Raw genomic sequence first — 57,671 nt, 5'->3', positions numbered from 1 at the left:
TATTTAATATCGCAGGCATTATTGGTGATACTTTAAAGATTGCCAGTACAGGTTATAATGAACAAAACATTGTTATCTCCTCAGCTGATGATATTGTTGTTCGTTTAAAAGGAATTACAGAGCTTAAGGCAGTCAATGTATATGGAACAACAAAAGAGCAAGAATTGCAAGGTGTGATGAACGATTATCGTAAACAGGGTAGCTATTATGAAGGAAAGCCACCTGTGCTGGCCTATATTTTTAATCCCATTTCGGCACTTCATGAAGCTTTTGGAAAAACAGGTAAGCGAGTAAGACGCTTCCAGGAATATGTAAACTATGAACAGGGAGAGCTTTCAGTAGATCGAAAGTTTAATAAATCTTTAGTTGCTTCTTTAACTGACCTGAAAGATGAAGACTTAACTAATTTCATGTTGATCTATCGTCCCTCCAGCAGCTTAGTAAAGAACTGGAATGAGTACGATGCAACTAGTTACATTAAGAGAGCTTTCGAAAAATTTAATGCAGATGGTCGCCCAAAAGCTCCGACTTTACCAAAATTAGTTATACCTGAATTGAGTAGGGAATAACCAGATATTACCGCTCTAACATTTTAATTTCAAACAAAGTATTCCATTTCTTTCCGGTAACGTAAATACGTTTGCTTTGACGGTCGTAGGCAATACCGTTGAGAACATCTGTATCTTGTGTATGGTCTTTCTGTGGAAGAAGACCGATCATATTCAGCTCGCCCTCCACCTGTCCTGTCAAAGGATCAATGATCAATATTTTATCTGATTGATATACATTGGCAAATATTTTTCCATCAATGTATTCCAACTCATTAATGGCATCTATAGGTCCTCTATCATTGTACACATCAATGTATTTACCCGTTTCTGCATAGGTGTTTTTGTCCAGAAAGTAAATTCGGCTGGTACCATCAGATTTAAATAATTTCTCACCATCATAGCACAATCCCCATCCTTCTTTACTTGCCTGATAGCTAAACTCTTTGATTTTTTTAAACGTGTTCTTATCATACACTATTCCAAATCCTGCCCTCCAGGTTAGCTGGATTATATGGTCATCTACTATTGTTAAACCTTCACCAAATAGCTCTTTAGGAAGCATAATCTCTTGAAGAACCTTTCCGGTCTTTAAATCTACCTTTCTTAAGCTTGACTCACCATTCAATCCTGTACTTTCGTAAAGTACTCCATCATGATATTCTAAGCCTTGCGTGTAGGCGCCTACATCGTGAGGAAAAGTATTAACGACTGAAAAGCTATATTGTATGGGAGTTTTATTGGAAACTACCGTTACAGATACACTGCTTTCTGCTACTGCTCCCTTTTCATAATGCTTTGCAGTTAATAGCTGATCTCCGAAACTAAGAGCACTACTATTGAAATATACAGGTTCGTTGCCTACAGTCTTATTGATGGGTTCATTGTTTACAAAGTACAATACCGAATCTGTTGCCTGGTCTTCAGGAATATCAAGTTGCAATTTGATGGTATCTCCTAAACTTACAAGCCCTGGTTTAGGACTTAAAAACGAAATGCGGGTTGATTTCTTTTGACTTGTACAGGCAGCAATAGAAAAGAATATAAGAAGAGAAAGAAAAAGTATATTTTTCATCAGAATGATTGTTTTAAAAATGCAGCCGAGGCTATTTAGGATACTAAAGTAATTATTTCTGCATTAAATTCCTTACTCCGGCCAAAATGCATCTTTAATATGCTCGATCTCGTGCTTATTTGAGTTATCCATTAAAACAGATACAATATCAAAGCGAATTTCTCCTTGATGCTTAATATAGGATATGTAAAGGTTTGCAGCGCGATCAAGCTGTTGCTGCTTTCGATAATTTACAGCTTCGTGAGGCGGCCCATATGAAGAGCTTCGGCGAGTTTTAACCTCAATAAATAAAAGCACAGGACCATCCATAGCTATCAAATCTACTTCAAGATGCTTATAGCGCCAGTTCTTAGCAAGGATTCTATATCCCAAATCTTCAATATAATGTAACGCAGCAAGTTCTCCAACTTGACCGGTTTCCAGATGTTTTGCCATTATTTGCTGATGACAGTTCCTAAGAATGTCAGAGTATCCTTTTCTACTTCCTTAAGTTTAAGATATTTATGTGATAATATAGCGATATTTTCCGGATTGGTCTCTTCTTTCATCTCATCGCGGACTTTCTGAATCCGTTCGTCAATTTTGCGCTTCTTCATTCTAAAGATAGCCTTTAAAACGGTCTCTTTTAAATTATCAACTTCCTGTTTCACATATATCTGCCTTTTATCGTCATTCCAATTGGGACTGAGATTATAGGGAGAAGAAAGTAATGAGATAACGAGATTGGAAACCTCTTTATCTGCATTGGTTATAAATATCTTTTGTTCGGGCAATTCCTGTCGGTTCAAATAGTCAATATAAATATCAGCTACCTTTTTCGCAGCAGGATCTGTAAATTCTACATCTTGCAAAGAGGATAAAATTAATATTGCTATCGGATAGCTCTTTTCCTCTAACCAACTTGCAGGCATCTCCCCATAATGCAACAATAAGCGAATGATTTCTTGCTCTTGTAAGTCATTCGAATTGATTTCCGGCAATTGGTTCCCTGCTTCCTGCAATCCATCATCAAAAAGATTATCTGGTGGCAAGTCCGATGAAGGTTCATTGCGTGGAGGGTTATGCTTCCTTGACTGCTGCAGTCGCATTTTATTAAGCTCAGATATCAAAATCCTTTCTTCAATATCAAGCTTAACACTGCAATCTCGTATGAAGACAGATGCTTTGATTTGATCAGGAATCAGAGCAATACTTTCAACTACTTCACGAATAACTTCAGCTCGCTTAATCGGATCGCTACCTGCGTCTTGTAAAAGAATCTGGGTCTTAAAGGAAATAAAGTCTTGCTGATTTTTCTGAACGTATTCCTGAAAGGAGTTTGGGCCGAACTTCTGTATATAAGAATCAGGGTCATGTCCATCGCTGAAGAGTAATACCTTAACATTTAACCCTTCCTTTAAAAGCATATCGGTACCTCTAAGAGAGGCTTTTATACCTGCTGCATCTCCATCATACAACATGGTTACATTCTTCGTAAAGCGGGCTATTAGCTTTATCTGTTCCGTTGTAAGGGATGTACCCGAAGAAGCAACTACATTTTCAACACCTGCCTGATGCATGGAAATAACATCCGCATACCCTTCAACTAAGTAACAATTATCAACTGTAACAATCGACTTCTTAGCAAAATATAAGCCGTATAAAACAGCCGATTTATGGTAAATATCGCTTTCAGGAGAATTGACATACTTAGGAACCTTTTTGTCTGTTTTAAGTGTCCGCCCTCCAAATCCTAATGTTCTTCCCGTAAGATTATGGATGGGAAACATCACACGACTCCGGAATCTATCGTATGTTTTACCACCTTCTTTCTTGATAATCAAGCCGGTTTTTTCAAGATATTCTTCTTGATGCCCTGCTTGTACAGCTTTCGCATATAAGTAATCCCAACTTTCAGGAGAATAACCTAACTCAAATTTCTTAATAATATCCTCTCGATATCCGCGCTCCTTAAAATAACTTAAACCTATGGCTTTCCCTTCATTGCTATTCCACAAACTGTTTTGAAATATCTCTGCCGCCCAATTGGTTACAATAAAAAGGCTTTCTCGCTGATCATTCACAATCTGCTGTTCTTCGCTTAGCTCATCTTCCTCTACTTCAATATTATACTTTTTAGCAAGGTAGCGAATGGCTTCGGGATAGGAATATTTCTCATGCTTCATCACAAAGTCGACAGCATGACCGCCTTCTCCACAACCAAAACATTTATAGATTCCTTTACTTATTGAAACATTAAAAGAAGGAGTTTTCTCATTATGAAAAGGACAAAGACCAAGAAGATTGGTACCACGCTTTTTTAAATCAACGAAGTCTCCAACCACCTCTTCTATCTGAATAGTGTCAAATACCCGATCAATGGTGCTTTGCTTTATCACTGTATTTCCTCCTAAGTAAAGATAATTATTTTTCCTTACTTGGAATTATATCCCTCCAAATCGGATTCTGTAACTTTAAGGCTTCTGCATCACTTCCTGCAACATCTTCAAATATTTGTAAATCAAAATACATCACTGCTGCTATCAGATGATCAAAAATATCTGACATAATATTTTCATATTCTTTCCAGATAACCGTATTAGTGAAAGCATATATTTCAAAAGGCAAGCCCTTGTTGCTTGGCTCTAATTGCCTAACCATTAATGACATATCCTTATTAATACCTGGATGAGTAAGGAGATACCATTCAATATATTTACGAAATAAACCTGCGTTAGTTAAATTTCTGCCATTGACGCGGAGGTCTCTATCAAATCCTAATTTATCGTTATGCTCTGCAATCTCTAATTGTTTTTTATCAATATAACCGGATATACCTCTAATTTTCCTGAAAGTATCCAGTTCATCTTCCTCAAGATAACGAATGGATGTCTGTTTAACAGTTATCGATCTTTTAATTCGCCGGCCTCCCGATTGCTGCATCCCTCTCCAATTATTGAATGAATCTGAAATGAGAGAGTAGGTTGGAACCGTAGTAATGGTTTTATCGAAATTTTGAACTTTTACCGTAGTTAAAGTAATCTCCAAAACATCTCCGTCAGCACCGTATTTGGGCATGGTAATCCAATCTCCAATTCTAACCATATCGTTGGTCGTAACTTGTATACTTGCTGCAAAGCCCTTTATTGTATCCTGAAATATTAATAATAAAATAGCTGATGTTGCACCCACTACTCCGAAGAATGCAACAGGAGACTCTCCAGTGAAACGGACATAAATAAAGATAGCACCGAAAAAGAAAAGTACAATATTCATTACCTGAATATAACTCTCCATTGGTCGATACTTGAATGTATCATTTGATTCCTTTAGAGAATCGATCAAGGCTCTCACAAAGGAAGTAATGATAGAAACTACCATAAAAACAGAATATACATCTGTTAGCAATGACAGGGGTCTAATCCATGCCGGGAAACTCTCAAATACAATGGGTATTCCGGCACGAACCAAACTAACCGGAGCAATTAATGCCAGATAATGCGCAAACCGGTGTGCCCGAAGGTAATTTAAGAATTTTAACTTTTTAGATTTACTTATATAATTGAGAATCAACCTAAGTATTGCCCGCACAATGCTTAGAACAATAAATATCAGGACTATTAATGAACCTAATAAGACTAAACAATTCACCAGTGTTGCCTGATCTTTTGATACTCCCCATTCTATAAGTAAATCATAGGAAAATCGACTGATAAAATTGGAGGATGTCTCTAAATTATTTTCTAATTCATTCATAAAAGAAAGGGAAATTAATTGTGTTTATAAATAAGCCGGATTAATTTCCAAGCTGTTTTATAGCTAGATAGGTCATTAATCCTGTACCTAACTGCAATGCATTCTCATCAATATCAAAAGTAGGTGTATGTACCGCTGATGTAATTCCTTTTGGAGTATTGGCTGTTCCTAATCGATAGAAACATGCATGAGCACTTTGAGAATAATAAGCGAAATCTTCTGCTGCTAACCAAAGATCAAGATCAACAATATTTTCCTCACCAAGGAAATGGGCTGCATATGATCGAACGGAAGCAGTTAATTTTTCTTCATTTACCAAAACAGGATAGCCGTGTCTAATTTCAAAGTCACACGTTGCCCCCATACTTTCAGCCATTCCTTCAGCCATCCTTTTCATCTTTTGATGAGCTTGCTTTCTCCAGTCCTCATCAAATGTACGGAACGTTCCTTCCAAATAAACTTCATTCGGAATCACATTTGTAGCACCATCAGCTCGAACCTTTCCGAAGGAAAGAACAGAAGGTATTTTAGGATCAGCCACCCGGCTCACAATTTGTTGAAGAGCAGTAATGATATGAGCAGTAATAACAATGGGATCAATGTTTTGCTGTGGTTGGGCAGCATGACCACCTTTACCGGTTACTCGCACATAAATTTCATCAGAAGAAGCCATGTATTTACCAGAGCGAAAACCCACTTTCCCAACTTCAATAAACGGCATAACATGCTGACCGATAACACCCTGAGGAACCGGATCTTCTAATACCCCTTCCTTAATCATAATACTTGCTCCACCAGGAAGCTTCTCTTCGCCCGGTTGAAAAATAAGCTTAACAGTTCCTCCGAATTTGGACTTTAGTTGAGTTAATATTTTAGCTGTACCTAATAAAGACGAGGTATGTACATCATGCCCGCAAGCATGCATGACGCCCGGATTCTTAGAACCATATTCACGACCTTCTACTTCCTGAATTGGAAGTGCGTCAATATCTGCTCTTAAAGCAATAATATTAGAAGAGGGTTTATCTCCTTTAATCAATGCAACGATGCCTGTATTAGCCATACTTTTATAGCTAATACCAAGCTCATCGAGTTTACTTTTAATAAAAGATGAAGTATTATATTCTTCAAAAGACAATTCAGGATTAGCATGCAGGTGTCTGCGATTATTAAGTACTTCTGTGAAGTTCTTCTTTGCTAATTCTTTAATTTCTTCTTCTAACATAACCTTCAAATTCAATAATATATGTATATCTGTTCGGTAAACAGGAAAACAGAAGGGTATGACCTTTTCAATTCAGCCATAAAAGACTGCGCTTCGCTACGACTACGAAAATCACCTACTTTCACCCGATAGTTAGGCTGGGTATAAGTAATATAAGTATTAATATTTTCATAGCGCTGTTGAAAACGTGCTTGAATTGCATAAGCCTCATTACGACTTGAGCCAGAAAATATTTGGATACGGAAGCCTAATGCAGTACCCCTTGTACCCTTTTCATTTTTAACCTCAGTTGCCTCTTCAGGTAGGCTATTGTTAAAAACAATACGGCTCTGTTGTAAAATATCGATCATCGGATCCTTAACAATCTCTAAATTCCCCTTTTTATTTTGTGCTAAAGCAGCAAAGGAAAACAACAGAAAGCTTAATCCAAGAAAAACCGATTTACAATTCATATCAATTAATATCTAATTAAACCTGTCCGATCCCATGACAGTTTTTATACTTTTTACCACTGCCACATGGACAAGGATCATTTCTGCCAACTTTATTATCGTTTCTGATTGGCTGTGTTTTCTGTACTTCGCGCGTATCTTCTCCAAAGTTTCCACCACCACCAGCTGTAGCCAATTCTGGTTTAGACACCTTAATATTTTTGTTTTGAACAGGTGCAGGTCTAGCCTCTCTAACTTCCTGTGGATTCTGAGTAGGAATTCCTCCCTTGAACAGGAAGCTAACAACTTCCTTATTCATGTTAATCAGCATATCCTTAAACAGATTAAAGGCCTCCATCTTATAAATAATGATTGGATCCTTCTGCTCATAAACAGCATTTTGCACCGATTGCTTCAAATCGTCCATTTCACGAAGATGCTCTTTCCATGCCTCATCAATTAAAGCAAGAACAACACCTTTTTCGAATGATTTGAAAACTTCTTTACCATTCGATTCAACTGCTTTCTTAAGATTAGAGGTAACTTGAATGCCTTTTGTACCGTCTGTAAAAGGAACAACAATATTTTCAATTTGTTCTCCACGAGTATCATACACATCCTTTAAAACCGGAAAAGTTTGTGTGGCAATCACTTCCGCCTTACGGTGGTAAAATTCATTTACCTTATCAAAAAGCTTATGGGTTAAAGAAGATATTCCCTCATTATTAAAGATGTTTTCATCTAATTCAGGATCTATAGAGAAAGTACGAATGAACTCAAGTTGAAGATCTTCATAATGTCCTCCTTCCTTACACTCACTCACTATCTCTTCAATGGTATCGAAAATCGTATTATTTAAATCAACATCTAAACGTTCACCAAAAAGGGCATTCTTTCTTTTCGAATAGATTACACTTCTCTGAGAGTTCATTACATCATCGTATTCTAACAGTCGCTTCCGAATACCAAAGTTATTCTCCTCAACTTTCTTCTGTGCACGTTCAATCGATTTGGTAATCATCGAGTGTTGAATAACCTCACCCTCTTCAATTCCCATACGTAACATGATATTGGAAATCCTTTCTGAACCAAATAAGCGCATTAAGTTATCTTCCAATGAAACGAAGAATTGTGAAGAACCCGGGTCTCCCTGACGGCCGGCACGACCTCTTAACTGACGATCGACACGTCTTGATTCGTGACGCTCTGTACCAATAATAGCTAAACCTCCAGCTGCCTTAACACCTTCACCTAATTTAATATCCGTACCACGACCAGCCATATTGGTGGCAATCGTTACTGTACCTGCATGACCAGCTTCAGCCACAATATCTGCTTCCCTTTGGTGCAATTTCGCGTTTAAGACATTGTGCTTAATTCCACGTATCTTCAACATCCGGCTTAGTAATTCAGAAATTTCAACCGATGTTGTACCAACCAATACCGGTCTTTTTGCTTCCGTTAATCGCTGTATTTCCTCTGCTACTGCATTGTATTTTTCACGAGCTGTACGATAAACCGCATCTTGCAAGTCATTTCTTTGAATTGGAACGTTCGTTGGAATTTCAACAACATCCAGTTTATAAATTTGCCATAACTCACCCGCCTCCGTCGTTGCAGTACCAGTCATCCCTGCAAGCTTATGATACATGCGGAAGTAGTTCTGCAATGTAACAGTAGCATAGGTTTGAGTAGCATCCTCAACTTTTACATTTTCTTTTGCTTCAATTGCCTGGTGCAGACCATCTGAATAACGACGGCCCTCCATAATACGGCCTGTTTGCTCATCTACAATCTTTACTTTACCTTCATCAATAATATATTCAACATCATTTTCAAATAAAGTATATGCCTTTAATAACTGGTTTACTGAATGAATACGCTCAGATTTAATAGAGAAATCACGCATGATTTCATCTTTCTTTGCAACCTTATCCTCAGCATTTAGATCTGATTTCTCCAATTCAGCAATTTCAGACCCAACATCAGGCATAATAAAGAACCCTGCATCCTCACCAGAAGCAGTAATCAATTCAATTCCCTTTTCAGTAAGTTCTACTTGATTGTGTTTTTCAGTAATTACAAAAAACAATTCAGCATCTACCTCAGGCATACGCTTACTTTGTTCTTGCATATAAAAGTTCTCAGCTTTTGTAAGTACCTGCTTATTGCTTCCCTCACTTAAAAACTTAATAAGAGCTTTATTCTTTGGCAAACCTCTATAAGCACGTAATAATGCTAAACCACCGCTTTCGGGTTCTGTATCGCCACCTCTGATTGCTTTCTTCGCATCATTCAGAACACCATTAACAAAGGCTTTCTGTGCATTTACTAATCTCTCGATCCTTGGTTTTAATTCATAAAACTCATGTTCATCCCCACGTGGAATCGGACCGGAAATAATTAAAGGTGTACGAGCATCGTCAATTAATACTGAGTCAACCTCATCCACCATAGCATAGTGTAACTTTCTCTGAACAAGACTTTCAGGATTCTGAGTCATGTTATCACGTAGATAATCAAACCCAAATTCATTGTTTGTCCCAAATATAATATCTGCAGCATAAGCTTTTCTACGAGCTTCTGAATTTGGCTGATGCTTATCAATACAATCCACTTTCAATCCGTGAAATTCAAAGATAGGTCCGTTCCACTCCGAGTCACGTCGTGCCAGATAATCGTTGACAGTAACGATATGAACTCCTTGACCGGATAAGGCATTTAGATAGGCCGGCAAAGTACCAACCAATGTTTTACCTTCTCCTGTAGCCATTTCTGCTATCTTACCTTCATGAAGTACGATACCACCAATTAGCTGAACATCATAATGAACCATGTTCCAGGTAACCGGGGTGCCAGCGGCAATCCATGTATTTTGCCAGATAGCTTTATCGCCTTGAATCTCTATATGCGGATGAAGTGCAGCTAGATCTCTGTCAAATTGATGTGCTGTAACTTCCAATGTTTTATTTTCAGAAAAGCGGCGTGCAGTTTCTTTAACAACTGCAAAAGCCTCCGGAAGTATTTCCATCAATACTACTTCCAGTTCCTTATCTCTCGTTTTCTCAAGTTTATCAACTTGCTCATACAAAGATGTTTTTATTGACATCTCCAGATCAGCTTGTTCCGCTTCAGCTTTAAGTTTAGAAATTTCTGCGTCAGTTTCCTTTAAGTGCTCAGCTATTCTCTCCTTAAACGTAATTGTTTTATTTCGCAACTCGTCATTCGTGATTGAATCTAACTTTGCGTACTCAACTTTAATCTTTTCAACTAAAGGTTGAATGTGTTTTATGTCTCGTGCAGACTTGCTCCCGAAAACTTTACTTAAGAATCCTAACATTTATAATATTTTTAATTGATCTTCTTTGGTTTGTCAATAAATAATCCAAAACTCGCTATCCGTCAAATTGACAGAAAACAATTGCAAAGTTAATGATTACATATTAAATATAATTACCGCCAATTTTTAAACTGGTTGATCAAACCATTAGTAGAAGTATCATGTGTATTTACTTCATCGTTATTTTCCAATTCAGGTAAGATTTTATTAGCAAGTTGCTTACCCAATTCCACTCCCCATTGATCGAAGCTAAATATATTCCATATTATGCCCTGAACAAATATTTTGTGTTCATAAAAAGCTATTAAAGTACCCAAAGTATAAGGAGTGATCTTTTTTATCAAGAAAGAGTTTGTAGGCCTGTTACCATCAAAGACTTTATAAGGAAGCAATTTCTCAATTGCACCTTCATCAAGTCCGCTATCCTGAAGTTCCTTAGACACCTCTTCCTCTGTTTTCCCATTCATCAAAGCTTCAGTCTGAGCAAAAAAGTTAGAAAGTAAAAATGTATGGTGCTCGCCTATCGGGTTATGACTTTGAGCAGGGGCTATAAAATCACAAGGAATCAATTTAGTTCCTTGGTGAATAAGCTGATAAAAAGCATGTTGGCCGTTCGTTCCTGGCTCTCCCCAGATAATTGGCCCTGTCTGATAATCAACATTCTTGCCATTACGATCAACGTTCTTACCATTGCTCTCCATATCTCCTTGTTGGAAATATGCTGCAAAGCGATGCATGTATTGGTCATAAGGCAAAATAGCTTGAGTTTCAGAATCAAAGAAATTATTATACCATACCCCTAATACCCCCATAATAACAGGAATATTCTCTTCAAATTCACTCTCCTGAAAATGAACATCAGCCGCATTCGCGCCTTTTAAAAGCTCTTCAAAGTTTTTAAATCCGACACCTAATGCGATCGATAAGCCAATTGCGCTCCATAAAGAATAACGTCCACCAACCCAGTTCCAGAAAACAAACATATTATCAGTATCAATACCAAACTTTTTAACAGCTTCCGTATTAGTTGATAAAGCCACGAAATGTTTACTCACATCACTTTCCTTTCCTCCACTTTTCAATAACCATTCTTTAGCCGAAAAAGCATTCAGCATGGTTTCTTGGGTTGTGAAGGTTTTGGAGGCCACCAAAAATAATGTAGTTTCCGGATTTAGAGGTTTTAAAGTCTCCACCATTTGCGTTCCATCAACATTAGAAACGAAATGCATATTTAGGCGGGTTTTATAAGATTTCAATGCTTCGGTAACCATTACAGGTCCCAAATCAGAGCCTCCGATTCCAATATTTACAACGTCAGTTATTTCTTTACCTGTATAGCCTTTCCATTCACCGGATAATATCCGATCGCAAAAAGACTCCATTTGCCTCAACACCTTTTTAATCTCGGGCTTAATGTCTTCTCCGTCTACTTTAATTGGATTATCATTCTGGCTCCTTAGAGCTGTATGCAAAACAGCACGATTCTCAGTTTCATTAATAAGTTCGCCTGAAAACATCGCATCTATCGCATCTTTCACTTTACACTCACGTGCTAGCTGAAGAAGCAATGCAATTGTTTCGTCGTTTATCCTATTTTTAGAATAGTCAAATAAAATATCGTCTTTAAGAATAGAAAACTTTTCAAATCTTTGAGGGTCTGATTTAAATAAATCTCTCATTGACTTAGGCGCGATTTCAATATAGTGATTACTAAGATATTTGAAAGCCGGGGTTTCGTTAAAATTAACTTTTGGTAGCATAATTGATAATTGAATAAGCAGCGAATTTACGTTTTTGGCATTGTGTTTGCAATAATCATCGAAACAAAATAAAAAATATCATCATTATGAATATTCAAAGAAAAGTAGCTGTATATGCAATAGCAATTGCAACCTCAACCATGATGTTAGTAAGTTGCGATTCATTATCCAACTTATCGAACGCCCAAAAAGGTGCAGGTATAGGTGTAGGTGCTGGAGCCGGAATAGGAGCTCTAATAGGGAATAAAGCTGGTAATACAGCTGTAGGCGCCGTTATTGGTGGTGCTATTGGTGGTGTTGCCGGAGGCTTAATCGGAAAGAAAATGGACAAGCAAGCTGCAGAAATAGAAAACACTGTTGAAGGTGCAGAAGTTATTAATGCAGGTGAAGGTATTATCGTAAAATTTGATTCAGGTATTTTATTTGATTTTGATAAAGCTGATCTAAAACCTAACGCAAAAGAGAATATCCGCAAGTTAGTTCAATCCATGAACGAAAATTCTGATACAGATATTTTAGTAGTAGGTCATACAGATAACGTAGGTAGAGCAGAATATAATCAAGGATTATCAGAACGCCGCGCATTGTCTGTTAAAAGCTATGCTACTACACAAGGCTTAAATGCAAGTAGAATCAAAACAACCGGTAAAGGTGCAAACGAACCGATTGCCAGCAATGAAACTGATGCGGGAAGAGCTGAAAACAGAAGAGTTGAAATCGTTATTGTTGCAAATGATAAGATGAAGGCAGAAGCGAAAGCAGAAGCCGGACAATAATATTTAATAACAAAAACGTTCGCTTTGGCTGTGATGGGTTTCCATCACAGCCTTTTTTTGTTATTTTTATAAAATAATCGATTAAAATGTATAGAATTTCCGTATTGTGTGTTTTGTTATTAATTAGTTCGCTTTCTTTTGCTCAAAAACCAGCTAAAGCGAAGCTTATTATATACGGTCAAGGTGAAGCAGCATTGGCCAGTGCCATTCAAGCTTCAAAATCAGGCGTAACAACTTTATGGATAAATCCGGATGCAGCTTTTAGCAGTAATCTTACAGAAGGGCAGGATATTAAATCAATAAATTCATACAAGAATTTAGATGCCGGACTATGGGCAGAGTTTTTAAAACTGTCGCTCAATGCAAAGGAGTATTCAGACTCAGTTTTCAACTATGCCAAGGTCTACCTTAGTCCTCAGATCTCAAAAAACACTTTTGAGAAGATGATTGATTCAGCTGAAAACCTGAGTGTTATTTATAATACAGAAATAGAAAGAATAAAAAAGTCTGGTAAAAAGTGGAAAATAGACTTATCTAATGGACAGAAGTATAGTGTTTATGCCTTAGTTGATGCAAGTAAGCAGGCTAAATTAATTCCGTTAATAAGCGAAAAAGAGAGGCTGGAAAAGAAAGAAACCGATTCAATCAGCCCCATCAACACAAATCAACTTTATAATTCAACCGCATATAGAACCAGTTTAATGGTGGAAGATCGGGATGGACATGAATGGTTAATACCAACAGCCTCCTTGTTGAAACCTTATGCTGAGAACTTTTTTGTCGTTCATGGTCCAAATGGTTTAATTCAGAAGCTCAATGAAGCCACCCCGGATGATGTACCAACGCTTATGTTATACGGACAATCTATTGGAGCAATTGCATCTTATTGTGCATTCTTCGAAACTACTGTAGACAAAATCAATATCAGAACATTGCAAGGCGAACTATTAGCCTTTAAAGGACAGCTATTACCCTTTCATGATGTCGCTTTTGAAGACGTAAATAATTCAAGTATACAAAGGATAGGTTTAACCGGAATTATTCAAGGCCGATTAGATAACGAAGATGGAAAAGGCGCTAAGCTTATCTTTGATGTTGACAAGCACGTATCTTCTATGGAGCTGGAACCCATCATGCACAGCCTTTATACAAGAAGTCAAATATGGTTTAGCGATAAATCAATTGAAGAGTTAAAATTAAAGGACTTAATAAGCCTGATAAAATTTATCGCCCTCAAAGGAGATGAGCTGGACACGCAAATAGAAAACGGATGGGAGAAGAAATTCCATTTCAACGGCATTTATGACCCTGAATGCTTAATAACAAGAAAACAAGCTGCTGTACTAATCGACAATTATTTGCAACCCTTTAGTATTAAAGTAAATAAAGCCGGCAGTTTTCAACGTTAATAGAAACAGCTAGTGTGTTTCTTCTTCATCAAATTTCCAACGGACAAAGGCCTCAATAGCTTCATACTCAGCAAGTCCCAATTCATCATAAATTCTAGCTGTTTCAGTTGTCCGTTGTTCTGCACGTACCCAAAATTCCCTGGAATCATCTCCTGGAAAAACAGGTGTATCTTTTTGCGATTGATGTTTAAAAATAGCGTTCCTCTTACGAATAGCCTCTGCAGGCGATAGCGGTACAGCCATCTCAATTTCATGAATCTCAAATTCATGCCAAGCTCCCCGATATAGCCATACCCAACAATCATTTGTCCAGCTTTCAGTTTTACGCAATCTGGTAAGCGCTTCTCTAATAATATTAAAACATACCTTATGTGTTCCGTGAGGATCAGCAAAATCTCCGGCTGCAAATATCTGATGGGGTTTTATTTGCTGTAAAAGCTCCATCGTCTGTACAATATCATCTTCTAAAGAAACATTCTTAGCATATTTAGCACGGTCATAGAATGGTAGATTTTGAAAGTGAATATTTGTATCAGGCAATCCCGCAAAGCGGGCTCCAGCTGTAGCCTCACCTTTTCGAATGAGTTCATTCACTATTAATATCTCTTTAATATCCGTTTGATTAGGTTTTTTACTTTTCAAAAAGTCACGCGTATCTGAATATACTTTCTCCAATACACTTGTATTAAGATCCAGCGACTTAGAGAAATCACGTGCAAATTCAATAAAACGCAAAGTATCATCACCCCAAACCGCGGTATTGCCCGAAGTTTGATAGGCAACATGCACATCATGACCCTGATCAGATAAGCGAATAAACGTTCCACCCATAGAAATTACATCATCATCCGGATGAGGAGAAAAAACAATGCTTCTTTTCTTATCAGGTACTGCACGCTCCGGACGCTGACTGTCATCTGCATTCGGCTTTCCACCCGGCCAACCGGTTATAGTATGTTGAATCAGGTTAAAAATCTGTATATTAATATTGTAAACCGGGCCCTTTTCAATGGCTAGTTGAGCCATTCCATTATTATTATAATCCTCTTCTGTTAACTTCAGAATAGGTTTTTTTAATATCTTGGCCAGCCAGATAACTGCCTTCTTAATTGCTTTTTCATCCCACTTACAATCCTTTGTAAGCCAAGGTGTGTCAAAACGAGTTAAAGCTGATGATGACTCTGTATCAAGAATAAATTCTACATTATCGGAAAGTTGTAAATAAGTAGCTGGAACTTCAGCGGTAATAGGTCCCTCAACTGCTTTTTTAACAATGTTAGCTTTGGTGCTATTCCAAGCCATCAGAATAATTTCCCTGGCTTTAAAAATAGTACCCACACCCATCGTAATAGCCTTTGTCGGTACGTTTTCCTTTCCTCCAAAGCTTCGAGATGCATCTCTGCGGGTAAGATCATCTAAAGTCACCAATCTTGTTCCTGAATTAGGAGCAGAACCTGGTTCATTAAATCCGATATGGCCGGTACGTCCAATCCCTAATAATTGTAGATCAAGGCCTCCAAGGGCCGAAATCTTCCTTTCGTATTCTAAACAATATTCATGTATTTCCTCTTTAGAGATAGTTCCGTCAGGTATATGAACATTGTTCTTATCAATGTCAATATGATCAAAAAACGTATTGTACATAAAAGACACATAGCTTTGCTCAGCATCAGGCTGCATTGGATAGTACTCATCGAGGTTAAACGTAATAACATTTTTGAAGCTTAACCCCTCCTCCTTATGCATACGAATAAGCTCTATATAAACCAAATGAGGAGTTGACCCGGTAGCAAGGCCCAGTATAGCAGGCTCTCCTTTTTGTTGTTTGTCTTTAATAAGAGTAGCTATCCGATGAGCCACTGCAATAGAAGCTGTTTCAGGATTTGGGTAAACTGTAACCGGTAGCTTTTCGAAGCGCGTTTCTTCCAACAGATTTAATCTTGCCATTGTGCTTAAATACGTTTAGGGTAAGTAACAAATCTAATTAATATATTATACAAGTCACACCTTTTCAGTAAATTGTATTACTTTAAAAGTAAAATTATACAATCAGGTCGGACAAGACGAAAATGAATAGTAACATCCTAAAACTCTATAATATAGCCAAGAAAGACAGCAGACTAATAGTCGGACTTATGTCTGGCACTTCCTTAGACGGGCTTGATATTGTTTTATGCAAAGTAAAAGGTAGTGGTATCCAGACACATATCGAAATGCTCGCTTTTGAAACCTTTGAATATACAGTTTCCTTTCGGGAAGATATTAAAGCTGTTTTCTCAAAGGATAAAGTAGATATGAAACTTCTATGTGCCATGAATGCACGTATTGGAATAAAGCATGCAGAGTTAGTAAATACCGCATTAGCTAAATGGGGAACCAAGGCTGAAGACGTAGATCTGATAGCCAGCCATGGGCAAACCGTCTTCCATGCGCCAAAAACACATCACTCAACAAACGACTATCCAAATAGCACTTTGCAAATAGGTGATGGTGACCATATTGCAGTAAATACAGGAATTATTACAATATCTGATTTTCGCCAAAAACATGTAGCGGCTGGTGGTGAGGGAGCTCCATTAGTAATTTATGGCGACTACCTGCTATTTACTAATGCGAATGAAAGCAGGATTTTACTTAATATCGGGGGAATTTCTAATTTCACATATCTTCCTGCAAAAGGGAAGTTCGATAATCTGATCTCGACAGATGTTGGACCGGGAAATACTTTAATGAATCAATACACCCAGCAATATTATTCAATGCCTTACGATCGGGATGGTGCAATCGCAGCCTCCGGCAAAATAAATAATGACTTGCTAACAGCCCTAACAGATCATCCGTTTTTCTCCTACAGCTTTCCTAAAACTACAGGTCCTGAGGATTTTAACCTGCTCTTTCTATCCAATGCCCAAATAAAAAGCAATACCACCAAAATCGAACCCTCTGATGTGATGGCAACTTTATGCGCGTTCACTGCAAAATCCATTGTCGAAGCAATCACAGTCCTTACAGATCAAGGCACCAATCTAAAGATATATATAAGCGGGGGAGGTTATAAAAATCCGACCTTATTAAAAATGCTTTCAGGATATTTGCCCCATATTCCTATTGAAAGCACTTCTTCTCTAGGAATAGACCCGGATGCCAAAGAAGCCCTCCTTTTTTCACTATTAGCAAATGAAACGCTTGCTGGTGCTGCAAGCACATTTCCTAAAATGGCAGGTGCACCAGCAGTTTGCTTCGGGAAAATAAGTCTTCCCGAATAAAACGTTATCCCATAGCTTCTAAAAATTCAATCAGATCTGTTTAACGAAATCCTGAATTGCTTTAGCAGGATCATCCATTTTCATAAAGTTCTCACCAATTAAGAAAGCCTGAAAACCTTCATTCTTCAATAGCTTGATAGTATCAGGATTGCTGATACCGCTTTCTGAAACTTTAATATATTGAACCGGGATTAAACTAACAAGATCAAGAGAATGCTGTAGAGACACAGAAAAATCTGTCAAGTTTCTGTTATTCACTCCAATAGCATCAATCGTATCGAACTTATTATCTTTTAATTCTTCTTCATTATGGATTTCCAATAAAACATTTAGCCCGATATTCTTGGCATAGGTAGAGAATTCTTCAATTTCCTTTGAAGAAAGGCAAGCCGCAATTAAAAGGATGACATCGGCTCCATAAGCTTTAGCCTCCGTAATTTGAAAAGGATCAACAATAAACTCTTTTCGTAAAACGGGAATCTGCACCGCCTCTCTAACAGCAATCAGATCATCCAGACTACCTTTAAAGAACTCAGAATCCGTTAAAACAGAAATAGCCGACACTCCGCTCTCCTCATAAGCTTTTGCAATTTCACTTACATCAGAATGGGCATTAATACTTCCCTTAGAAGGAGACGCACGTTTATATTCTGCAATAATGCCATTTCTATCCAGATCTAAAACCGATTCTCTGAGACTATAGCAAGTCCTGTCAAAAAGAGATTTATCCTTTAATTCATCAATCGATATATTTCTTTTCGCTTCAGCTACTTCGATTCTTTTGTGTTGAATTATTCTTTCTAAAATATTCATATCAATTCTCTAACCAATTACTTACAATTTCCTTTCCGTACTCACTTAATATCGATTCAGGATGAAACTGCACACCTTTTACGTCCAACGTTTTATGAGCGATTGCCATAATCACACCTTCACTATCTACCGCTGTAATCTCTAAATCATCCGGGAAGTTAGCTTTATCAGCTGCCCAGGAATGATATCTTCCTACCCTAAAATTATCCGGAAGACCTTTAAAAAGAACTTCATCTCGTTTTAAAATATCCAACGGTGTTGCAGTTCCATGAACCGGTCTTTTTAAATTGTACAAAGCTCCCCCATAAACTTCAGTTATTGCTTGTAAACCAAGGCAAACACCCAAAATACTTTTCGTGCTGCCATATTCTTTTATAACATCCAGCAAGAGTCCTGATTCTGATGGCAAACCCGGTCCGGGCGATAACAAAATCTTATCAAACGTAGCCAGGTCTCCCAGCTCAAATTTATCATTTCTCCATACTGTCGCATCGTAACCGCATTCGTTCAACAGATGCACTAAGTTGTATGTAAAAGAGTCGTAATTATCAACTACAACGACTTTATTCTTAATAAGCGTTTTCATACTATTTGTTGGATCTTTTATTAATAGTTTCGGCAAATTCTAATGCCTTACGCAGAGCGGCAATTTTATTATCAACTTCTTTAAGCTCACTTTCTGCAACGGAATCAGCTACAATTCCTGCCCCCGCCTGATAGTGCAACGTATTCTGCTTACTCAAGAAAGATCGTATAACAATAGCATGGTTAAAATCGCCATTAAAACCCATATAACCAATAGCCCCGCTATAAAAACTTCGTTGAAGATTTTCGTACCTATCAATCAATGTAAGTGCCTTGTGTTTTGGTGAGCCGCTTAAAGTTCCTGCCGGGAAAGTATCACCCACAATATCAAAAGGATTTACGTCCGGCAAAACTTGCCCGGTAACTTTTGACACCAAGTGTATAACATGAGAAAAATTCTGAGACTCCTTAAAAGACTGCACTTTTACACTCTCACAATGCTTGCTCAAATCATTTCTCGCCAAATCAACCAGCATAACATGCTCAGCACTCTCTTTTGGGTCACTTTTTAATGCCTCTGCAATTTTCTCATCTTCCAGATCATTTCCACTTCGTTTGAACGTACCTGCAATTGGATAAATTGCAGCCTCATTATTCTTAATCGTAAGCTGAGACTCTGGAGAAGATCCAAATAACTTAAAATCTCCATAATCAAAATAGAAAAGATAAGGCGAAGGATTAATCGAACGAAGCGCGCGGTACACATTAAATTCATCACCCAGAAAAGCACGTGAAAAAGCTCTTGAAGGCACGATCTGAAAAACATCGCCTCTGTAAATATGCTCCTTCATCACTTCAACCGTATCTTTAAACTCCTGATCGGTCAGATTTGAACGCTCCTCTCCATTTAAAGAAAAATGATAATCTGGAAAATCCTTGTTTTGTATCAGATATTCAATACGCTCTAAACCATACGGTTCATCATCCGTAGCACGATGCTCGAAAAGATAGAGCTCGTTTTTAAAATGATCAATCGCAATCACATATTGATAAATATTGTATTGCATGAAAGGAATATCCCTTCCCGGATCTGCCTCAGTTGTTAAGGTAATATCTTCAAAATGACTGATGGTATCAAAGGTGAAATACCCAAAAAGTCCGTTCGATATAAATTTGAATTCCGCATCCTTATCACTTGTAAAAGAAGAGCAGAAATCAGAAACCTCCTGACGAAGATCAATAGAATTAGCAGGTTTACTAAGCACCTCTCCATCCGGATAGCTAAGTTCTAATTCATCTTTATCCAACTTTATTCCAGCAATAGGAATGCAGCATACATAGCTCATATTATTCTCCCGACTATGATAATCGGAACTTTCCAATAACAGGCTATTTGGAAAAATATCCCGCAGTCGCAGATAGATACTAACCGGAGTGGTGGTATCTGCAAGCATCTTTTTAAAGGATGTTTTAATTTTTATTTGTTTCATTTCACTAATTTTATTGCATAAAAAAACCCGACATATTACACGTCGGGTTCATTATTAATATATAATATCTTTATGTTTACTATATAAGTTTCCCGGCGCAATTTTTATCTTGCCACCACCAGTTGTTTATATAGTTAATATTTGTCATGCAAGCAAATTTATAAAGATTTCTCACAAAGAAGAATTTTATTTAATTTATTTTTAAGACATCGCCCAAAGCGGGATACCACTCATTTGTATAGCAACGATAACAATAACTGCTGCGAGGATATAAAAAATGGCAATTGTTTTATGCTTTTGATAAGATTCAGAAATCTTTTTAGATTTTGAATGACCTATTGTAATCAATACAGCAGCAATAATCATCATAAAGATGTGTTCAACAGTCCAATAGCGACTAATGCTATCTTTCATTGCCAGGGCCATATCATCTAAACGAACCTTTGGGCTCATAAAATAAAGCGCCAGGCCCACTAAAATTTGTATATGAAAAGCAATCAAAGTAAACAGATTTAATTTTCTGCTGCGCGGAGTGTAGTTACTTCTGCTTAACCAACCCGAAAGTGCGCCAACTATAGCAAGAATAAGTAGCGCTACAGCTACAAAACGCCATCCCGAATGTAGGTGCTTTAATGCTAAATATAGGTCCATATTGTTTTTTTCTTTAAATTCAAATCTACTGATTTTTTCGGGATGCCCAAGTATTTCTTGAAATTTGATCCATCTTAATTCTATACATCATAAATCTCTATATTTGTTTTAATTGAATTCTCAAAAGATAATCTGGACAATATCTTTTTAAAAATGATACCTGTCACTTTTATGAAAGATTCTCTCTGTATCTTTGGAATAAGCAATTCAATAAAAAGAAACTAAATAGGTTTGAAACTTTTTTGCACATATATTCTATTAATCGCCCTGACATTGCAATCCTTCAATCGCAGTATTATGTTTATGGAATATCAGATACATTTACCCAATTACCTATCACAATGTATCAACAAGGATAAACCCCAGCTCCAATGTAATGGCAAATGTGTTTTAATGCAAAAAATAAAGGAAAAAGAGCAAAAGGAAACGAAAAAGAATCTTGTGGCGTATGAGTATAGTCCTCTTTATTTGCATAATGAGTACATTGTTTTTACAATGGACAAGCCCAATGAAGTAATTCAAGAAGAACATTTTTTACATTATTTGATCAATTATCCTTTTAAGTATAATAACTCGATATTTCGTCCCCCAGGTAGAGTTAGTTAATCCTTACCCGCAGATTATAACTTAACGTCAAATGTCATTGCTTTTGATTGGATAGAATTTCCTTCTTTTTTAATAGACTAGAAAGGAACTCTATGTGAATTTGTGATAGTTTATTTCGCAATTTCGCTCCTTATTGAAGCTATTTCATCTGATAACAAGTTACTAGATTCCAACTATTTTTCACAAACATTCATTACTAATGAAAAAAACGACATTTCTTCTTGCCGTCCTATGCTTTGCCGTGATGTCCTGCACAAAAGATAAAACTAATTACGAAGCGGAGATAGATACGGTAGTCACCGAACATTCCGAATTTAAAGAAGTCCTTGCTATTAATAGTAACGGACATAAAATCAGTATAGAAGCTTTGAACGGAACTTTCTATATGGGGTATAATGAAATCCGTCTGAAAATAACTAATGTCCAGACCAAAGAAAAAGTAAATGCTTCTACAGTAACTTTTTTACCGATTATGACCAATGCCGGAGGAAATAATACTTCCTGTCCTCACAGCTACGATCTGGCTTATAAATCTGATGATAACTATTTCCTGGGATATTCAGTATTTACGAGTGAAAGCAATACAAATGAAAGTTGGAAACTCTACATCAGCTACACCGTTGCTGATCAGACTTTTGCAGTAAAGCAAACTATTTCTGTTCAGGAACAATCCAACAAAAACCTGAATATAACAACATTTACCGGAAACGATAACGAGCAGTATTTTATTGCCTTAATATCACCACAAAAACCAAATGTTGCAGAAAATGAATTGATAGCCGGTATTTACAAATTTAATAAACCAACCAATCCGCCAGTTGGGGCCTTCCCCGATCCTTCACAGTTTTCTTATACCGAAGTTAGTGGTTATACCCTATTGCTAGATCCACGAATGCCGGAGCCTTCGATGGGAAATCACTCTTCGCCCAACAATAAAAATTTGACTCAGCAAAGCGATGGTCTTTATCATGGAGTTGTTAATTATACCATGACCGGAAACTGGACATTGAATCTCATCATGTTGAACGAAAACGGACAAACCCTAAAAGGAACCAAGGTGCCAGGAGACTTTACACCAGGGGTTGAAGGAGCTAAAAGTGAATTATATATTGATATTTTATTCTAAGATTATGAAGAAATTAAGTGTTATTTTTTTAGTTCTTTTTCTTGGAATGAACGCTAATGCACAAGATGCTGAAATACCAAGAGACACCAGCAAACACCTGGAAGAAGTAAAAATAATCGGTATCGCCAAAAGGAAGATTGAAACCGAAATGAAAATGGCCGTTTCGGTCGACGAATTCCTGGCATCTTCCGAAAATATAAGTTTTATTAAACGTGGAGCTTATGCATGGGAGCCCTTACTTAATAACATGAGCTCAGAACGTTCTACGCTTACAATAGACGGAATGCATATTTTCGGAGCATGTACCGATAAAATGGACCCGATCACTTCGTATGTAGAAAGTAACAATCTTTCTACCATCGATATAAAATCCGGCCAGGAAGGCAGCCTGCATGGCGCTACGGTTGGGGGCAGCATTGATCTGAAAAGAAAAAGCACACCTTTTGGACTCGAAAAGAAATTTAGCGGTGCTTATCAAACCGGTTTTGAATTCAATAACAAACAGTTTTATAATCTGGCAAACGCATCCTATGCAGGCGACAAGTTTGTGGCAGACGGAAGCATTTCCTTTCGGAAAGCGGGCAATTACCACGATGGAAATCAAAATGAAATTAAACACTCACAATACAATAAATTCAATACCTCCCTGGGGCTGGCATACAAAATAAGTCCTTTGTCTTCGGTAAGGGTGGATGCTATTTTTGATCAAGCAAAAGATGTAGGCTATCCGGCACTTCCCATGGATTTATGGCTTTCACGGGCAATTATTACATCCGCCTCCTACAAACAGTTATTTGAGGCGGGTTTGGTGAGAATTTGGGATACCAAATTGTACTTCAATGCAATAGAACATTATATGGATGATACTACACGCCCCGAAAATCTAGTCCACATGGATATGCCGGGCTGGAGTACTACTTACGGACTAATTTCTAAGATAAACCTTCAAGAAGACCGTTATTCTTCTGAAATACAGCTAAATGTCTACGAAAATATATCCATTGCAGAGATGCGGATGTATCCGCAAGACCGAAGCAAGAGAACGATGTTTGCCTATAGCTGGCCATGGGTTACAACCCGTTTTACAGGTCTGTCTATGAATAATTCCTGGGAGATTTCTGATAAAAGCCAATTAAACTTTGGTGGTTCCTTAGGCCTGAATTACAATTATTCCAAATACGTAGAGTTCAACCGCATTTTTTATCCAGAGGCACCTCAGAAAAACAACAGGCTTTTACCCGGCCTGCACGCTAGCTATGAACTGAATATCGACCAGTTCGATTTTTCTATTGGAACAGGATATGGTCATAGAGCACCTTCTGTTTCGGAAGCTTACGGATATTACATCTACAACAGTTTTGACCGCTACGATTACATCGGAAACCCTGATTTAAAAAATGAAATTTCTTATGAAGCCAACGCGAGTGCCGGGTTTAAAAACGAAAAAATGAGCATCGAAGCCAAAGCAAATTATTTCCACATTCAAAATTACATCATCGGAAGAATTTTGAGCCTGGGGAGCCCGATGAATTACCAGTCAGTTGGTGTGAAAGGCTATACCTCATTAGATCATGCTAAACTTTTCAACCTTACCATAAACACCAACTACGATATTTTGCAACATTTACATTGGAAAGGCGTACTCAACTATGCACGGGCAACCGACGACAAAGATGGAAACCTGCCATTCATTCGCCCGTTGAGCTATCAAACATCCCTTCATTTCATGCACAAAGGATTCAGTGTTCAAACTTCAATGAACGGCGATTTTAAGCAGGATAATTACAGCCCAGAATATGGAGAAGACCAAACGCCGGCTTACATGATCTGGAATATCTCCGGCGATTACACCTTCAATATTAAAAACGTAAAAACAGCTTTGCAAGTTGGTGCGGAGAACATATTCAACGAGTATTATAGCACCTATGCAGATTGGGGTAATATTCCGAGAATGGGGCGCAATATTTTCACTTCATTGAAATTCAATTTCTGATAAGATGAAAAAGGGGTTCAGTGCATTGCTAATGATTTTATCCTTGCTGATTGGCTTTCAGCGAACTATCATTGTCATGCATTTTAAACTGAATCAAGACGCCATAGAACAAAAGTTTTGTATCAACAAAGATAAACCGGAATTGCAATGCCATGGAACATGTTATTTAAAAAAGCAATTGCAGAAAACAGAAAGTAACGAGTCTGCTCCAATCAATATCTATCAAAAGGTTGATATGCTGCACATTTCAATCATTAAATTCGAAACAAAAAACCAGACAGCCGAAATACCGGTTAAGATATCCACCTATAAAGAAATCCTGTACAAGGAACCTTCCCTGGAAATCTTTGTACCACCTCCCAATGCCTGATTTACAAATGAATTCAAAGCAAATTATTAAATCAAGACAAGTAATTAAGTAAAAAGAAATGAAAAATTTAAAAAACTACCTGTTCATATCAGCCTTCTCATTAGCATTGATATCCTGCAGTAAATCTGATGATATTCCTGTCGCAAATAATGTTACGTTACATTTCGACAACACCTTTAAAAATACAACGATCGTTCTGGGAGATGCAACGTCTTCCAATGCAACAACAAATACTTCTGCTAAAGGACAGGTTCATCACTTCTCAGAACTAAAATATGTAATTAGCAACATCCGCCTTATAAAAGCAGACGGCAGTGAATTTCCATACAACGTGAACAATTTAGACCAAGGGGCAACGGTGATCAACCATGCTAAACCGCAGACGCTAGATTACGTGTTGAGCAATATCCCTGCAGGTGAATACAAACAGATAAAATTCGGATTGGGAGTTAAACCGGAACTGAACACACTGGATCAGACAAAATTCCCGAAATTTTATGCGGAGGCCGGGGCTAACGATACAGAGATGATGTGGGAATGGGGAACCGGGTATCGTTTTACAAAAGTGGAAGGCTTTTATGATACCGATAATAAAGAAATGTCCATCCATACAGGAAGCACAGTTGAAGGCACCGAAGGCGCATATACACAAGGGATTGATGCATACAGAGATATAACCTTAGATCTTACTGCCAATGCTATCGTAGGCCGTAAAGCCCCAAAAATTACTATTAAAGCTGACTTCGACAAACTGCTGAGTGGAAAAATTAATACTATTATCCTGTCAACGGGAACAGGAATGGGTGACAATGCTACGCCCAATATCCATACTGCAGCCCAAATGGTAAAATTTGTTGATAATTTAGGTGGAAACGGTTCCAGCGATCTTTCTGGAATGTTTTCTATCAGCAGCGTAGAAAACTAATTAATTCAAAGAGCCGCCAGAAAGTTTTAAAAAGATGGCGGCTCTTTTCCAAATGTTTTTACAAAGTGCTATTTTGAAATGAAAAGACTATTCGCAATTTTACCAATCTTCCTCCTGCTGCCATCCTGTAGCAGAGATGATGCCATTAAGCCAATACCTTACGAAAATCCCGAAATTACACTGAGTATTCCTGTCGGCTTTCCACCATTGAACAGTTCGGTAAACGGAAATAAACCCACTAAATTTGGCGTACAATTGGGCGAAAAGCTTTTCCACGAAAAAATGTTTAGTGCGAACAATACGATTTCCTGTGCCAGCTGCCACCAGCCGTCGAATGCCTTTTCCGATAATCATGCACAGGCTCTAGGCATTTACGACCGGGTAGGTCTCCGGAATACACCGCCCGTTCAAAATATGGCCTTCATGAAGTTTTATAATTGGGATGGAAATATCCTTCAATTAGAAAAGCAACCTTTGGTTCCCATCATAACGCATGAAGAAATGGACTCTTCCATTTTGGAAGTAATTGGGAAAATTGGCACCGTACACGAATACAAAGAACTGTTCAGAAAAGCTTTTGGAGATGAAAACGTAACCCCCGAACGAATTTACCGAAGTATTGCTCAATATGAATATACGTTAATCTCGGCCAACAGTAAATATGATAAAGTAAAACGAAACGAAGGCAAGACATTTACAGAAAGCGAAGCGCGGGGCTATCAGATATTTAAAATAAAGTGCGAGAATTGCCACAGCACGGAACTATTCACTGACCAAAGCTTCAGAAATATTGGTTTTCCTGTAAATCCCAGCACAGAGGAAGCGGGGCGTGCAAGAATAACAGGAATTCCTGCAGATTACATGAGCTTCCGGGTTCCTTCTCTAAGGAACGTAGAATACACTGCACCATATGGAAGTTTCGGTCAATTTCCGACCTTAAGATCTGTACTGGATTATTTTGATGGCGGTGTTCTGAATGCTGATAATCTTGATCCTATTTTTAAAGAAAATGGCAATAGAATACCTCTAACCGAACAGGAAAAACAAGATGTTATCTCCTTTATGAAAACTTTAAGCGATAATACCTTTATCGCCAATGAATCTTTATAGCTATACGAGCGCTCAATTCCGACATTTTTTAATAGCGAATAAAAAAATAAAGTCATTATAAAGGCTTTATTAATAGCTCTATGCGCGATATTATTTATAAACTGTAGCTCTCAAAAAAAATAATTTATTTACTCGGAAAGTCGTTTACCAATCTGAGGATTTAATTATAACACAGATCTCCGAAAGCACTTTTGAACATACTTCCTTACTACAAACCAGGACTTTGAAAACGTTCCTTGTAACGGTCTCATTGTAAGAAATAATAATGAAGCAATTGTTTTTGACTCTATAAACAACGATAAAAGTTTAGAAGAGTTAATTAATGGATAGAACAAACTCTGAATTGTAAAATAAACGCAATTATTGCTACTCGTTTCCATAATGACTGTTGGGCGGTTTAAACGCCTTTCATCAAAACAATATTCCTTCTTATGCATACTTCAAAACCATTGGACTTGCTCAGGAAAATAACCTTACTATTCCCAGAAACAGTTTCAAAGAGTCACTTATTTAAAAGTAGGAAACGAAAAAGTTATTCCAAAATTTCTCGGAGAAGGACATACAAAGGATAATATCGTTAGTTATTTCCCTTCCGAAAACATAATGTTTGGAGGCTGTTTAGTAAAAGCAGCAGCTATTTTCTCACCATTTATCTTTAATTGTCATACCTTCGATATACCATATAAATACCTTGCTTTACATGCTTCCGTTATGCTGCGTTGTTCCTGCGTTAGGTCTACGCTTTTTTGGCTCTTTTAACGTAAATACAACGGAGGAATGTTTCTATTATCTAACTCTGAAGTAAAACAAGGCACTTTGAAGGGGCTTACGAGGATCTATTCATTGGTAACTGAAAGCCCTTCGTGTTTTAATATTTTACGGTAAACTTCTATTTCTGTCCACGTACCTTCTAATATTGTACATTTTCCTTTGGTGTGTACAATCCAGGCAATTTTTTCTGCCTGGCTATCGGTATAATCCAAGTATTTAATCAGGCAATGAATTACATGTTCAAAAGTGTTGGTATCATCGTTCCATAAAACCAGACGGTTGTTTCTATTTACCGCTGTTAATATCTCATCCAGGGTGTAAGTTTTTTCCTCGACTTGCGTATCCGCCATCTTCTTCTATTTTTTGTTTAAGAGAATTAAAAAATTCAGGTTTATTTATTACTTCTTTGTTTTCCTGATCTGTTCCTCCAGCGAGTCCCACATTTTATCAGGAATTTCTTTTAGATCGTTGAATTGTCCCGCTCCTTGCAACCATTCGCCACCGTCAATGGTAATTATTTCGCCATTGATGTATCCGGAGAAATCTGATAGTAAAAAGGCTGCTAAATTAGCCAGCTCCTGATGATCGCCTACACGATTAAGAGGAACTCGTTTTTTGAAATCGAATTTCTCGGCTAAGTCGCCAGGTAACAAACGTTCCCATGCTCCTTTTGTTGGAAAAGGACCGGGTGCTATTGCATTATGTCTTATTCCATACTTTCCCCATTCTACAGCAAGGGATTTGGTTAAGGAAATTACGCCTCCTTTTGCTGCGGCCGATGGAACTACGTATCCCGAACCTGTAAAAGCATATGTCGTTACAATATTTAAAACGCTGGCAGCTTGTTTTGCTGCAATCCAATGTTTACCAAATGCCAATGTACAATTAACCGTTCCTTTTAAAACAATATCAATGATAGAAGAAAATGCATTTGCAGAGAGACGTTCTGTTGGGGAAATGAAATTACCGGCTGCATTATTTACAAGACCGTTAATTTCTCCGAAACGGGCTATGCTTTCCTTTAAAAGATTTTCGACCTCTTCGTAGTTTCTAACATCACAAGCAATGGCTAATACCTTACCTCCTGTTTCTTTTTCTAATTCCTTGGCCGTTGCTTCTAATACATCAAACTTGCGGCTTGTGATGACTAAATTTGCACCTAACTTTAAAAAGTAGGTTCCCATTGCTCTTCCTAATCCAGTTCCTCCGCCCGTTATTACGAAGGTTTTTCCTTTCAGCGCATCATCCCGAAATGCACCGCGATTATGGTTGTTATCTTCCATTCTTGTTACCTGTTAGGTTGCTGATAATGGTTCTCAAAATAGAGCGGGTAGAAGGAGACCACCACTGTTTTAGAATGCTATTCAATATTTCATCAGACGTATTTCCCATCTGACTTATTAAATCATTGCGCATGTTTAATTTGCTTTGCTGCCAGGTATTTGCATCCTGTTGTAAGTATAGAAGCAATTGCTTTTCTGATCTGCTTCTTAATTTATCCGGACTAACAAGCTCATCGATTAAACCGATTTCTAAAGCTTGTTGGGGGCTGAAGAGTTTGCCTTCTAAAAGATTGCGATAGGCTCTTGCCTGTCCAATCCAAAAACTATATAAGTGAAAAATACTATCCGGAACAATGATTCCTACCGGCACCTCATTCAATCCGATAATAAAGTCGCCTTCATTCATAATCCGGTAATCGCAGCAAAGAGCCAATACACATCCGCCAGCGGGGCTATGGCCACTAATGGCTGCAACGCTGGGCTTTTTAAAGCCTACAAAGTTTTTTACAAATTCTAAAAAGAGAATCCAGAACTCTTGAATCTCCTTTTCGTTATAGTCAAATAATTCAATCAGGTCCAAACCAGAACTGAAGAAACGCTCTTTACCGTGTAAAATAATTCCGGCTATGGAATCATCGCTTTCAATACTTTTTAAAAGAGTATTCAATTCCTGAAGCATTTTCAAATTAATGGCATTCGATTTTCCACGATCTAAGCCAATCAAGGCCATACGTTCGTTTATCGTTACTTTTAAAGTTTCCATTTTTTGAGCTATTTTGAAAGAAATGTAAAGATACAATTTATTGGAGGAGCAGTAAATAAGGTTTATTAAGAAATTGCCTTAATAAACAGGTTAATGTTATAAAAAAAATATCTTTGTAAATATTTGAGTTTTTAAATTACATAAGGCAACGAATAAATAAAATATGAATATTTTAATAGTAGGTTCAGGAGGAAGAGAATGTGCTTTTGCTTGGAAAATCTCCCAAAGCAAACAAATTGATAAATTATACATTGCTCCGGGAAATGCCGGCACAGGTATTTATGGCATCAACGTTCCTTTAAAAGTTACTGACTTTGAAGGCATTGCTGCTTTTTCGATTGAGAATGCAATTGACATTGTGCTTGTGGGTCCGGAAGAACCACTGGTAAAAGGAATTCATGATTATTTTTTAAGTCGCCCGGATCTAGCCAAAATTGCCGTAGTTGGCCCACAGCAGGCTGGGGCTCAATTAGAAGGCAGTAAAGATTTCTCAAAAAGATTTATGAATAAGTATGGTATTCCTACCGCTTCTTCAGAAACATTTACAAAGGAAACTTTGCAAGAAGGGTTAGCCTACCTGGATAACCATAGTTTACCAATTGTTTTAAAAGCAGACGGACTGGCTGCCGGAAAAGGAGTATTGATTTGTGAAAACCGCGAAGAGGCAAAAGTTGAATTAAGATCCATGCTTATGGATGCTAAATTTGGAGAAGCTGGCGATATGGTTGTAGTAGAACAGTTCCTGGATGGAATTGAACTTTCTGTTTTTGTACTTACCGATGGTAATTCTTATAAAATATTGCCTTCAGCGAAAGACTATAAAAGAATTGGTGAAGGAGATAAAGGCCTAAATACAGGAGGTATGGGGTCGGTTTCTCCGGTTCCTTTTGCGAGCGATGAATTTCTTAAAAAGGTAGAAGATCGAATTATCATTCCTACAATTGAAGGATTAAAGGCGGAGCAAATACCTTATAAAGGATTTATCTTCTTAGGTTTAATGATTGTAAATGATGATCCTTACCTGATTGAATACAATGTGAGAATGGGCGATCCGGAAACTGAGAGTGTTTTACCAAGGATAGAAAGTGACCTTGTTGATTTGCTTTCTGGAGTTGCTAATCAAAACTTACATGAGAAAACATTAACTTTATCTGCCAAGACCGCTGCTACGATTGTATTGGTTTCTGGAGGGTATCCTGAAAAGTATGAAAATGGTAAGGTAATTACCGGATTGGAGAACATACATGAATCGATTGTTTTCCATGCAGGAACCACATTAAAAGAAGGCACTGTACAAACAAATGGTGGGCGCGTGCTTGCTGTTACAGCCTTGGGGAATGACCTTTTTGAAGCCTTACAACAGGCTACGGCTGACTCTGGAAGAATCTTCTATAACGGACGTTACTTCAGAACAGATATTGGCTTCGATTTAATGAAATATATAAAAAATTAAAACCTGGTGAAAAAACTCTTTCTATTAGATGGAATGGCGCTGATTTATCGCGCTCACTTTGCATTAAGTAAAAACCCTCGCTTTACAGCAGCCGGCATTAATACCTCTGCGATTATGGGTTTTACGAATACTCTTTTAGAAGTATTGAAGAAAGAGAACCCTTCACATATTGCAGTGGTTTTTGATACAGCAGCACCAACTGCACGTCATATTGAATTTGAGGCTTATAAAGCTCATCGACAAGCGATGCCTGAAGACCTTTCGGCGGCAATTCCTTATATCTATCGGCTTATCGAGGGGTTTAACATTCCGGTTATTACCTACGATGGTTTTGAAGCAGATGATATTATCGGAACCTTGGCAAAGAAAGCAGAAGCGGAAGGCTTTACGGTATATTGCATGACACCGGATAAAGATTTTGCTCAGCTGGTTTCGGAAAATATATTGCTTTACAGACCTGCCCGGATGGGTAATGGAGCTGAAGTTCATGGTGTCAAAGAAGTATTGGAAAAGTGGGAGATTGAAAGGGTTGAACAGGTGATTGATATTCTTGGCTTATGGGGAGATGCGGTAGATAATATTCCAGGAATCCCGGGTATTGGGGAAAAGACTGCCAAAAAGCTTATTCAGGAATATGGCAGCATAGAAGGAATTATTAAAAACAGTCATGAGTTAAAAGGGAAACAGCGTGAGAACATTGAGAATTTTGCAGAGCAGGGGATAATCTCCAAAAAGCTGGCAACCATCTTACTGGATGTTCCCATTGATTTTGATGAAAAATCCTTGCTGCTGGAGGAACCTAACAAAGAATTACTTGAGCCTTTATTTGCTGAGCTTGAATTCAGAACTTTAGGTAAACGGGTTTTCGGTGAAGGCTTTAACGTCAATGAGTCTAAATTACAAGATGGTACTCAGATTGATTTATTTAGCCAGCCGCAAACAGTCGGCAGCATCGATAAATCAGAATATATTGCTCCGGAAGTTGGTAAGAACATAGATAATACCGAACATGACTACAAGATTGCTCAAACGACTGAAGAGATTGATGAACTGGTTACCTACTTAAGCCAGCAGAAGTCAATCTGTTTTGATACTGAAACGACTGGAACTGATGCCAATTGCTGTGATTTGGTAGGTCTTTCTTTTGCTGTAGAAGTTGGAAAAGCCTGGTATGTTCCGGTATCTGAAAATCGGGAAGAATGCCTTCGTGTGGTCAATCTTTTCAAACCGATTTTTGAAAATGAAGCCATTGAAAAAGTAGGCCAGAACCTGAAATATGATATCCTGATATTAAGCTGGTATGATATTGAAGTTAAAGGCAAGCTTTTCGACACGATGTTGGCTCATTATCTGATAGATGCTGATTCAAGACATAATATGGATGTTTTATCAGAGAATTACCTGGGCTATTCACCTATTTCAATTACCAAACTTATTGGTTCTAAAGGTAAGAAGCAAGGAAATATGCGTGATGTCCCTGTTGAAACGGTTGGGCCATATGCTTCTGAAGATGCCGATATAACCTTGCAGTTAAAAGAGACTTTTATGCCTCTTTTAGAAGAAATAGATGCCCTTTCATTAGCGAATGAGGTTGAATTTCCACTTATTTATGTTTTGGCATCTATGGAACGTGAGGGGGTATGCCTGGATGTAAATGTTTTGGGAGAAATTTCCAAGATCATTACACTAGAAATTTCTGAGCACGAATGCCAGATCCATGAGAAGGCTGGTGTTAAATTTAATATAGCATCTCCTAAACAATTAGGCGAAGTACTTTTTGACAAATTACAGCTTGATCCGAAAGCTAAGAAAACTAAAACAGGACAATATCAGACAGGAGAAGATGTTTTACTTGCATTAGCTTCTAAAAGCGATATCGTTCAGGATATTTTAAATTTCAGGCAATTACAAAAGCTAAAATCGACTTATGTAGATGCACTTCCTCAGCTTTTAAATGTAAAATCGGAACGTATACATACTTCCTTTAATCAGGCGGTTGCTTCTACCGGAAGACTGAGCTCAACGAATCCTAATCTTCAGAATATTCCTATTAAAACTGAACGTGGTCGGGAAGTACGAAAAGCTTTTGTTGCCAAGGATGATAATCATGTGATTATGGCTGCGGATTACTCTCAGATTGAATTACGGATCGTTGCAGAAATAAGTGGCGATAAAGCAATGCGGGAAGCGTTTATAGAAGGAGTAGATATTCATACTGCAACTGCAGCTAAGGTGTATGGCGTTGGTTTAGATGAGGTAACTTCTGCTATGCGAAGAAATGCTAAGGCGGTTAATTTTGGAATTATTTACGGGCAATCTGCTTTTGGATTATCTCAGAATTTAGGAATACCAAGACGCGAGGCTGCAGATATGATAGAGCAGTACTTTATACAATATCCGGGTATTAAAGCCTATATGAATAATACCATCGCTTTTGCAAGAGAGAATGGCTACGTAGAGACCTTATTGAAGCGAAGAAGGTACTTGCGGGATATTAACTCCCAGAATGCAACCGTTCGGGGCTTTGCAGAACGAAATGGAATTAATGCACCAATTCAGGGATCTGCTGCTGATATGATTAAGGTTGCTATGATTGGGATTCATAACGATATAAAGGAAAGAGGATTAAAGGGCAGAATGACAATGCAGGTTCATGATGAGCTTGTTTTTGATGTACCAAAAGATGAAATAGATATCTTTAAAGAGATTGTTGGATCTCGGATGAAGAATGCAATAAAGATGGAAGTTCCTATTGTAGTGGAAATAGGAATTGGAAAAAATTGGTTAGAAGCGCATTAAGAAGACACTATGCTATATTCAGCATTTCAGAATAAACATATTGAAGCCGGCTGCGATGAAGCAGGAAGAGGTTGTTTGGCAGGACCCGTTTTTGCTGCGGCAGTAATCTTCCCGCCGGACTTTAGGTATGTGGGAATAAATGACTCAAAAAAATTAACGAGTTCGCAGCGCTATGCTTTACGAGAATTAATTCAGAAAGAAGCCATTGCATATGCGGTTGGACAGGTGGATGCTGAGGAGATTGATGAAATCAATATTTTAAATGCTTCTTTTCTTGCCATGCACCGTGCGTTGGATTTGATGTCGGTTTCCCCGTCATTTCTTATTATTGATGGCAATCGCTTTAAGCCCTATCGCACAATACCCCACGAATGTATTATTCAAGGAGATGGCAAGTATTTATCAATCGCCGCAGCTTCTATTCTGGCAAAAACCTATCGGGATGATTTTATGGCAAACCTAGCTATCCAATACCCTCAATATGATTGGCAGAATAACAAAGGCTATGCTACCATGAAACATCGGCAAGCAGTAACAGAATATGGTTTGAGCCCATATCATCGTAAAACTTTTCGCACCAATTCTTTACAACTTGAAATGTTTAGTTAATTACGAGGTTTTATGTAGTTTTGCGAGAATTTTATAATTAATAATCAATAATGAAGAATACTGCTTTAACTGATGTACACATTTCTCTAGGTGCTAAAATGGTTCCCTTTGCCGGTTTTAATATGCCTGTTCAATATGCAGGGATAAATAGCGAGCATGAGGCTGTCCGTAGTTCAGTAGGCGTTTTTGATGTAAGCCACATGGGTGAATTCATCTTAAAAGGCGAACGAGCCTTGGATCTGATTCAACGGGTTAGTGCCAATGATGCATCTAAATTATTTGATGGAAAGATTCAATATACCTACCTGCCTAACGAAACAGGTGGAATTGTAGATGATATTCTTGTATACCGTATTGACGAAAAAACTTATTTATTAGTTGTCAATGCTTCAAATATAGAGAAGGATTGGGAGTGGATATCAAAATTCAATACTGAAGGTGTTGAAATGATAGACATTTCTGACAAGACATCTTTACTTGCTGTTCAGGGTCCGAAATCTATCGATGTTCTTCAGAAATTAACTGATATTGATTTGTCGGCATTGGATTATTACAGCTTTAAGAAAGGCGTTTTTGCGGGAATAAAGAATGTATTAATATCTGCTACAGGCTATACGGGTGCGGGAGGATTTGAAATCTATTTTGAGAATACCAATGCTAAACTTATTTGGGATGCTATTTTCGAAGCAGGCAAAGAATATGGAATTACGCCTGTCGGCTTAGGCGCTCGTGATACGCTCCGTTTAGAAATGGGTTTCTGCTTATATGGAAATGATATTGACGAAACAACTTCACCATTAGAAGCTGGATTAGGATGGGTAACAAAATTTACAAAGGACTTCACTAATTCGGAGAATCTAAAGAAAGAAAAAGAAGCAGGTATTGTTAACAAACTAATTGGATTCGAATTACTTGAACGAGGAATTGCTCGTCATGATTATGAACTACAGGATTCTTCAGGAACAAATATAGGTCGCGTTACCTCCGGAACCCAATCACCCACACTACAAAAGCCGATTGGCTTAGGGTATGTTAAGAAAGAGTTCAGTAAAGAGGGCACTGAAATATTCGTGAATATCCGAAATAAAGCGGTAAAAGCTGTTGTGGTAAAACCTCCATTTATAAAATAAAGATACATATTGATTAAAGAACTTAAATCCAGAACGATAAGCGTATGTTTATCCCCAGCCATGTTGCCTCTACATAAATTAGATGGCAAAATTGCAGTTATAATAGATATTTTTAGAGCCTCTTCTTCAATATGCTATGGCATCCATAACAAAGCAAAAGCCATTATTCCAGTATCAACAATTGAGGAATGCCTGTCGCATAAAAACGAAGAGTATTTATTGGCGGCAGAACGTGATGGATGTGTTGTAGAAGGGTTTGATTTTGGAAATTCACCATTTTCATATACTACTGAAAAAATTGATGGTAAGACAATTGTGTTAACGACAACCAACGGAACCCGATCTATCCGTCTTTCTATGGATGCAAAGGAAGTCGTACTTGGCTCATTTTTGAATTTAACGGCTCTATGCAACTGGCTTACTAAGCAAAGTGAATCTGTCGTATTGGTTTGTGCCGGGTGGAAAGATAACTTCTGTTTAGAAGATACGTTATTTGCAGGCGCCGTGGTTGAGAAGCTTCAACATGATTACGAAATACATGATGATGGTGCTGTCGCATCGTTAGACTTATATCAGCTTGCTAAGAGTGACTTGGGTGGATACTTAAAAAAATCTTCTCACCGAGAACGCTTGAAAAAATTGAACATTGAAAAGGATGTGGATTTTTGCTTAAAAATTGATCTTATCGATACCATTCCAATTCTAAAAGATGGAAAGCTGATAAAGCTTATGGATGAAGAAAGCTCCTTGAACGGCAGTAATGATAACTTAAATATAGATTTAGAATCGAAACTCGGCTAGGGTTTAAGTTTCGGATTATTTTTATGGCGATCGCTATCTCGGATAGTCTTTTTTTCAAGATTCTTAATCAATGATTCAGTTAGATTGATTCCTGTTTGATTGGCCAGACAGATAAGTACAAATAATACATCGGCCATTTCATCTCCCAAATCGATATCTTTTTCTGATTCTTTGAAAGACTGATCACCGTACTTTCTGGACATGATACGAGCTACTTCACCAACTTCTTCCATTAATATTGCTGTATTGGTCAATTCACTAAAGTATCTGATACCTTTTGTATTGATCCAATTGTCAATAATTTCTTGCGCTTCCTGAATAGTCATTAGAAATTGTCTTTATCTTTTGTATTCATAATAATGGTAACGGGACCATCATTTAGTAGTTCAATTTTCATATCTCCGCCAAACACTCCGGTTGCGATTTTTTTCCCCAATCCATTCTCTAATTCTTGAATCATTCGCTCATAAAGAGGAATTGCTATAGTTGGTTTAGCCGCACGGATAAACGAGGGTCTGTTACCTTTTTTTGTGGCTGCAAAAAGGGTGAACTGTGAGATTAAAAGGATATTCCCATCAATATCTAACAGTGATTTATTCATAAGATCATTTTCATCTCCAAATATTCTTAGCTGTATAATTTTTTTTGCCAACCATTGTAATTCCTCCATGGTATCATCAGTTTCAATTCCTAAAAGAATTAATAAGCCTTTCTCGATTGCACCGCTTACATTTTCATCAACCTTGCATTTTGCGTAGGCAACTCTCTGAATAACAGCTCTCATTTAATTTCGGGTTTCGTTTCCATGGTAGATACTCAAATAGCTCTGATATCTGCTAGGTTCAATATCGCCATCATTAACAGCTTCCATAATGGAGCAGCCCGGCTCATTAATATGCTTGCAGTTATTATAGCGGCATTGATTTAATCGGTCGCGGAATTCAGGAAAAAAATGTGATAGTTCATGCTTTTCTATATCAACAATTCCTAATTCTTGAATGCCGGGCGTATCAATTAAATATCCTCCTTTAGATAAGGGAATCATTTCAGCAAAGGTAGTAGTATGCTTCCCTTTCTCTGACCAGGATGAGATATTTCCGGTCCTTAAATCTGCATTGGGAATCAATCGATTAATAAGTGTTGATTTCCCAACACCGGAATGCCCGGTTATCAACGTTTTCTTATCAACTAATTCTGCTTTTAATTGATCTATATGCGTACCTTCTAAAGCAGAAACCCGAAAACAGGGGTAGCCTATTTTAGTATAGATAGATTCAAATTCATCCAAAATTTCCAGGCCCTCATCGCTAAATAAATCAAGTTTATTGAAGATAATCTTAGCAGGAACATCATAGGCTTCCGCTGTAACTAAGAAACGGTCGATAAAACCTAAGGAAGTCATAGGGCTTGCTAAAGTAACCACCAAAAAAGCCTGATCGAGGTTAGTTGCTATAATTTGAACCGATTTAGAAAGATTGACAGACCTGCGGATTATATAGTTTTTTCGGGGATATAATTTAGTGATAACAGCAGTAGATTGTTCGGGTTCAACGATGATATCGACATGGTCTCCAACCGCCAAAGGATTTGTAGATTTTATATCTTTTATTCTAAATTTTCCTTGAATTCTGGAGTCATAGGTATTGCCATTTTCCGCCAAAACTTGATACCAGCTTCCTGTCGATTTTATTACCAATCCCTTCATGTAAACTTCATTTCTCTTGTTAGCTAGCGTAAAAATCAAATCTAAGCATAAAGTGAATGTTTTGGAAAGTTTTTTTTTAACTTGCACTATGGATAATTTTGATCTGAGCTTTCTAAATATTCGCTTTCTTGATATCATTGATGTACTCTTGGTGGCGATTATAATTTACTACGTTTATAATCTTATCCGAGGAACTATTGCTGTTAATATTCTGGTTGGTCTAGTCATAATTTACCTGGTTTACATTGTTGTAAAGCAATCGGAAATGCGCTTACTGACCGAAATATTCGGGGGCTTCATAAGCGTGGGGTCTATCGCTTTGATTGTTGTGTTTCAACAGGAAATAAGACGTTTCCTCCTTCATATTGGTAAAAATATCTCCCTTCGACGTAACCGTTTATTCATGTCGCTTTTTTTAAACAAGAATGATGTTGAGAAAGACAATACGGCACGATTGAAACCAATTATTGACGCATGCAGGAGCATGCAAAAATCAAGAACGGGTGCTCTTCTGGTTTTTTCTAAGTATTTTGATGAAGAATATTACCAGAATAGTGGAGAATTTATAGATGCTCAGGTATCCAAACGTTTGTTGGAGAGTATTTTTCAAAAGCATAGTCCGCTACATGATGGTGCGGTGGTAATTGTTGATTTTAAAATCAAGACGGCCAGCTGTATTTTACCACTATCAGATAGTGAGGATTTACCTTTACAATTCGGCCTTCGTCATCGTGCTGCCATTGGCGTTACAGAAATGAGTGATGCGGTTGCAGTGGTAGTTAGTGAGGAAACTGGTGAGATTTCTTATGCAAAACAAGGAAACGTAAACATGAATATTGGTTACGAAGATCTTGAACGTTTGCTTAATGAAGATTTATAATAAAAAAGAAGCCTGTTTCCTGTATTGTATTAATACGGAAACAGGCCCTTAGTAGCTTTGCTAATAAATAAAACAATAAATTATATGAAAGTGAGTATTAACAATACTCGTCGAACGCTGCTACTAAGTTATCAGCAATCATTTGGGCAGGTTTGCCTTCAATGTTATGTCTTTCAATCATATGAACTAACTTTCCATCTTTAAACAATGCCATTGCGGGTGATGAAGGTGGATATGGCTGCATATAACTACGAGCCTTTTCTACTGCTTCTGTTGCAACTCCTGCAAATACGGTTATGATCTTATCTGGACGTTTTTCATTCTGAACAGCTACTTTTGCAGCAGGGCGTGCATTGGATGCAGCACAACCACAAACTGAATTTATAACTACTAGAACAGAACCGTCATGGCTAAGGGCTGTTTCTACTTCTTCAGGAGAAGTTAAATCTTCAAAGCCGACATCTGTTAATTCTTTGCGCATAGGCGCTACCAAATAGTCTGGGTACATCTTTTATCCTTTCTTAATAAAACTTTCTACAAATATACACCATGTGTTTTACATAGTCCAGACCCATATTTCAAATGAATGTAATAATAACTGAATTTATTGCATTTCATTAATTCTGAAAGCATTGTAATTGCCTTGCAGTTCAATAGAAGTTTGATAATCGGGCTTAAAGATGTATTTTTGCAATTAATAAAATTTAAAAACTATGTCTGTAGAAACGCAATATACACCCTTTAAGGTAAAAGATATCTCTTTAGCTGAATGGGGAAGAAAAGAAATAGAATTAGCAGAAGCAGAAATGCCGGGATTAATGGCGCTTCGCGAAGAATATGGTGATTCAAAACCATTAAGTGGTGCTCGTATTGCCGGCTGTTTACATATGACCATTCAAACTGCTGTCCTAATTGAGACCTTGGTTGCATTGGGCGCAAAAGTTAGCTGGTCATCTTGTAATATATTTTCAACCCAAGATCATGCTGCTGCAGCAATTGCCGCTGCGGGAATTCCTGTTTACGCATGGAAGGGAATGAACGAAGACGAGTTTAATTGGTGTATCGAGCAAACTCTTTATTTTGGTGAAGAGCGCGAACCATTAAACTTGATTTTAGATGATGGTGGTGACCTTACGAACATGGTTCTTGATAAGTATCCTGAATTAGTTAGTGGAATCAAAGGTTTATCTGAAGAAACTACTACCGGAGTACACAGACTTTATGAACGTATGAAGAATGGTACTTTGTCTATTCCAGCAATCAATGTTAATGACTCTGTTACTAAATCTAAATTTGATAATAAATATGGCTGTCGTGAATCTTTGGTAGACGCTATCCGTCGGGCAACTGATTTAATGTTAGCTGGAAAAGTAGGGCTTGTTGCTGGTTATGGAGATGTTGGAAAGGGTTCCGCAGAATCATTAAGAAGTGCGGGTGTTCGTGTAATTGTTACCGAGATAGATCCTATTTGTGCATTACAGGCTGCAATGGAAGGCTTTGAGGTTAAGAAATTCAGCAATGCTGTAAAGGAAGCTGATATAATTGTAACAGCTACGGGAAATAAGAACATTGTTCGCCCGGAGCATTTCTTAAGTATGAAAGATAAAGCAGTGGTATGTAATATTGGCCATTTTGATAACGAAATTGATGTTGCTTGGCTAAACGATAATCATGGCAATTCGAGAGTAGAAATCAAACCTCAGGTAGATAAATATACCATTGAGGGAAAAGACATTATTTTATTAGCTGAAGGACGTTTAGTTAACCTGGGTTGTGCAACCGGCCATCCTTCTTTTGTTATGAGTAATTCTTTTACAAATCAGACTTTAGCACAAATTGAGTTGTGGACAAATACAGATCAATACGAAAATAAAGTTTATACCTTACCAAAGCACCTCGATGAACGGGTTGCTTATTTACATTTAGCTAAAATAGGTGTAGAGCTTGATGAACTTGATCAGGATCAGGCTGATTATATTGGTGTTCCGGTTAATGGACCTTTCAAATCAGAGAACTATAGATATTAATAATGATCACAAAGCTTTCTGTAAATATTAATAAAATAGCCACTTTAAGAAATTCTCGGGGTGGTCAGATACCGAATGTATTAGATGCTGCTTTAGCCTGTGAACGATTTGGAGCACAAGGGATCACTGTTCATCCAAGACCTGATGAAAGACATATTCGATATCAGGATGTATTCGATATTAAAAAGAACATTCAAGTAGAATTTAATATTGAAGGAAACTGCCGTGAACAAAAGTTTGTTGATCTGGTATTAGCAAACTCGCCGGCACAGGTAACATTGGTTCCGGATGAATTAGGTCAGATCACTTCAAACCATGGCTGGGACACTATTAAGAACCAGGACTATCTTAAAGAAATGGTTGCTGTATTTCAAGATGCAGGTATCCGTGTCTCGATCTTTGTAGATCCCGATATAAGAATGGTTGAAGGTGCAGCTGATACTGGTACTGACCGGATTGAACTGTATACAGAAGATTATGCAACAGATTTCAAAAAGGACCCTAAAAGTGCGCTTAAACCATATTTAGAAGCAGCGCATGCTGCTCAAAAGCTTGGTTTAGGTATCAACGCAGGACATGATCTGGATTTAAACAATCTGTCTCATTTTGCACAAAGCATTCCCAATTTATTAGAGGTAAGTATTGGCCATGCGTTAATAGCCGATGCTCTTTATATGGGTTTAGAAAGCACCATTAAACAATACCTGAAAGCTTTACAATAAAACAAATAGCTATACAAAAAAAGCCTCTTGAAATATTCAAGAGGCTTTTTTTGTATAGCTATTCTTATGATTAGAGTTTCTTATTAAAACCTTTCTAGTTGAGAAAAGTAGAAGTTACCTTCTATCTGAGCATTCTCATCTGAATCCGATCCATGTACCGCATTGGCTTCAATGGATTGAGCATATTTATTACGGATAGTGCCTTCAGCTGCATCAGCAGGATTAGTTGCACCAATCAGTTTTCTGAAATCTTCAACAGCATTTTCTTTTTCCAGGATTGCTGCAACAATGGGACCTGAGCTCATAAAATTCACCAAATCAGTATAAAAAGGTCTTTCTTTATGAACTTCATAAAAAGCACCTGCTGTCTCGCCTGAAAGATGGGTGTATTTCATTGCGATAATTTTAAAGCCTGCGCTTGTAATATCGTTTAAAATTGCTCCAATATGCCCGTTGCTTACAGCATCAGGCTTAATCATTGTAAAAGTTCTATTTGTTGCCATGTATGTTTTTTTTTGCAAAAATACGATTTTAATTTTAATGGCTAATCCACTGAAGCATTTGATCAGTTCATAAAATAAAAAGCAACAAATTATGCAACGCTAAAGACTTAAATTGTTCGATAGGTTTATAGATAAATTTTTATAGCTTTGCTATCTTTAATTAAGTACATGCTATTGTTAAACGACCTAAAGAAAAAACTCGCTGAACAGCAAAAGATTGTAATTACAACTCACTATAAACCAGATGGTGATGCTTTGGGTTCGTCGTTGGCTTTATATCATTGGTTAATAAAATACGGGCATGAAGTAACACTGATTGTCCCGTCTGATTATCCATCATTTTTGTCATGGATGCCCGGCCAGGAAGATGCCATTATCTATACATCTCATCAAGAGAAATCAGACAAACAGATTGAAGAAGCAGATATTATCTTTTGCCTTGACTTTAATCATTTATCTCGCATTCAACCAATGGAGGCTGTTGTTCGTAAATCGACAGCATTAAAAGTGATGATCGATCATCATATCGGTCCAGAAGATTTCGACGATGTGCGGCTATGGGATTATAAGGCAGCCGCAACTGCGCAATTAGTATATGATTTCATTGTAAATCATATGGATGACCGCCAGGGAATATCTGCCGAGATAGCAACTTCTTTGTATACAGGAATAATGACTGATACAGGTTCATTTCGTTTTCCATCAACCACAGCCGAAGTACATCGAATAATAGCCGACTTAATTACTCTGGGTGCTCAGAACTGGAAAATACATGAATATGTTTTTAATAGTTCTACTGAGAGCCGATTAAAATTTCTTGGCTTCTGTCTTTTAAATCGATTAGAAGTAATCCCTGAATATAATGCAGCTATATTTGCAATAGAAGCAGAGGATCTGAAACAGTTTAATATAACAACCGGAGATACAGAGGGATTGGTTAATTATGCCCTATCAGTAAGCGGAATCAGATTGGCAGCATTAATCATTGATAGAACAGAACGAATCAAATTATCTTTACGATCGGTGGGAGACATTCCATGTAATGAAATCTGCAGTCGATATTTTGAAGGTGGCGGACATAAAAACGCTGCCGGAGGACATTCTAAAAAATCCTTATCAGAAGTAGTAGCAACGTTTAAATCTATATTACCAGAATATAAAAATCTTTTAACTAAATAAATTCTAAAAAGGAAAATGAAAAAATCAATTATTGTTTTAGGTTTAGCAATGCTAGGTCTTACTGCATGTTCGCAATTCCAAGAGGGAGAAGGTGGTATGCAATATAAAATTATTACTGATAATGGGCAACCCAAAATCAAAGAAGGAGATTTCGTATCTATCGGAGCTATTATAAAGACCGATGGAGATTCATTGCTAATGAGCACATATGAAACCGGACAACCAACTTATATGACAGCACAGGCGCCTAACTATCCTGGAGATATTACATCTGCCTTATTAAAATTAGGTAGTGGTGATAGTGCAGTCTTTAAATTTAATATTGATAGTATGGTTGCAAGAGGCTTACCTAAACCAGAAGGCATCGATTCTAAATTTTTAGTATACACCTTTAAAATCAACCACGTTATTCCTAAAGGTGAATTAACGGATAGTCTTTTTCAAGCAGAAGTAGAAAAATACATTGTTGCTGAGGAAGAAAAAATTAAAAACGCTGAAGCTGGAATAATTGATAATTACATTAAAAAAGAAGATTTATCAGCTAAAACTACAGCATCTGGACTTCGCTATGTAATTGAAAAAGAAGGTACCGGTCCTTTGGCAAAGGTTGGAGATTCTATTACTGTAAATTATACAGGCCATTTTATCACAGGTACAAAAAAGGTTTTTGATACAAGTATTGAAGAAGTAGCTAAGAAAGAAGGTGGTAATGTTTACAATCCTCAACGTCCTTATGAGCCTATCACAATTCCGGTTGGATTAGGAGCAGTTATTCCTGGATGGGATGAAGCTATGCAACTACTTCCAGAAGGCACTAAAGCTAAATTAATCGTTCCTTCTAAATTAGCTTACGGAGAACAAGGAGCAATGGGAGCAATAGCCCCTTATACACCGCTCGCTTTCGAAATAGAAGTTGTTAAAGTAACGCCTCAAAAAGCTGAGACACCAACAAACTAATTGATATTAGAAGCGCCTTCAAATTGAAAGGCGCTTTTTTTTTACCTATAAAATGAAATTAACAGATACGCATACGCATATTTACTATCAGGCAGGATCTCCTGAACTGGCCTTGCAAATGGAACGCTGTTTAGCTAGTGGAATTGACCGACTTTTCTTACCCAATGTAGATTTGAAATCGGTTGATTTAATAAAGGAAACCGTTGCGGCTTATCCCAGTAACTGCTTTCCGATGTTGGGACTGCATCCTTGCAGTGTGCAAGATGATTTCAATTCGGTACTTAATGAACTTAAGCAAGCAATTGATGACACGAAAATTTACGCGATAGGCGAAATAGGATTGGACCTACATTGGGATAAGAGTACATTGCCTTTTCAGCAAGAAGCTTTTAAAGTTCAGGTGCAATGGGCAAAAGATCTTGATTTACCCATTGTGATCCATTGCCGTGAGGCATTTGACGAACTATTTGAACTTTTAGAAGATCTCAATGATAATAAGTTAAGGGGTATTTTCCACTGCTTTACCGGAAATCTGGAGCAAGCAAAGAAAGCTATTGATTATGGTTTTTATTTAGGAATTGGTGGAGTAGTTACTTTCAAAAATGCTGGCTTGGATAAAGTTGTGAAAGAAATAGACTCCCAACATATTGTGCTCGAAACAGATGCTCCTTATTTAGCTCCCGTTCCTTTTCGTGGAAAAAATAATGAAAGTAGCTATTTGAAATATGTTGCGGAAAAAGTTGCTGACCTTTATCACATATCGCTTGAAGAACTCGCTTCTATTACGACACAAAACTCAGTAAATATTTTCGGAGTCTGATCTTCTTTACTAACTTCGGAATTCGCAAAACTTACTTTCTAATGAAACCATCAATAGTTTATAGGGCTAACAACGATGCTAAGTTCTGCGAAGCGATTTCTTTCATCGCTAAGTGAAAACAAATTATACTGATGAAAAATATATTTGTAATATATACAGGTGGCACCATAGGGATGGTGATGGATGAAGAGACCGACTCATTCGTTCCATTTGATTTTGATTTAATAAGCAAGAATGTACCGGAATTAAACAGGCTCAATTATAAGCTTACTGTTTGCTCTTTTACACCAATTATTGACTCATCTAATATGACACCAGCTATCTGGCTTAAAATGGCTGAGATCGTAAAAGAAAACTATGAAGACCACGATGGCTTTGTAATCTTACATGGTTCGGATACCATGGCCTTCTCTGCGGCTGCTTTAAGCTTTATGCTTGAAGGTTTACAAAAGCCGGTTATATTTTCAGGATCTCAATTACCAATAGGAAGTGTTCGTACCGATGCCAGAGAAAATTTAATCACAGCTTTAGAAATAGCTTCTGCAAAGAAGAAAGACCGCTCTTTAGTACACGAAGTTGGCATTTACTTCGATAGCCAGCTATATCGTGGAAACCGTTCATTTAAATACAATTCTGCGAAATTCGAAGCCTTTCGCTCACCTAATTATCCGGTGTTGGTAGAAGCAGGCGTGCATTTAAGATATAATGAAGCTGCCTTACAAGATAATAGTGGACAGGAATTTATTCTGCACACTCAATTAGATAACTCGATTTCAGTACTAAAACTATATCCTGGTATCAACCAAAAGGTGGTCAAAAGTATCCTGGAGTCTGATGCACGCTCTATCATTATGGAAACTTTTGGATCAGGCAATACAACCACTGATACCTGGTTTTTAGATATGTTAAGAGACGCATTAAAGAATGGTAAGAATATCCTTAATATTTCTCAATGCAGGGTTGGGTCAGTTGAGTTGGGAAGATACGAAACCAGTAAATGGCTAAAAGATATGGGTGTACTAAGTGGTTACGATATGACTTTTGAAGCTGCTGTTACAAAACTAATGCATTTACAAGGACGATATGAAAGTCAGGCAGAAGTGGCTCATTGGGCAGAAATAAGCTTAAGAGGAGAATTGACAAAAACACTTTAAATATAATATTATATAAAAGAGGAAAGGCTATCTAAATTAGATTAGCCTTTCCTCTTTTATATAATATTATTGATCTATACTAATAGTCGTACAGGCTCTTCTAATAGATTTTTCAACGTTTGTAAGAAGGCTGCTCCGGTAGCACCATCTACAACTCTATGATCACAACTTAAAGTTACTTTCATAATGTTGCCTGGTACAATAGTGCCGTTTTTAACAACCGGTACCTGTTGAATACCACCTACAGCTAAAATACATGCATCAGGAGAATTAATGATTGCTGTAAATTCATCTATTCCAAACATCCCTAAGTTTGAAATTGTAAAGGTTGAACCTTCCCAATCCGATGGCTGTAGTTTTTTAGCTTTCGCACGTTGTGCAAAATCCTTAACCTCGGCAGAGATATGAGACAACGATTTACCGTCTGCGAAACGTACAACCGGTACTAATAATCCTTCGTCAACCGCAATAGCAACACCGATATTAACATGCTCGTTATATCTTATTTTATCTCCTAACCAAGAAGAGTTAACATTTGGATGTTGTTTTAAGGCAACAGCCACTGCTTTTACAACCAGGTCATTAAAGGATACCTTAACAGGAGCAATTTCATTGATTTTAGCTCTTGCGCTCATGGCACTATCCATATCTATTTTCATAGTTAAATAGAAGTGCGGAGCCGTAAATAAGCTTTCTGATAACCTCTTAGCAATTGTTTTACGCATTTGCGTAACAGGCTTCTCAGTATAACGCTCTTCTCCAATATACTGAGGAATACTGATTGTTTTTTCGCTAGTTGCTCCCACTGCTGGTGAAGCGCTCGCTGCCTTCTCTGCTGGTTTGTAATCTTCGATATCTTTCTTAACGATTCTTCCACCCTCTGCTGATCCTTTCACATCGCTTAATTTAATTCCCTTTTCTTTAGCCAATTTCTTAGCTAAAGGTGAAGCTTTCACTCTAGAGTCGTCACTATCAACCCTCTCTTCAGAGCTTTCTGCTTTGACAGAGCTATTATCCTCTTTAGGAGCATCTTTTACTTCAGCAGCCTTGGCCTCTGAACTTGGTTTATTCTTTTTATTCAACAATGGAGTGATATCCGTTCCTTTAGGACCAACGATCGCAATAATATCATTTACTTTTGCAGCTTCTCCCTTTTCTAAACCAATATACAATAATGTACCGTCTGCATAAGCAGTAACTTCCATTGTTGCTTTATCTGTTTCAACATCAGCTATTGCATCGTCACTCTTAATTTCATCGCCTACTTTAAAATTCCATTCAGCTATCACGCCTTCAGTCATCGTATCGCTCAAAAGAGGCATAGTAATTACCGTAACACCTAAATCATCAGCGGTTACATCGCTATCTGAATCAGAGATGTCATCCGAATCAGATTCTTTAGAATCCGAAAAAGTCTCCGATTCTTCCTTCTTATCTGATCCTGTATCTTCCTTTTTACTATCTTCTAATAATGCTTTGTAATCTTCGCCCTGTTCTCCCAATACTGCAATAACTGCATCAACAGGAACTGCTTCGCCCTCTTTTGGACCAATATATAGCAGTATTCCGTCTTGATACGATTCAAAATCCATCGTTGCTTTATCGGTTTCCACCTCTGCAATAACATCGCCTGAACTTATTTTATCGCCAACTTTTTTATGCCATTTTGCGATAACACCTTCTGTCATGGTATCGCTCATTTTAGGCATTCGAACTACTTCAGCCATTCTATTCTATTTGAGTGTCTTTAAATATATTAAATATTAATTATGAATGTACGGATAATCAGTTTGTACATACACATCCTTGTAAAGTTCTTCTACCTCAGGATAAGGAGAGTCTTCCGCAAACTTAACAGCTTCTGCAACGATTTGTTTGACATCATTGTCAACCTCTTCAAACCATTTATCAGTTGCATATTTCTTTTTACGAATAATCTCTTTTACGTTAATAATAGGATCACGGCCTTTATAATCTTCCAATTCTTCTTTCGTACGATATTTTGCCGGATCAGACATAGAATGTCCTTTATAACGATAAGTACGAATCTCTAAGAAGGTTGGTCCATCTCCCTTTCGTGCACGAGAAACAGCTTCATCCATTGCATTATGTACAGCAACAACGTCCATTCCATCAACAGGAGCACTTGGCATATCAAATGCAAATCCCATTTTATAGATATCTACCTGATTGGTAGTACGCTTAACAGAAGTACCCATGGCATAACCATTGTTCTCGCAAACAAAGATAACAGGCAATTTCCAAAGCATCGCCATATTTAATGTTTCATTGAAAGCCCCTTGACGTACAGCACCGTCGCCCATATAACAGATACAAACGTTGTCTGTACCATTATATTTTTCAGCAAAAGCTATACCTGCTCCTAAAGGAATCTGGCCACCAACAATACCATGACCTCCCATAAAATTATGCTCTTTACTAAAGAAGTGCATAGAGCCCCCTTTACCTTTAGAACAACCGGTAACTTTACCATAAAGCTCTGCCATTGCCGCATTAGGACTCATTCCTTTTGCTATTGCATGTGCATGATCGCGGTAAGTAGTAAGCATTGAATCTTCGGGACGTATAACAGACATTGCGCCTGCCACTACGGCCTCCTGACCGATATATAGATGGCAGAATCCTCTTATTTTTTGTTGGCCATATAGCTGACCTGTTTTTTCCTCGAATCTACGCATAAGCAGCATAGATTTATACCACTCTAAATAGGTTTCCTTTGTAATCGCTATTGAACTCATTTCGACGTATTAATAAATATTAAATGCGGTAGGCAAATCTAAACAATAGATTTGAAATATGATAATATGGGGTGTCTAATTTTCAGATGTGTATAGAATTTAAGACAGGAGTGTATAGAAAAAAGTTAAATTTATGTTAAATTGTTTGGAAGCAATACCTTTTTCGGTTAGTTTTGAAAGATAAATCGACCAGTATATAAATGCATTCTATTTTTTAAAGGTTTTATTTTATTAAGTATATGAAAAAGACGGTACTTGCAGCATCTATAATGCTTCTTTGTTTCCTATTTAGTGCCAATGCACAAACATCCAATAAAACCACTTCTAACGATCCCGACAATCTCGCAAAAGATTATTTTTCACAAATAATGGGTGTGGCAGCCAGCTCAACTACCAATAGTAAAATGTATCAATTTATATACGATTGGATAGGAACCCCTTATCGTTTGGGTGGCAATACTAAAAATGGTATTGATTGTTCAGCTTTTGCAGCAGAACTTTATGAACAGGTTTTTAATACATCCATTGGTTCAAACTCTCGCAATATCTATTCAAACGTAGATAAAGTAAGCAAGAATAACTTACAACCGGGAGATTTCGTTTTCTTCAAAATCAGAAGTAAAAACATATCTCATGTAGGAGTTTATATCGGTGATAATAAATTCGCTCACGCTTCTTCAAGTCGCGGAGTAATGGTAAGCGATTTAAACGATGCCTACTGGAAACGTTACTACTATAATGGTGGAAGAGCTTTAACAGCCTCTACTGATGAAAATACAGATTCTTCTGTAGATTAAATTACAAAATAAAAAGCCCGGATGTATTGATCAATACATCCGGGCTTTTTATTTTTACAGATTCTGTTTTTAGCTAATCAGAAAAATAATTACATTTATTTCTAATCTACTGAAATATGTCAAAAGAAGTTATTATCCTAAATAGTGAACAAATAGAACAAAAAACAATCAGGATTGCCTACCAGATTCTGGAAGACTCTATTGAAGAAAAGGAACTTGTTTTTGCAGGAATAGCCGATCGAGGATATATTTTCGCAGAACGTATTATCAGTGAATTAAAGAAAATCTCCAAGCAAAATATCTCTTTAATTAAGATCTCCTTAGACAAGGATAGCACTTCTCTTAAAGCAAATACCGATAAAGACGTTGCAATTGCGGAAGATAAAGTAGTAATCTTAGTAGATGACGTATTAAATAGCGGACGCACATTAGCATACGGACTCAGCGTATTTTTAAATGTCCCACTAAAGAAAATGAGAGTAGCGGTCTTGATTGACAGAAGCCATCACAATTATCCTGTATATAGTGATTTTGCCGGACTTAAGCTATCAACTGTTTTAAAAGAGCATGTTTCCGTTATCTTTTCTGATACACCAGAGCAAGATGTGGCACACTTATCTTAAAACACTTAATCAACGTGTACCTTCAGAGCCATTCCGGGTTGAATTACATTGCTTCTAAGGTTGTTCATTGCTTTTAAGGATGAAACACTCGACCCTTTAAAGCGTTTTGTAATAGCGTCTAATGTATCACCCTTTTTAACAACATAAATTTCCGCATTTTGAACCTTTTGAGCGCCTGCCTCGGGCTTCGATGATGGATTTCCTTGAAGGAAACTATACAATTCGCTGTATTCCTGACTTTGAACCTTCGGAACAATTAAGCGGCTGGGGTTCAATTTATCAGCCTGGATAATCTTCTTCTTATAAGAAGGATTCAATCGATATAGTTCATCTGCTTCAATCTCCAATACCTTAGCAATAGAAGAAAGTGAAAAATTCCTATCTACCAGAATAACATCAATACTCGTTGGCAATTCGGCATAATTTGCCTCAATAGGGTATAAATCAGGGTTTTCCATCACATACGTCATGGCAATAAAAGCAGGAATATAGTTCCTGGTTTCTGTAGGTAAATAAGGCTGAATATCCCAAAAGGTAGGATTAGTTTTTCCACTTCGATTTATCGCCCTGTTTACATTTCCTTGTCCGCAGTTATAAGAAGCAATCGCCAGAAACCAATCACCATAAACATCAAACGCCTTTTTAAGATAGCTAGCCGCCGCATAAGTAGCTTCAAATGGATCCTTACGTTCATCCACATACGAATTCATCTTTAAGCCATAACCCTTTGCCGTTGCATACATAAACTGCCAGGGACCAGTGGCGCCAACACGTGAAACGGCGTGCGGATTTAACGAGGATTCAATGATAGCAAGGTATTTGATTGCCTGAGGAACACCCGTTTCTCCAAAAACCTTTTCAAAAATAGGGAAATAATAAGCTGCTAATCCCTTCATTTTGGAAAGATGCCCTCTAAAAGATGGATTGGTATACTTATTGACATATGCTTCCACATCTGCATTATGATCTTTTTCCATTTGCTTTAACAGGGGAGAAAATTGATCTCTTAAAATTTCTCTTATTGGAGAAGATGCAAGTTCTTTCTCACGGGCAGATAAAGATATTGTGTCAATGCGATTAAGTGGTGCAGTTCTTTTAAGAATTATCGTTTTTGTTGAATCCTTAGCGTGCGTTCGTTCTTTTGCGAAGCTCAGAGAGGTAGTTATACATAAAAGTATAGACAGCGCACTGGCTAAAATTTGCTTACAGAGCATAACAATATTATATGTGTTCAGTTTATGAAATGGTCAATCTTAAAAAAAAGAAATAGAACAACCGCTTATTAAACGAGTGCCAACCTTAATTATTATTCACAAGAAAAATAAAAGGAATACCTGTTAGAAATACAGGTATAAACAGAAGTGCTGATATAATTAAATTAGGGCCATTATAAATCTAATAGCCAAGGCGACAGCAAAAAAAAAGAGACTTTATAATATAAATTATAAAGTCTCCAAAATAGAATTACTTCTGTTCGTCTTTTACTTTTGCTTCAGGATCTTCGTTCTGCGCGTCTTTAAACTCACGAATTCCCTTACCCAAACCACGCATTAATTCAGGGATTTTTCTACCCCCAAACAATAACAATAAAGCCAGTGCGATGACAATCATCTCCTGAGCTCCTAAAAATCCTAAAGTTGTACTTATCATATGTGTACTTTTTTATAAACGGTAATTTCTCTTATTAATTCCTCTAATATTCAAAGAATTATTGAAGTAGGCAAATATACAATTAAAATTTAGAAACGTGCAAGCCAAGGAGTTGGATTTATCGGCGCTGAACCTTCCCAAATTTCAAAATGAACTTCTGTTGTTCCTTCATCAGGATCTGTAGCAGCAGTTCCAATTGCCTGTTTACTAGTAACTTTTTGACCTCTAGTAACAGAAACCGATTTCAGGTTAGAATACACAGAGAAGTATTTACCATGACGAATGATTACCGCATAACCCGCGCCCATCATCTGTACAACACTCCGTACTTCCCCATCAAAAACAGCCCGAACAGCAGCACCATTGTTAGTCCGTATATTCAATCCATTATTCTCCATTTTCACACCCGCACCGTATGTATGCTGGCCAAAGCCCTGTGTAATGGTTCCACGTTCAACAGGCCAAGGTAAACTTCCCCGATTACCCATAAATTCATTAGATAGTTTAGCGGCTTCCGGCGTGGCCGACAAAACACTGGAGGCTGAAGTAGATGCCGCAGGTTTAGGTTTTGCTACCGCTACCGGCTTAGCAGGTTCTCCTGCAGCCTTAGCGCGCGCAGCTTCATCTCTCGCTGCTTGTTCAGCAAGCAATCTGGCAGCTTCTGCAGCCCGTCTTTGTTCTTCTTCTATTTCTTTTCGGATAGCAGCCTGAATAGCTCTTTCTAAACGACTAGCTTCCTGTTGCTTTTTAGTTATTTCAGCTTTATACTGCTTCTCTTGACTAGCAAAACCACTAACAACTTTCGATTTATCTGCCTTTTGAGCATTTAACGTACTCCGCTCTTTTTCCTGTTCATCTAATAGATCTAATTTTTCCTTTCTATTAGCAGCTAACTCTGCTATTTTATTCTGAATAGTTTTCTGCGTTTTCTCTATTTCCTGCGCCTGGTTCTTTCTTGATTCACTGAACTGCTGAAGATATTTAACGCGTTTATAAGCCTGATTAAAATCTTTTGAAGCAAAAATAAACATCATCTTATTATAGCCATTCTTATTTCTAAATGCAAAGCGGATCATACTCGCATAATCCTTCTTCAGTTTCTCCAGTTGATCCTCCAGTTTCTTTATCTCTTGCGTATTCTCTTGTATCTGACGATCAATCAACCGCATTTCAGAGCTAATCGTGCTTATTTTTCGTTCCCGAAGAGTAATTTGAGTATTAAGTGCATTAACCTGTTTTAGGGTTAGAGTTTTATTACTGGAAGTAGCTTTAAGACTTTGATTAAGAAGGTTGATTTCCTGAGTAATACGTTCACGTTGTTTCTTTAACTCTGCACTGGTTTGTCCGTAACTCGTCCCGGCAAACATTAGAAGTACAACAATGCCCGCTATCGTTCTAATCAAATTCATTCTTCTCAATGGTATATTCTGTAGCAAAATATTAAAAGCTATTTAGTCTAATCGGCTACGAAGTTAAACATTTATATTTTTTTATAGCGCTCCGGAACAGAGAAGGGAAAACTTAGATCTTGATCTAAGTTTGTATCTTCATATTTCATGGCTGCATCTATGTCCATTTTGGGCGCCTTCAGATTAATATTAACTGTACTTGGAATAGCCTGAGACTGGATATTAGCATAATCTGGATAGCTGAATTGTAAAGTCTGACTCTTGTTACTCTCTGAAAGCTTAGTTTGTAATAAATTATAATCAGCACCCAGATCCATCTCAAATGCCAGATCTTCTAAATTTCCGCTAATTTTAAACTGATTATCCACACCCACAAACGTATTCAATGGATTGCTATAAAAGCTAATACTATTACCAACAAAAAGGCTTTCAAGCTCTTCAAAACTAAGTTCCTTACTCGTAAAATTATAAATATAATCAAAAGGCTTGTCTACATATGTTCCTTGCAAACGATTAATAATCTGGATACGATCAGGGGTGATCATAATCCGAGCTGCCTCAATGCCTAAGAATACATTTGCCGATATCCAAATTATCTCATTATGCTTAATGCGAATATTCAATGTTGCATTAAAGCTTTTATTATCTAAAGAAAGCTGTGTTCTTGCCTTTGTGCTAAAGGTATTAAATACCAGTTCACTATTCGCAACACCACTAAGTAAATCTTTTTTCGCATTTCTGGATAATTCCTTAACCGTCCCACCCGACGTGCTCACCACGCGTTTAGCAGAACAAGCTGATAGAAATAAAAGCAAAATCACTCCGGCTATTATCTTTTTATTAATCCACATATGTTTTTTCTTTTATTTTCTGATGAAGTTTTTCGTTACTTTCTGCGTCTGGAAACTGCCCTGCTTTTTTCCAAAAATCCAATGCCTCTTTTTGATTTCCTAATTTATATAAGATATCACCTTTATGCTCCATTAAAGTAGAAGAGGGTTCATCTGCTAAATTAATTGCCTTGTCAATCCAAACCAGAGCTTCCTTATAATTCTCCTGTTGAAATAGAACCCAGGCATAAGTGTCCTGAAAAGACGCATTATCGGGGTTAATCTCATTTGCCTTTTTTGACATAGAAGCTGCTTTCGATAAGCCCTCTTTTCTTAACGCTAAATAATAGGCAAAATTATTTAACACATAGGTATTGTTACTATCTAATTTTAAAGCCTCTTCGTAAGCAACGTTTGAAGTAGCATCCATTTTAAGTGCATGGTATGTATCTCCCAGGCTGCTGTAAATTTGCACCATCAAATTAGAGTTATCCGGGTTAGCCCTATTAAGAGCCTCTTCCAGAAAAGACCGGGCCACTGCATATTTTTGATCTAATAAATGAGCATAACCAGTATATAAAAGAATCATAGCATTATTCGGAAATAAGTCAACCGCTTCCAATCCATGCTTTTGCGCATCTTCCAATTTATTCATGGATACCTCCAGTTGCAGAAGTTGTTCCCAGATAAAGTCTAAAGTTTTATTAAGACCCAAAGCCTTTATAAAAGCAGCATGCGCCTCCGCGTATTTTCCCGATTGCAACATGATATCGCCGTATACTGCTTGAGCGTCTGCTTGCTGGGGGTGGCTTTTAACCAACGTTTTACTTAATTCCACCGCAATACGCGATGAGGTTGCCTCATCGTATTCCTGAAGTATATTATAAATAGTACGAATCTTAACAGCAATAGGTAAAGATTCATTTACAAATGATTTCTTTAACTCAACAAAAACCTCGTCATTCATATCCAAGCTATGGTAGGCATCTGCTTTCGTAAGAGGGATATAAGCCTCATTGGGAAATTTGCTCTCGGCTTTATCAAGTATTTTCAAGGCATCCTTCGGTTCTCCAATATCCAAATAAAGATTTGCCATCATTAAATACGGATTGCTTTCTTCCGGCTTAAAAGCAAGGTAGGCTTTAGCCTCCGCAATTGCTTTTTTCGTATTATCCTGACGCATATAAATATCTTTCCGAGCCGCGAAAAGTCGATCGTCTACACCGAATTTCTTTTCAATCTGATTGTAAAGATCCAATGCTGCTTCAAATTTCTCAGCGAGTGATAAGGTAAAGGCCTTATCATAATAAAATGCCGGACTATCCGGTTTTAACTCAATAAGTGTATCAAAAACCTTAAGGAGCTCATCGTAGCTTTCGGTAGCTTTATAAATATCGGCTAATGCTATCCAATTATTTTCATTCTCCGGCTGAAGTTTGATAAGTCGCTTCGCCAAACTCTCTGCTCCATCATAATTGCGCTGAGCAAAATAAATACGCATTAAATCAAGGTTCGCTTTTAGATGTGTACTATCTAAAGAAACGACTTGTTCAAGTAGATTCTGCCCGGTATTGATATCCCTATTCTCTAAACTTTTAACTGCCTGTAAATAGATATCCTGCGCTTTCGGACTAACAGTTGTTTGTGCCGAAGCAGAATTCCCAATAAGCAAAATTGGTATAGCTACTACTAATAAAAGAATGCGTATTGTCCTCATTTCATTAAATTACTCCGGTATGTCCATATCCACCGGCACCACGTACTGTATCAGAAAGTTCAGTCGCTTCTTCCCAGTCAATTTGTTCATGCTGAGCAATAATCATTTGTGCAATGCGCTCTCCGTGAACTACCTCAAAAGGCTGATCCGAAAGATTGATCAATAGCACTTTGATCTCTCCACGGTAATCAGCATCAATTGTTCCGGGAGAATTTAATACGGTTATCCCATGTTTATAGGCTAAACCACTTCTGGGGCGAATTTGCGCCTCAAAGCCCATAGGAAGTTCAATATATAAACCTGTAGAAATCAATACTCTTTGCAAAGGCTTCAATACAACATTTCCTTCAGACAAATTTGCTCTCAGGTCCATCCCTGCAGAAGCCTCAGTCTGATAGTTAGGGAGCTCATGTCCTGATTTATTTATTACTTTAATGATCATCTTTTTTAACAATAAGTTTTATGAGTTGTTTTCTTTCCACTAAGAAAGCAATAATTATAAATATAAAGAATAAAGCATTCCCTATAAACAAGTTTCGATTAAAAATACTGAAAGAAAGCCAGCTTATTAAAGCTGCAGCTACGATATAGCTCATATTTTTTTTAGTATGATAGGGAATGGGATAATTTCTCTGTCCCAAAAAATAAGATAGAACCATCATCGTAAAATAAGCTAGCATAGTAATCCAAGCCGATGCCACATAGCTGTATTTTGGTATAAAGATAATATTCAACACAATAGTCAGAATAGCGCCCACACCGGATATATACAGACCATATTTAGTCTGATCTGAAAGCTTATACCAAATAGACAGATTCATATAGATACCCAAGAATATATAACCCATTAAAAGAACCGGAACTACGGGTAGACCCGACCAATACTGTGCTTGCTGTATCGCATCCCCACCTTTAATAAAAAACTTAAGTATCTCAATATTAGCAACCAAAGCAACCACCGCCAAACTAATGGCAACGACAAAATAGTCCATAATAATTGCATAGGTCTTTCTTGCATTGGGATTTTTAGCGTGGCTAAAGAAAAAAGGTTCGGCTCCTAACCGAAATGCCTGAATAAAAATACTCAGGAATATGGCAATCTTCGAACAGGCACCATAAATTCCTAAGTCACGCTCTCCTATATCAATGGGAAGCA

General features: G+C 37.4%; 53 protein-coding genes and 1 pseudogene (2 of these 54 running past the window's edge). 24 read left to right on the top strand and 30 right to left on the bottom strand.

The window, feature by feature from the left end; translation table 11 throughout:
• Nucleotides 1-569 carry the 3' portion of a hypothetical protein gene (locus VL047_RS12400; RefSeq protein WP_325361013.1) on the top strand. Its footprint begins 175 nt before the window's first position, so 569 of the gene's 744 nt are visible here — the last part of the coding sequence; its start codon lies beyond the left edge, outside the window; its stop codon occupies nucleotides 567-569.
• Nucleotides 570-576: 7 nt separating this feature from the next.
• On the opposite strand, the gene VL047_RS12395 is transcribed toward VL047_RS12400, so the two are convergent.
• From VL047_RS12395 to pgi, 8 genes are all read right to left on the bottom strand, one after another.
• Complete coding sequence (locus VL047_RS12395; protein WP_325361012.1) at nucleotides 577-1,623, bottom strand: glutaminyl-peptide cyclotransferase; 1,047 nt, start codon at nucleotides 1,621-1,623, stop codon at nucleotides 577-579.
• Between the two features lie 72 nt (nucleotides 1,624-1,695).
• Complete coding sequence (locus VL047_RS12390; RefSeq protein ID WP_325361010.1) at nucleotides 1,696-2,058, bottom strand: YraN family protein; 363 nt, start codon at nucleotides 2,056-2,058, stop codon at nucleotides 1,696-1,698.
• A complete protein-coding gene (gene dnaG, locus VL047_RS12385) occupies nucleotides 2,058-4,001 on the bottom strand; it encodes a DNA primase (protein ID WP_325361009.1) in 1,944 nt (647 codons plus the stop codon). Before dnaG ends, VL047_RS12390 begins: the two co-directional genes overlap by 1 nt.
• Before the next feature lie 25 nt (nucleotides 4,002-4,026).
• Complete coding sequence (locus VL047_RS12380; protein ID WP_325361007.1) at nucleotides 4,027-5,358, bottom strand: mechanosensitive ion channel family protein; 1,332 nt, start codon at nucleotides 5,356-5,358, stop codon at nucleotides 4,027-4,029.
• 40 nt (nucleotides 5,359-5,398) lie between these two features.
• Entirely contained in the window at nucleotides 5,399-6,583 is a 1,185-nt protein-coding gene (locus VL047_RS12375; protein WP_325361005.1) for a M20 family metallopeptidase, read from the bottom strand.
• Nucleotides 6,584-6,594: 11 nt separating this feature from the next.
• The gene (locus VL047_RS12370; RefSeq protein ID WP_325361003.1) at nucleotides 6,595-7,035 is read right to left on the bottom strand and encodes an SPOR domain-containing protein; all 441 of its coding nucleotides are present in this window, start codon (nucleotides 7,033-7,035) and stop codon (nucleotides 6,595-6,597) included.
• A 16-nt stretch (nucleotides 7,036-7,051) separates the two neighbouring features.
• On the bottom strand, nucleotides 7,052-10,354 hold the full coding sequence (gene secA, locus VL047_RS12365; RefSeq protein ID WP_325361001.1) for a preprotein translocase subunit SecA: 3,303 nt from the start codon (nucleotides 10,352-10,354) through the stop codon (nucleotides 7,052-7,054).
• A 113-nt stretch (nucleotides 10,355-10,467) separates the two neighbouring features.
• On the bottom strand, nucleotides 10,468-12,114 hold the full coding sequence (gene pgi, locus VL047_RS12360) for a glucose-6-phosphate isomerase (protein ID WP_325360999.1): 1,647 nt from the start codon (nucleotides 12,112-12,114) through the stop codon (nucleotides 10,468-10,470).
• Between the two features lie 86 nt (nucleotides 12,115-12,200).
• On the opposite strand from pgi, the gene VL047_RS12355 reads away from it, so the two are divergent.
• Together VL047_RS12355 and VL047_RS12350 are read left to right on the top strand one after the other, a co-directional pair.
• The gene (locus VL047_RS12355) at nucleotides 12,201-12,890 is read left to right on the top strand and encodes an OmpA family protein (RefSeq protein ID WP_325360998.1); all 690 of its coding nucleotides are present in this window, start codon (nucleotides 12,201-12,203) and stop codon (nucleotides 12,888-12,890) included.
• Nucleotides 12,891-12,976: 86 nt separating this feature from the next.
• Nucleotides 12,977-14,299 (top strand): FAD-dependent oxidoreductase, encoded by a 1,323-nt coding sequence (locus VL047_RS12350; RefSeq protein WP_325360996.1) that lies wholly within the window; start codon nucleotides 12,977-12,979, stop codon nucleotides 14,297-14,299.
• Between the two features lie 9 nt (nucleotides 14,300-14,308).
• Here VL047_RS12350 and nagB read toward each other — a convergent pair whose 3' ends face one another.
• Nucleotides 14,309-16,246, bottom strand: a complete 1,938-nt coding sequence (gene nagB, locus VL047_RS12345) for a glucosamine-6-phosphate deaminase (protein ID WP_325360994.1) — start codon at nucleotides 16,244-16,246, stop codon at nucleotides 14,309-14,311.
• Between the two features lie 122 nt (nucleotides 16,247-16,368).
• Between nagB and VL047_RS12340 the strand changes: the two genes are divergently transcribed.
• Entirely contained in the window at nucleotides 16,369-17,565 is a 1,197-nt protein-coding gene (locus tag VL047_RS12340; protein ID WP_325360992.1) for an anhydro-N-acetylmuramic acid kinase, read from the top strand.
• Nucleotides 17,566-17,595: 30 nt separating this feature from the next.
• On the opposite strand, the gene trpC is transcribed toward VL047_RS12340, so the two are convergent.
• The 4 genes from trpC to VL047_RS12320 form a co-directional block, all read right to left on the bottom strand.
• Nucleotides 17,596-18,378, bottom strand: coding sequence for an indole-3-glycerol phosphate synthase TrpC (gene trpC / locus VL047_RS12335; RefSeq protein ID WP_325360990.1), 783 nt, complete (start codon nucleotides 18,376-18,378; stop codon nucleotides 17,596-17,598).
• 1 nt (nucleotide 18,379) lies between these two features.
• On the bottom strand, nucleotides 18,380-18,964 hold the full coding sequence (locus tag VL047_RS12330) for an aminodeoxychorismate/anthranilate synthase component II (RefSeq protein ID WP_325360988.1): 585 nt from the start codon (nucleotides 18,962-18,964) through the stop codon (nucleotides 18,380-18,382).
• A 1-nt stretch (nucleotide 18,965) separates the two neighbouring features.
• Nucleotides 18,966-20,393: an anthranilate synthase component I family protein gene (locus VL047_RS12325; protein WP_325360986.1), complete on the bottom strand. Its 1,428-nt coding sequence runs from the start codon at nucleotides 20,391-20,393 to the stop codon at nucleotides 18,966-18,968.
• Between the two features lie 201 nt (nucleotides 20,394-20,594).
• On the bottom strand, nucleotides 20,595-21,044 hold the full coding sequence (locus VL047_RS12320) for a cytochrome B (RefSeq protein WP_325360985.1): 450 nt from the start codon (nucleotides 21,042-21,044) through the stop codon (nucleotides 20,595-20,597).
• Between the two features lie 805 nt (nucleotides 21,045-21,849).
• Here VL047_RS12320 and VL047_RS12315 point away from each other — a divergent pair.
• From VL047_RS12315 to VL047_RS12290, 6 genes and pseudogenes are all read left to right on the top strand, one after another.
• Nucleotides 21,850-22,776, top strand: coding sequence for a hypothetical protein (locus VL047_RS12315; protein ID WP_325360983.1), 927 nt, complete (start codon nucleotides 21,850-21,852; stop codon nucleotides 22,774-22,776).
• A gap of 4 nt (nucleotides 22,777-22,780) precedes the next feature.
• Nucleotides 22,781-24,769: a TonB-dependent receptor gene (locus tag VL047_RS12310; RefSeq protein ID WP_325360982.1), complete on the top strand. Its 1,989-nt coding sequence runs from the start codon at nucleotides 22,781-22,783 to the stop codon at nucleotides 24,767-24,769.
• A 4-nt stretch (nucleotides 24,770-24,773) separates the two neighbouring features.
• Entirely contained in the window at nucleotides 24,774-25,139 is a 366-nt protein-coding gene (locus tag VL047_RS12305; protein ID WP_325360981.1) for a hypothetical protein, read from the top strand.
• Between the two features lie 58 nt (nucleotides 25,140-25,197).
• Nucleotides 25,198-26,064, top strand: coding sequence for an MbnP family protein (locus VL047_RS12300; RefSeq protein WP_325360980.1), 867 nt, complete (start codon nucleotides 25,198-25,200; stop codon nucleotides 26,062-26,064).
• 78 nt (nucleotides 26,065-26,142) lie between these two features.
• Nucleotides 26,143-27,174, top strand: coding sequence for a cytochrome-c peroxidase (locus VL047_RS12295; protein ID WP_325360978.1), 1,032 nt, complete (start codon nucleotides 26,143-26,145; stop codon nucleotides 27,172-27,174).
• 54 nt (nucleotides 27,175-27,228) lie between these two features.
• Nucleotides 27,229-27,801 (top strand): annotated as a pseudogene (locus tag VL047_RS12290) (MBL fold metallo-hydrolase); the annotation flags it as partial.
• Nucleotides 27,802-28,010: 209 nt separating this feature from the next.
• On the opposite strand, the gene VL047_RS12285 reads toward VL047_RS12290, so the two are convergent.
• The 3 genes from VL047_RS12285 to VL047_RS12275 are packed head-to-tail and all read right to left on the bottom strand — an operon-like array spanning nucleotide 28,011 to nucleotide 29,991.
• Complete coding sequence (locus VL047_RS12285) at nucleotides 28,011-28,295, bottom strand: ATP-dependent Clp protease adaptor ClpS (RefSeq protein ID WP_325360976.1); 285 nt, start codon at nucleotides 28,293-28,295, stop codon at nucleotides 28,011-28,013.
• Nucleotides 28,296-28,343: 48 nt separating this feature from the next.
• Nucleotides 28,344-29,228 carry an SDR family oxidoreductase gene (locus VL047_RS12280; protein WP_325360974.1) on the bottom strand — a complete coding sequence of 295 codons (885 nt, stop codon included), beginning with the start codon at nucleotides 29,226-29,228 and terminating at the stop codon, nucleotides 28,344-28,346.
• Entirely contained in the window at nucleotides 29,218-29,991 is a 774-nt protein-coding gene (locus VL047_RS12275; RefSeq protein WP_325360972.1) for an enoyl-CoA hydratase/isomerase family protein, read from the bottom strand. The genes VL047_RS12280 and VL047_RS12275 overlap by 11 nt, the downstream gene beginning before the upstream one ends.
• A 163-nt stretch (nucleotides 29,992-30,154) precedes the next feature.
• Between VL047_RS12275 and purD the strand changes: the two genes are divergently transcribed.
• From purD to VL047_RS12250, 5 genes are read left to right on the top strand one after another with little or no spacing between them, the layout of a single operon-like run.
• Nucleotides 30,155-31,444: a phosphoribosylamine--glycine ligase gene (gene purD / locus VL047_RS12270; RefSeq protein ID WP_325360970.1), complete on the top strand. Its 1,290-nt coding sequence runs from the start codon at nucleotides 30,155-30,157 to the stop codon at nucleotides 31,442-31,444.
• Between the two features lie 6 nt (nucleotides 31,445-31,450).
• Nucleotides 31,451-34,243: a DNA polymerase I gene (gene polA / locus VL047_RS12265; RefSeq protein ID WP_325360969.1), complete on the top strand. Its 2,793-nt coding sequence runs from the start codon at nucleotides 31,451-31,453 to the stop codon at nucleotides 34,241-34,243.
• A 9-nt stretch (nucleotides 34,244-34,252) separates the two neighbouring features.
• Entirely contained in the window at nucleotides 34,253-34,852 is a 600-nt protein-coding gene (locus VL047_RS12260; RefSeq protein ID WP_325360967.1) for a ribonuclease HII, read from the top strand.
• 50 nt (nucleotides 34,853-34,902) lie between these two features.
• A complete protein-coding gene (gcvT, locus tag VL047_RS12255; protein ID WP_325360965.1) occupies nucleotides 34,903-35,982 on the top strand; it encodes a glycine cleavage system aminomethyltransferase GcvT in 1,080 nt (359 codons plus the stop codon).
• A 9-nt stretch (nucleotides 35,983-35,991) separates the two neighbouring features.
• Nucleotides 35,992-36,783 (top strand): 2-phosphosulfolactate phosphatase, encoded by a 792-nt coding sequence (locus VL047_RS12250; RefSeq protein WP_325360964.1) that lies wholly within the window; start codon nucleotides 35,992-35,994, stop codon nucleotides 36,781-36,783.
• Here the strand turns inward: VL047_RS12250 and VL047_RS12245 are convergent.
• From VL047_RS12245 to rsgA, 3 genes are read right to left on the bottom strand one after another with little or no spacing between them, the layout of a single operon-like run.
• On the bottom strand, nucleotides 36,780-37,109 hold the full coding sequence (locus VL047_RS12245) for a nucleotide pyrophosphohydrolase (protein ID WP_325360962.1): 330 nt from the start codon (nucleotides 37,107-37,109) through the stop codon (nucleotides 36,780-36,782). The genes VL047_RS12250 and VL047_RS12245 overlap by 4 nt on opposite strands.
• The gene (gene dtd / locus VL047_RS12240; RefSeq protein ID WP_325360961.1) at nucleotides 37,109-37,567 is read right to left on the bottom strand and encodes a D-aminoacyl-tRNA deacylase; all 459 of its coding nucleotides are present in this window, start codon (nucleotides 37,565-37,567) and stop codon (nucleotides 37,109-37,111) included. Before dtd ends, VL047_RS12245 begins: the two co-directional genes overlap by 1 nt.
• A complete protein-coding gene (gene rsgA, locus VL047_RS12235; RefSeq protein ID WP_325360959.1) occupies nucleotides 37,568-38,488 on the bottom strand; it encodes a ribosome small subunit-dependent GTPase A in 921 nt (306 codons plus the stop codon).
• Between the two features lie 88 nt (nucleotides 38,489-38,576).
• Here rsgA and cdaA point away from each other — a divergent pair, with 88 nt between their 5' ends.
• Entirely contained in the window at nucleotides 38,577-39,368 is a 792-nt protein-coding gene (gene cdaA / locus VL047_RS12230; protein ID WP_325360957.1) for a diadenylate cyclase CdaA, read from the top strand.
• A gap of 97 nt (nucleotides 39,369-39,465) precedes the next feature.
• Here cdaA and VL047_RS12225 read toward each other — a convergent pair whose 3' ends face one another.
• Entirely contained in the window at nucleotides 39,466-39,876 is a 411-nt protein-coding gene (locus VL047_RS12225; protein ID WP_325360956.1) for a BrxA/BrxB family bacilliredoxin, read from the bottom strand.
• Between the two features lie 205 nt (nucleotides 39,877-40,081).
• Here VL047_RS12225 and ahcY point away from each other — a divergent pair, with 205 nt between their 5' ends.
• Nucleotides 40,082-41,395: an adenosylhomocysteinase gene (gene ahcY / locus VL047_RS12220; RefSeq protein ID WP_325360954.1), complete on the top strand. Its 1,314-nt coding sequence runs from the start codon at nucleotides 40,082-40,084 to the stop codon at nucleotides 41,393-41,395.
• Nucleotides 41,396-41,400: 5 nt separating this feature from the next.
• A complete protein-coding gene (locus VL047_RS12215) occupies nucleotides 41,401-42,117 on the top strand; it encodes a pyridoxine 5'-phosphate synthase (RefSeq protein WP_325361280.1) in 717 nt (238 codons plus the stop codon).
• An 83-nt stretch (nucleotides 42,118-42,200) separates the two neighbouring features.
• Here VL047_RS12215 and VL047_RS12210 read toward each other — a convergent pair whose 3' ends face one another.
• Nucleotides 42,201-42,620, bottom strand: a complete 420-nt coding sequence (locus VL047_RS12210; RefSeq protein WP_325360952.1) for a nucleoside-diphosphate kinase — start codon at nucleotides 42,618-42,620, stop codon at nucleotides 42,201-42,203.
• 168 nt (nucleotides 42,621-42,788) lie between these two features.
• Between VL047_RS12210 and VL047_RS12205 the strand changes: the two genes are divergently transcribed.
• The 4 genes from VL047_RS12205 to VL047_RS12190 all read left to right on the top strand — a co-directional run bounded on the left by VL047_RS12205 (nucleotide 42,789) and on the right by VL047_RS12190 (nucleotide 46,730).
• Entirely contained in the window at nucleotides 42,789-43,799 is a 1,011-nt protein-coding gene (locus tag VL047_RS12205) for a DHH family phosphoesterase (protein WP_325360951.1), read from the top strand.
• A gap of 15 nt (nucleotides 43,800-43,814) precedes the next feature.
• Nucleotides 43,815-44,756, top strand: a complete 942-nt coding sequence (locus VL047_RS12200) for an FKBP-type peptidyl-prolyl cis-trans isomerase (RefSeq protein ID WP_325360949.1) — start codon at nucleotides 43,815-43,817, stop codon at nucleotides 44,754-44,756.
• A 52-nt stretch (nucleotides 44,757-44,808) separates the two neighbouring features.
• A complete protein-coding gene (locus tag VL047_RS12195) occupies nucleotides 44,809-45,576 on the top strand; it encodes a TatD family hydrolase (protein ID WP_325360947.1) in 768 nt (255 codons plus the stop codon).
• Between the two features lie 131 nt (nucleotides 45,577-45,707).
• Nucleotides 45,708-46,730: a type I asparaginase gene (locus VL047_RS12190; RefSeq protein ID WP_325360945.1), complete on the top strand. Its 1,023-nt coding sequence runs from the start codon at nucleotides 45,708-45,710 to the stop codon at nucleotides 46,728-46,730.
• Between the two features lie 74 nt (nucleotides 46,731-46,804).
• Here the strand turns inward: VL047_RS12190 and VL047_RS12185 are convergent, their stop codons facing one another.
• Entirely contained in the window at nucleotides 46,805-48,457 is a 1,653-nt protein-coding gene (locus VL047_RS12185) for a pyruvate dehydrogenase complex dihydrolipoamide acetyltransferase (protein WP_325360943.1), read from the bottom strand.
• 36 nt (nucleotides 48,458-48,493) lie between these two features.
• Nucleotides 48,494-49,489, bottom strand: a complete 996-nt coding sequence (gene pdhA, locus VL047_RS12180) for a pyruvate dehydrogenase (acetyl-transferring) E1 component subunit alpha (RefSeq protein ID WP_325360941.1) — start codon at nucleotides 49,487-49,489, stop codon at nucleotides 48,494-48,496.
• 239 nt (nucleotides 49,490-49,728) lie between these two features.
• On the opposite strand from pdhA, the gene VL047_RS12175 reads away from it, so the two are divergent.
• Nucleotides 49,729-50,286, top strand: a complete 558-nt coding sequence (locus VL047_RS12175; protein ID WP_325360940.1) for a C40 family peptidase — start codon at nucleotides 49,729-49,731, stop codon at nucleotides 50,284-50,286.
• 116 nt (nucleotides 50,287-50,402) lie between these two features.
• Complete coding sequence (locus VL047_RS12170; protein WP_325360938.1) at nucleotides 50,403-50,909, top strand: phosphoribosyltransferase family protein; 507 nt, start codon at nucleotides 50,403-50,405, stop codon at nucleotides 50,907-50,909.
• Between the two features lie 5 nt (nucleotides 50,910-50,914).
• Here VL047_RS12170 and VL047_RS12165 read toward each other — a convergent pair whose 3' ends face one another.
• The 7 genes from VL047_RS12165 to VL047_RS12135 all read right to left on the bottom strand — a co-directional run.
• Nucleotides 50,915-52,123 (bottom strand): lytic transglycosylase domain-containing protein, encoded by a 1,209-nt coding sequence (locus tag VL047_RS12165; protein WP_325360936.1) that lies wholly within the window; start codon nucleotides 52,121-52,123, stop codon nucleotides 50,915-50,917.
• A 250-nt stretch (nucleotides 52,124-52,373) separates the two neighbouring features.
• Nucleotides 52,374-52,559, bottom strand: a complete 186-nt coding sequence (tatA, locus tag VL047_RS12160; protein WP_325360935.1) for a twin-arginine translocase TatA/TatE family subunit — start codon at nucleotides 52,557-52,559, stop codon at nucleotides 52,374-52,376.
• Between the two features lie 89 nt (nucleotides 52,560-52,648).
• Nucleotides 52,649-53,968 carry a murein hydrolase activator EnvC family protein gene (locus tag VL047_RS12155; RefSeq protein ID WP_325360933.1) on the bottom strand — a complete coding sequence of 440 codons (1,320 nt, stop codon included), beginning with the start codon at nucleotides 53,966-53,968 and terminating at the stop codon, nucleotides 52,649-52,651.
• 71 nt (nucleotides 53,969-54,039) lie between these two features.
• On the bottom strand, nucleotides 54,040-54,819 hold the full coding sequence (locus VL047_RS12150) for a DUF4292 domain-containing protein (RefSeq protein ID WP_325360931.1): 780 nt from the start codon (nucleotides 54,817-54,819) through the stop codon (nucleotides 54,040-54,042).
• Nucleotides 54,809-56,515 carry a tetratricopeptide repeat protein gene (locus VL047_RS12145; RefSeq protein WP_325360929.1) on the bottom strand — a complete coding sequence of 569 codons (1,707 nt, stop codon included), beginning with the start codon at nucleotides 56,513-56,515 and terminating at the stop codon, nucleotides 54,809-54,811. Before VL047_RS12145 ends, VL047_RS12150 begins: the two co-directional genes overlap by 11 nt.
• 4 nt (nucleotides 56,516-56,519) lie before the next feature.
• On the bottom strand, nucleotides 56,520-56,957 hold the full coding sequence (dut, locus tag VL047_RS12140) for a dUTP diphosphatase (protein ID WP_325360928.1): 438 nt from the start codon (nucleotides 56,955-56,957) through the stop codon (nucleotides 56,520-56,522).
• On the bottom strand, nucleotides 56,947-57,671 hold the 3' portion of the coding sequence (locus tag VL047_RS12135) for a lipopolysaccharide biosynthesis protein (protein ID WP_325360926.1). Its footprint extends 781 nt past the window's final position; 725 of the gene's 1,506 nt are visible here — the last part of the coding sequence; its start codon lies off the right edge, out of view; it ends in the stop codon at nucleotides 56,947-56,949. Before VL047_RS12135 ends, dut begins: the two co-directional genes overlap by 11 nt.

The sequence above is a fragment of the Albibacterium sp. genome (assembly GCF_035514885.1).
In the GTDB taxonomy this organism is placed as follows: domain Bacteria; phylum Bacteroidota; class Bacteroidia; order Sphingobacteriales; family Sphingobacteriaceae; genus Albibacterium.
Note: the sequence above shows the minus strand (reverse complement) of the source record. Positions and strands in the feature narration are given on the sequence as shown.

Coding starts and splice junctions, on each gene's coding strand:
- VL047_RS12315 (WP_325360983.1), top strand. CDS start 21,850: ATGAAAAAAACGACATTTCTTCTTGCCGTCCTATGCTTTGCCGTGATG.
- VL047_RS12195 (WP_325360947.1), top strand. CDS start 44,809: ATGAAATTAACAGATACGCATACGCATATTTACTATCAGGCAGGATCT.
- VL047_RS12225 (WP_325360956.1), bottom strand. CDS start 39,876: ATGTACCCAGACTATTTGGTAGCGCCTATGCGCAAAGAATTAACAGAT.
- VL047_RS12380 (WP_325361007.1), bottom strand. CDS start 5,358: ATGAATGAATTAGAAAATAATTTAGAGACATCCTCCAATTTTATCAGT.
- VL047_RS12350 (WP_325360996.1), top strand. CDS start 12,977: ATGTATAGAATTTCCGTATTGTGTGTTTTGTTATTAATTAGTTCGCTT.
- VL047_RS12325 (WP_325360986.1), bottom strand. CDS start 20,393: ATGAAACAAATAAAAATTAAAACATCCTTTAAAAAGATGCTTGCAGAT.
- VL047_RS12330 (WP_325360988.1), bottom strand. CDS start 18,964: ATGAAAACGCTTATTAAGAATAAAGTCGTTGTAGTTGATAATTACGAC.
- VL047_RS12300 (WP_325360980.1), top strand. CDS start 25,198: ATGAAAAATTTAAAAAACTACCTGTTCATATCAGCCTTCTCATTAGCA.
- VL047_RS12340 (WP_325360992.1), top strand. CDS start 16,369: ATGAATAGTAACATCCTAAAACTCTATAATATAGCCAAGAAAGACAGC.
- VL047_RS12150 (WP_325360931.1), bottom strand. CDS start 54,819: ATGTGGATTAATAAAAAGATAATAGCCGGAGTGATTTTGCTTTTATTT.
- rsgA (WP_325360959.1), bottom strand. CDS start 38,488: ATGAAGGGATTGGTAATAAAATCGACAGGAAGCTGGTATCAAGTTTTG.
- VL047_RS12185 (WP_325360943.1), bottom strand. CDS start 48,457: ATGGCTGAAGTAGTTCGAATGCCTAAAATGAGCGATACCATGACAGAA.
- VL047_RS12370 (WP_325361003.1), bottom strand. CDS start 7,035: ATGAATTGTAAATCGGTTTTTCTTGGATTAAGCTTTCTGTTGTTTTCC.
- pdhA (WP_325360941.1), bottom strand. CDS start 49,489: ATGAGTTCAATAGCGATTACAAAGGAAACCTATTTAGAGTGGTATAAA.
- VL047_RS12310 (WP_325360982.1), top strand. CDS start 22,781: ATGAAGAAATTAAGTGTTATTTTTTTAGTTCTTTTTCTTGGAATGAAC.
- VL047_RS12260 (WP_325360967.1), top strand. CDS start 34,253: ATGCTATATTCAGCATTTCAGAATAAACATATTGAAGCCGGCTGCGAT.
- VL047_RS12210 (WP_325360952.1), bottom strand. CDS start 42,620: ATGGCAACAAATAGAACTTTTACAATGATTAAGCCTGATGCTGTAAGC.
- VL047_RS12320 (WP_325360985.1), bottom strand. CDS start 21,044: ATGGACCTATATTTAGCATTAAAGCACCTACATTCGGGATGGCGTTTT.
- gcvT (WP_325360965.1), top strand. CDS start 34,903: ATGAAGAATACTGCTTTAACTGATGTACACATTTCTCTAGGTGCTAAA.
- VL047_RS12375 (WP_325361005.1), bottom strand. CDS start 6,583: ATGTTAGAAGAAGAAATTAAAGAATTAGCAAAGAAGAACTTCACAGAA.
- VL047_RS12200 (WP_325360949.1), top strand. CDS start 43,815: ATGAAAAAATCAATTATTGTTTTAGGTTTAGCAATGCTAGGTCTTACT.
- VL047_RS12275 (WP_325360972.1), bottom strand. CDS start 29,991: ATGGAAACTTTAAAAGTAACGATAAACGAACGTATGGCCTTGATTGGC.
- nagB (WP_325360994.1), bottom strand. CDS start 16,246: ATGGCAAGATTAAATCTGTTGGAAGAAACGCGCTTCGAAAAGCTACCG.
- dut (WP_325360928.1), bottom strand. CDS start 56,957: ATGATCATTAAAGTAATAAATAAATCAGGACATGAGCTCCCTAACTAT.
- tatA (WP_325360935.1), bottom strand. CDS start 52,559: ATGATAAGTACAACTTTAGGATTTTTAGGAGCTCAGGAGATGATTGTC.
- VL047_RS12295 (WP_325360978.1), top strand. CDS start 26,143: ATGAAAAGACTATTCGCAATTTTACCAATCTTCCTCCTGCTGCCATCC.
- VL047_RS12145 (WP_325360929.1), bottom strand. CDS start 56,515: ATGAGGACAATACGCATTCTTTTATTAGTAGTAGCTATACCAATTTTG.
- VL047_RS12285 (WP_325360976.1), bottom strand. CDS start 28,295: ATGGCGGATACGCAAGTCGAGGAAAAAACTTACACCCTGGATGAGATA.
- VL047_RS12165 (WP_325360936.1), bottom strand. CDS start 52,123: ATGCTCTGTAAGCAAATTTTAGCCAGTGCGCTGTCTATACTTTTATGT.
- VL047_RS12280 (WP_325360974.1), bottom strand. CDS start 29,228: ATGGAAGATAACAACCATAATCGCGGTGCATTTCGGGATGATGCGCTG.
- VL047_RS12390 (WP_325361010.1), bottom strand. CDS start 2,058: ATGGCAAAACATCTGGAAACCGGTCAAGTTGGAGAACTTGCTGCGTTA.
- VL047_RS12205 (WP_325360951.1), top strand. CDS start 42,789: ATGCTATTGTTAAACGACCTAAAGAAAAAACTCGCTGAACAGCAAAAG.
- VL047_RS12305 (WP_325360981.1), top strand. CDS start 24,774: ATGAAAAAGGGGTTCAGTGCATTGCTAATGATTTTATCCTTGCTGATT.
- trpC (WP_325360990.1), bottom strand. CDS start 18,378: ATGAATATTTTAGAAAGAATAATTCAACACAAAAGAATCGAAGTAGCT.
- ahcY (WP_325360954.1), top strand. CDS start 40,082: ATGTCTGTAGAAACGCAATATACACCCTTTAAGGTAAAAGATATCTCT.
- VL047_RS12395 (WP_325361012.1), bottom strand. CDS start 1,623: ATGAAAAATATACTTTTTCTTTCTCTTCTTATATTCTTTTCTATTGCT.
- VL047_RS12355 (WP_325360998.1), top strand. CDS start 12,201: ATGAATATTCAAAGAAAAGTAGCTGTATATGCAATAGCAATTGCAACC.
- pgi (WP_325360999.1), bottom strand. CDS start 12,114: ATGCTACCAAAAGTTAATTTTAACGAAACCCCGGCTTTCAAATATCTT.
- VL047_RS12245 (WP_325360962.1), bottom strand. CDS start 37,109: ATGACTATTCAGGAAGCGCAAGAAATTATTGACAATTGGATCAATACA.
- purD (WP_325360970.1), top strand. CDS start 30,155: ATGAATATTTTAATAGTAGGTTCAGGAGGAAGAGAATGTGCTTTTGCT.
- VL047_RS12170 (WP_325360938.1), top strand. CDS start 50,403: ATGTCAAAAGAAGTTATTATCCTAAATAGTGAACAAATAGAACAAAAA.
- dtd (WP_325360961.1), bottom strand. CDS start 37,567: ATGAGAGCTGTTATTCAGAGAGTTGCCTACGCAAAATGCAAGGTTGAT.
- cdaA (WP_325360957.1), top strand. CDS start 38,577: ATGGATAATTTTGATCTGAGCTTTCTAAATATTCGCTTTCTTGATATC.
- secA (WP_325361001.1), bottom strand. CDS start 10,354: ATGTTAGGATTCTTAAGTAAAGTTTTCGGGAGCAAGTCTGCACGAGAC.
- VL047_RS12155 (WP_325360933.1), bottom strand. CDS start 53,968: ATGAATTTGATTAGAACGATAGCGGGCATTGTTGTACTTCTAATGTTT.
- VL047_RS12190 (WP_325360945.1), top strand. CDS start 45,708: ATGAAAAATATATTTGTAATATATACAGGTGGCACCATAGGGATGGTG.
- VL047_RS12175 (WP_325360940.1), top strand. CDS start 49,729: ATGAAAAAGACGGTACTTGCAGCATCTATAATGCTTCTTTGTTTCCTA.